The sequence below is a fragment of the Bradyrhizobium sp. F1.4.3 genome, from assembly GCF_040548375.1.
Taxonomy (GTDB): Bacteria; Pseudomonadota; Alphaproteobacteria; order Rhizobiales; family Xanthobacteraceae; genus Bradyrhizobium.
In genome coordinates, this window is the sequence record NZ_JBEPRN010000017.1 from 56,991 (window position 1) to 114,489 (window position 57,499).

Sequence of the window (57,499 nt, forward strand, 5' to 3'; positions counted from 1 at the left end):
TCGAGCGCAAGCGGCAAGGCCGGCACGATGCGCGCGGTCTCGGGCGAGGTGAACACGACGGCGCCGACCGCTGCGGCCTGCAGCACGAGCCGCACGAGCACCGGCAGCGACAAGACGTCGTCGGCAAACCCGACCAGCGCGATCAGGACCGTCGCGGTCACCAGCGCCGGCGGGATCGCGACATCAGCGAAAATACCCCAGGCCGATGCGACCACAAGCGTCGCTGATATCACCGCGATGCCCGCGCCCTGCGGGGTCGGGATGCGATGCGAGGAACGCGCGTTCGGCCGCGCCAGCGCGTAGCGCTGGAGCAGGGGGCGGCTGATCCAGGTGATGAGCGCCGAAACCAGCGCGGCGATCGCAACGGCAAGCAGCGATGGCACGACGGCGAGGGGGCTCACTCCGGCACTCCGAGCGGGGCCGACCCCTGCGCGGCTTTCTCCGCGCTGAGGATCCAGACCAGCCCACCGAACGCGCCGACGATGAAGGAGACCGCGCCAAACAAGAGCGAGACGTTGACGCCTTCGTTCGCAGCGAGCCCGGCGAAGCCGAAGGCCAGGCCCATGGTCGCCTCGCGCACGCCCCAGCCGGCGATCGAGATCGGCATCAGGGTGATCAGCATGACCGGCGGCACCAGCAGGAAGACCTCGCCGAAGCTGACCGGAGCGGCGATCGACTGCACCACGCACCAGGCGATGACGACGGCCAGGACGTGAATGAGCAGCGACAGGATCGCAACGATCGGTCCGCGCTTGGCGTTGAAGATCACGCGGTTCGCGATTACGGCGCAGGCGTGGAGATGATGGGTCGCCCACCAGGTCTTCAGCCACGACCATTTCAGCGCGCCGAAGATCAGGAAGCCGATGCCGCCTGCGAGCGCCGCGAGGTCGACCAGCAGCAGCGCCGAACGTCCATGCGGATCGGTGATGAGGGCGTAGCTCCAGGGCAGGCTCGCGACGATGACGATCGCGAGCGCGACGAGGCCGATCGCGCGATCGACGAAGATCGAATACGTCGCCGCGCGCCATCCCGCGCCGGCGCGCGCAACCAGCCAGAGCCGAACCGCGTCACCGCCGATCGCGGAGGGCAGGGTCTGGTTGAAGAATGCGCCGATCACGTTGTAGCGCATCGCGCGGCCGAGTTCGATCGGCGCTCCGCATTCGACGCTGATCTCGCGCCAGCGCAGCGCGCCGACGAAGATTTGCAGGAACGTGACCGCGATCGCCATGGCGATCCAGAACAGGCTGGTCGCGGTGAAGCGCGAAAACAGTTCGGACAGATCGACCTTGCGCAGCGCCAGGTACAGCAGCGCCGCGGAAATCAGGATCTTGGCCGTCGACAGCAGGATTCGGCGCATCTCGCCCGCATGAACAGGGTTTGCGAAGGTCACCCGACGCCAGGCGCCGAATTCGGCCGCTTTGGTATGGTTTTGGCGCCGATCTTGCAATAGCTGTCATCAGGAGGGTTCTCGCCGGGAGCGGCGAGGCTATTGCGGCCCCCTCGATGCGGCGGTTAAAGAGGCGGCCATCGCGGGCGGCGCGAACAATCCCTTGGGAACAGGATGACGGATCAGGCGATTTTGGTCACGGGTGCCGCCGGCTTCATCGGCTTTCACGTCGCCCGGCAGCTCCTGGCCGAGGGCCGGCCCGTTGTCGGGCTCGACAGTCTCAACAGCTATTACGATCCTGCGCTGAAACAGGCGCGCCTGGAGCTCCTGCGGACCGACCGCAGCTTCTCCTTCGTGCAGGCCGATCTTTCCGATCGCGAGACGACCGCGGCGCTGTTTGCGCGGTATCGATTTGGCGGCGTCGTGCATCTCGCAGCCCAGGCCGGCGTCCGCTACTCGATCGAGCAGCCGCAGACTTACGTCGATTCCAACCTCCAGGGCTTTCTCAACGTGCTCGAAGGCTGCCGGAACAATTGCTGTCGTCATCTCGTCTACGCCTCGTCATCCTCCGTTTATGGCGCCAACGCTAAACTGCCGTTTGCCGTGCAGGACCGGACTGATCATCCCGTGAGCTTCTATGCGGCGACCAAGAAGGCGAATGAGGTGATGGCGCAGTCCTACAGCCATCTTTATCGGCTGCCGGTCACCGCCTTGCGCTTTTTTACCATATACGGCCCGTGGGGACGGCCTGATATGGCCATGTTTCTGTTTGTAAACGCCATCATTGCGGGCAAGCCGATCCGGCTCTTTAACCATGGCAGGATGCGTCGCGACTTCACCTATATTGACGACGTGACCCGTGTAGTATCCAAGCTGATCGATCGGGTGCCTGCGGACAATCCGGCTGCCGCAAATGCGCCGTCTCGGGTCTACAATGTCGGCAACCACCGTCCCGAAGAGCTGATGCATGTCGTCGCCCTTCTGGAGCGGGAGCTGGGTCGGACTGCGATCAAAGAATTGCTGCCGATGCAGCCGGGAGACGTGGTGGAAACGTTCGCGGATGTCGAGGATCTGATGCGCGACACAGGCTTTGCACCGTCAACGCCGATCGAGCACGGGGTCCGCAATTTTGTCACCTGGTATCGGGACTACTTCAAGGTTTGAGATGACGATGGACAAACGCATTATTCCCCTGATCATGTGCGGCGGTGCCGGCACGCGCCTGTGGCCGGCTTCGCGCGAGGTCCGCCCGAAGCAGTTCCTGCCGCTGTTCGGCGCGCGCTCGACCTTCCAGGACACGCTGCTGCGCGTCTCGGATGGCGCGCTGTTCGATCGCCCGATCGTCATCACCAATGCGTCCTACCGCTTCATGGTGCTGGAGCAGCTGGCCGAGATCGGCATCGAGGCCGACGTGATCCTCGAGCCGATGCGGCGCGACTCAGGCCCCGCGATCGCCGCGGGCGCTGTGTTCGCGCAGAACCGCGCCAGCGACGCGATCGTGCTTGCGCTCGCCGCCGACCATGTGGTGCAGAACACTGCAGCCTTCGTCGCCGCGTGTCGCGAAGGCCTTACGGCTGCGAGCACGGGGCGCATCGTCACCTTCGGCGTCAAGCCGGAGCGGCCGGCGACCGAATACGGCTATATCAGCCCGGGCGAGGTGATCACCGGTGAGGTGCACGCGGTCACGCGTTTCGTCGAGAAGCCGGACGCGGTGAAGGCGGCCGACTACGTCAATTCGGGCTATCTCTGGAACAGCGGCAACTTCATGTTCCCGGCGACCCTGCTGCTCGATGAATATCGCAAGGTTGACACGGCGAGCGTGGAGGCGGTTTCCAACGCGGTGACCAATGCCGGCCGCGATCTCGGCTTCGTGACGCTGGAGCCTCAGGCATTCGGCGCGGCGAAAGCGATCTCGATCGACTATGCGGTGATGGAAAAAACATCGCTCGCCGCGGTGGTGCCGGTGTCCTGCGGCTGGTCCGACGTCGGCTCCTGGCACGCGGTGTGGGAATTGTCGGAGAAGGATGCGCAAGGCAATGCCGCGCACGGCAGTGCGGTGTTCGAAGACTCGCGCAATTGCAACGTCACGACCGATGCTGCGCTGGTCGCGCTCGAAGGCGTCGACGATCTCATCGTGGTGGCGACCGCGGATGCAGTTCTCGTCTCGCGCCAGAAGGATGCCAACGGCCTGAAGCGCCTGGTGACCAAGCTCAAGACGGTCGCGCCGAAGGTCACCGAGGAGCATCTCAAGGTGCACCGCCCCTGGGGCAGCTACCAGTCCGTCGACAATGGCGAACGCCACCAGGTCAAGCGCATCGTGGTCAAGCCGGGCGGGCGGCTGTCGCTGCAAAAGCACCATCACCGTGCCGAGCATTGGATCGTGGTCCGGGGCGCGGCCCGTGTCACCGTGAACGAGACCGTCAAGACGGTGCACGAGAACGAGTCGATCTACATCCCGATGGGCGCCGTCCACCGGATGGAGAACCCCGGTAAAATCGTGCTGGAACTGATCGAGGTCCAGACCGGCAGCTATCTCGGGGAAGACGACATCATCCGGATTGAAGACGACTATCAAAGGTCGTAACCAGCAAACTCCGAATCACGTGATCCGGGCCACAAGGCACTGTCCTTTGGCGCTAAGGCCCGGGGAACGTGTAATTTTTTGAATCAAATCGTGTCCGGTTAGTTCGGCCGGCATTCGCCACAAATGTGGCGACCGTGCTAGAAGCGGCCCGGGGATTTTGCGTTGAATCGGGGTTCGATCAGATGAGTTCCAAAGGGTCTCAACCGGCAAAGGCCGCCTTGCGCGTCGGCGTCATCGGCGCCGGCGTGATGGGCAGCAACCACGCACGCGTGCTCGCGGGGCTTCCCGGCGTCAGCCTGATCGGTGTGGTCGATCCTTCGCCGGCGCACCTCGCGCGCACCACCGAGCTTGCCCACTGCCAGGGTTTCGAGACGCTCGACCAGCTGTTCGCTGCGGGCGTCGATGCCGTCACCATCGCAGCTCCCACCCATCTGCATCACGAGATCGCGCTCGCCTGCATCGCCAAGAACATCCACGTGCTGGTCGAGAAGCCGATCGCCTCCACGGTGGCCGAGGGGCGCGAGATCGTCGCCGCCGCGCAAAAGGCCGGCGTCACGCTGATGGTCGGCCATGTCGAGCGCTTCAATCCGGCGGTCGCCGCGGTCAAGCAGGCGATCGCGGGCGAAGACATCCTGTCGATCGCGATCACCCGCGTCGGTCCATTCCCGCCGCGCATGTCCAATGTCGGCGTCGTCATCGATCTCGCCGTGCATGACATCGATCTGATCCGCTGGTTCACCGAATCCGACATCGTCGAGGTGCAGCCGCAACTGTCGAGCGCGATTGCCGAGCGTGAGGACATCGCGCTGTTGCAGTTCCGCACGGCTAGCGGCGTGCTCGCCCACATCAACACCAACTGGCTGACGCCGTTCAAGGCGCGCAGCGTCACGGTCGCAACCCGCGGCAAATACGTGATGGGCGATCTCCTCACGCGCCAGGTCACCGAGTGCTTCGGCTTCAAGCCGGACGGCAGCTATTCGATGCGGCACCTGCCGGTCGGCCACGACGAGCCGCTGCGCGCCGAGCTGATCGCGTTCCTCAAGGCCGTCCGCCATGGCGAGATCCCGGCGGTGACTGGCGACGAAGGCGTCGCCAGTCTCGAGATCGCGACGCAGTGCCTCGAAACGCCGTCGCGGCCTGCGGCTACATCGTCGCCAGCCCGCAAGGGCCCGCGCCGCATCGCTGGCTGATCCCTTTCCCGTGTCGACCGCATCAAACCCGCAAGGCGCCATGAACCAGCATCTGCGTTCCGATCCCATTCCCTTCATCGATGTCAGCTCGCAGCGCCGCCGGCTCGGCGCCTCGCTCGATGCGGCCGTCAAGCGCGTGCTCGATCATTGCCAGTTCGTCAATGGTCCGGAGGTCACCGAGCTCGAAAAGCAGCTCGCGGCCTATTGCGGCGCCAAGCATGTGGTGGGCTGCTCCAGCGGCACCGATGCGCTCCTGATGGTGCTGATGGCGAAGAATGTCGGGCCCGGCGATGCCGTGCTGTGTCCGTCGTTCACCTTCATCGCGACCGCGTCGCCGGCGGCGCGGACTGGCGCTACGCCAGTCTATGTCGATGTCGACGAAGCCACCTTCAACATGAGCCCCGAGTCCCTCAAGCGTGGCATTGCGACCGCCCGGAAGGCCGGCCTGAGGCCCGTCGCGGTCATCCCCGTCGACCTGTTCGGACAGCCTGCCGATCACGACGCCATCGCCGAGATCGCCAGGGCCGAGGGCCTGTTCGTGATCGATGACGCAGCCCAGGGCTTTGGCGCAAGCTACAAGGGCCGCAAGCTCGGCACGCTCGCGCTCGCCACCACGACCAGTTTCTTCCCGGCCAAGCCGCTCGGCTGCTTCGGCGACGGCGGCGCGATCTTCACCGACGATGACGAGCTCGCCGCCACGCTGCGCAGCATCCGCGTGCACGGGCAGGGCGTCGACAAATACGACAACGTCCGCCTCGGCCTGACCGGCCGGCTCGACACCATGCAGGCCGCGATCCTGATCGAGAAGCTGACAATTTTCGACGACGAGGTCGCCGCCCGCAACAGGGTCGCGGAGCGCTACGCGCGTGGGCTGTCCAATGTCGTCACCGTGCCGCGCCTTGCGCCCGGCTGCACCTCGGTCTGGGCGCAATACACCATCCGCCTGCCTGAGGGGACCGACCGCGACGGCTTTGCCGCCGCGCTGAGGGCCCAGGGTGTGCCGACCGCGATCTATTACGGCAAGTCGATGCATCAGCAGACCGCCTACAAGCAGTATCCGGTCGCCGACGGCGGCCTGCCGGGCTGCGAGAGCCTGTCGCAGGACGTCATCAGCCTGCCGATGCACGCCTACCTGACCGAAGCCGACCAGGAGCGAATCATCGCCGCTGTGCGCGGCGCGATTTCGGGCTGATCTGACCTGATTTTGCAGCGAGCCGTCTCTTCCTCTAGAAGAGACGCATGCTCGGACGTATCTTCACGGTTGGCGGATATACGCTGCTGTCGCGGCTGACGGGATTTGCCCGCGACATCATGCTCGCGGCGATCCTGGGCGCCGGCCCTGTAGCCGACGCCTTTTTTGTGGCGCTGCGGCTACCAAATCATTTCCGCGCAATCTTTGCCGAAGGCGCGTTCAACGCCGCCTGGGTGCCGGCCTACGCGCACGTCCACGGCGAGCGCGGGGAGGCGGCCGCACGACTGTTCGCCGACCGCATCTTCACGCTGCTCTTGGCCTCGCAGGTCGTGCTGCTGATCGTCGCCTGGCTGTTCATGCCGCAGGCCATGAGCATTCTGGCGCCCGGCTTCAGTGAGGACGCCGAGCAACGGCACCTCGCGATCGAGCTGACCCGAATCACCTTTCCCTATCTGCTGCTGATCACGCTGGTGACGCTCTATGGCGGCATGCTCAACGTGATGCAGCGCTTTGCCAGTGCCGCTGCCGCGTCGATCTTCCTCAACGTCGCGATGATGATGACGCTGGCGCTCGCCACCTGGTTTCCGACCGCGGGCCACGCCGCGGCCTGGGGCGTCCTGATCTCGGGCTTCCTGCAATACTTCCTGCTCGCGGGCGATCTCGCCCGTCATGGCGGCCTGCCGCGCTTTGCGCCGCTCAGGCTCGACGAGGATGTTCGCGCCTTCTTCAAGGCGCTCGGGCCGGCGACGCTGGGCTCGATGGGCACGCAGGTCGCATTGTTTGCCGACACCATCATCGCGACCTTCCTGCCCGCGGGCGCGCTGTCGGCGCTCTATTATGCTGACCGCCTCAACCAGCTGCCAATCGGCGTGATCGGCATCGCCATCGGCACGGTGCTGCTGCCGGAGATGTCGCGGCGGATCACGGCCAACGACCATGACGGCGCGATGAAGGCGCAGCGCCGCGCCTTTGACTTCACGCTGCTGTTCTCGGTGCCGTTCGTTGCGGCCTTCCTCACCGTACCCGACGCGATCATGCGCGCGCTGTTCGCCCGTGGCGCATTCTCGAAGGCCGATGCCGCAGCCGCTGGCGCCACGCTCGCGGCCTATGCCATCGGCCTGATCCCTTTCGTGCTGATCCGCAGCGCGGTCGCGACCTTCTATGCGCGCAAGGACACCGCGACGCCGGTTCGCGCGTCGCTGACGGGTATCGCGGTCAACGTCGCGCTGAAGCTTGCCTTGATGGGATCGCTCGCCCAGATCGGCCTGGCGCTCGCGACCGCCGTCGGCGTCTGGACCAATCTGCTGCTGGTGCTCTTCTTCGCGGTGCGGCGGGGCTTTCTCGCGCTGGACCGCGCCTGGCTGTTGTCGCTCGCCAAATTTTTGCTGACCGGACTGATCCTCGCCGCCGCCTTCTGGCTGATCGCGCGCTTTAGCGTTTCTTCACTGGGCTCAATGCACTTCCGGGATGAATTGACGCTGGCCCTGCTCACCGTCGGGGGCACGATCGTCTACGCGTTCGCGATCCTCATCCTGTTCGGCCGCAGCTGGCTGCTCTCGCTGGTGCGCGGTTAGGCAGGCTGCAGCAAACCATAGTGAATTTCAACTCCGGACCATAGGCGGACATCGCAAGCGCGGCGTGATATAGCCAATGCTCGCCAGAAGGTGCGAAAAAATGGCCCGCCCACTGCCCCCCAAAGAGCGTGACTTGGTTGTCTATATCCTAGGACTGTCTTCATCTTCGCATGGCTATTTTGACCTTGTAGAAGACATGAACGACGGTGGAATGGGTAGCCTTCGCTTTGTCGGCAGCGCAGACCGGAGTTTTGGTAAGTGCATCGGCGAAGCCGAATTTGATGATGCAGATGGAGTACTAGTCTCACTCGCGCTGAACGTCGATCAGCGCGGGGAATTGTTTGAACTCGATCTTTGGAAAGTTGATTTTTCGCCGCTACAACGGATCGCCACCCTGGATGAACTCCGTTCCCCCATGTTTGGTCGCCAAAGAATCTCAGAATAAGTCAGGCTCGAAGCGTTCGAACAGCTCGGCTCGGCCGGCGGCCGCGGGATCATCGCCTACACAGGGAAACGAGCCAACTTCGGCCTTTCTACGCAATTCCGATATGACGGGTAAGCGGTGCTTTTCCCGGCCTGCGATCAATGTCCACGCCTAAAGCCGTTTGCCTTGCCACTTTTTCCACGGCAATATGCCGGCAAAACAACCATGAGAACGGGAAGAGAAAAAATGGCGGCTCCCATCAAGTTCGGCGTCGGCCAAAGCGTGCTGCGCAAGGAGGACGACGCACTGATCCGCGGCAAGGGCCGCTATACCGACGACTATGCGCCGCAGGCCGCACTTCGCTGCCTGATGCTGCGTTCGCCGCACGCGCATGCCACATACACCATCGATGCGAGCCGCGCCCGCGGGCTGCCCGGCGTCGCGCTGATCCTGACTGCCGACGATGTCGGGGATCTCGGCAATCTGCCGTGCCTGTTCAATCTCGAGACCGATCCGTTCACCGGGCCGCCTTACCCGATCCTTGCCAAGGACGAGGTGCGCCATGTCGGCGATTGCATCGCCTTCGTCGTCGCCGAGACCATCGACCAGGCTCGCGACGCGATCGAGGCGATCGAGGTCAAATGGAGCCCGCTGCCGGCGGTGACCGGCGTCGTCAACGCCGTAAAGACCGGCGCGCCGCAGGTCTGGCCCGACAAGCCCGGCAATGTGCTGTTCGACGTCTCGATCGGTGACAAGAAAGCCACCGAAGCCGCGTTCGCCAAAGCGCATGCGGTCGCCGAAATCTCCATCGTCAATCCGCGCGTGGTTGCAAGCTTCCTGGAGACGCGCGCCGCCGTCTGCGAATATGACGCCAAGAACGATCATCTCACGCTCACCGTCGGCAGCCAGGGCAGCCACCGGCTGCGCGATATCCTGTGCCAGAACGTGCTCAATATCCCGACCGAGAAGATGCGGGTGATCTGTCCCGATGTTGGCGGCGGTTTTGGCACAAAGCTGTTTCCGTACCGCGAATACGCTCTGTTGGCGGTCGCTGCGCGACAGCTGAAGAAGGCCGTGAAATGGGCGGCCGACCGCTCCGAGCATTTCATGGGCGACGCGCAGGGCCGCGACAACGTCACCACCGCGAAGATGGCGCTGACTGAAGACGGCAAATTCCTCGCCATGGACTGCGACCTGATGGGCGACATGGGTGCGTATCTCTCGACCTTCGGGCCCTACATCCCGCATGGCGGCGCCGGCATGCTGCCGGGCCTCTACGACATCCAGGCCTTCCACTGCCGGGTGCGCACGATCTTCACCAACAGCGTTCCGGTCGACGCCTATCGCGGCGCGGGCCGGCCCGAGGCGGCCTATGTCATCGAGCGTCTGGTCGACGCCTGCGCCCGCAAGCTTGACATGACGCCTGACGCCATCCGCCGCAAGAATTTCATTCAACCGAAAGCGCTGCCCTACAAGACAGCGACCGGCAAGGTCTATGATTCCGGCGACTTCGCCGCGCATCTGAAGCGCGCGATGGAGATCGGCGACTGGAAGGAGTTTTCCAAGCGCGCAAAACTCGCCAAGAAGCACGGCCTGATCCGCGGCATTGGGCTGGCGAGCTATGTCGAGGTCTGCGGCACCATGGGCGAGGAGACCGCCAATGTGCGGATGGATCCCAATGGCGACGTCACCATCCTGATCGGCACGCAGTCGAGCGGGCAGGGCCACCAGACGGCCTATGCGCAGATCGTCGCCGAGCAGTTCGGCCTGCCGCCGGAGCGCGTGCATATCCACCAGGGCGACACCGCCGAGATCGCGACCGGTCTCGGCACCGGCGGCTCGGCCTCGATTCCCTCGGGCGGCGTCAGCGTCGAGCGGGCCACGCGCGAGCTCGGCCAGAGGTTGAAGGAAATCGCCGCGCAGGCACTGGAGGCCAGCGCCGGCGACCTCGAGATTTCCGAGGGCGTGGTGCGGATCGCCGGCACCGATCGCTCGATCTCGTTCGCCGATCTCGCCAAGCGGCCGAATGCCGACCCGTCGAAGCTGAACGCGAGCGCGACCTTCACCAGCGCCGACGGCACCTATCCCAACGGCACGCATTTGGCGGAAGTCGAGATCGATCCGGCGACCGGCATCATCAAAATCGTCAACTACGTGATCGTCGACGATTTCGGCAAGACGCTCAATCCGCTGCTGCTGGCTGGCCAGGTGCATGGCGGCGCCATGCAGGGCATCGGCCAGGCGCTGATGGAGCAGGTGGTCTATGGCGCGGGTGACGGCCAGCTCATCACCGCGACTTTCATGGACTACGCGCTGCCGCGCGCTGCCGACGGGCCGTCCTTCGTGTTCGAGACCAACAACATCCCCTGCACGACCAATCCGCTGGGCGTGAAGGGCGCGGGCGAGGCCGGCGCGATCGGCTCCTGTCCGGCCGTCGTCAACGCCATCGTCGAGGGGCTTTGGCGCGAATACAAGATCGACCACATCGACATGCCGGCGACACCAGAACGTGTTTGGATCGCGATCAACGAGCACCATCGCCGCCACAGCCTCTAAATGTCGATCTCCGGGGCGGGAATAATTGCCCGCCGCCGGGTTCTAACCATGAATGCCTTCCCCCAACCGACTTGCGAGCCGGAGTAACAAGCCGATGAAACGAATTTTGATTGTCGCGGGCACCCTGCTTCTGGGTGCGGGCGCCGTGATGGCCCAGCAGGAGGTTGCCGTCCAGCAGGACAATCTGATGCGCTCGCAGGCCAAGAGCATGTACGGCGTGATCCTCAAGATGACGAAGGGCGAAATCCCCTACGATCAGAAGGCCGTCGACGCGGCGATCGCCAGTCTCGAGGCCGACGTCGCCAAGATCGCAAAGACCTTCGAGGTCAATCCCAAGCAGGACGTGGTCAACGCGACTTATGGTTCCTCGCCCAAGGTTTGGCAGAACAAGGCCGATTTCGACTCCAAGATCCCGCCGGTGCAGAAGGCGGTCGCCGAGGTCAAGGGCAAGGTCACCGATCTGGCGAGCCTGAAGGCCGCGTACACGGCGATGAATGATCGCTGCACCGACTGCCACGAGACGTATCGGCTGAAGCTGAAGTAACGGCCCGACTTTTCGCGCCCAACTTCGTAGCTCGGATGGAGCGGAGCGAAATCCGGGGCAGATGACCCCGCATGTCGCTTCGCTCATGCGGGTTACTGGGCTCATGACGGACATGGCCGCCAGCCGCCCATGAAATTCTGTTCGCTAGGCCTGACGGATCGCTGTTAGAGCGGCTATCTTCGATTCCAGCCGCCGCCGCGTTGATTCGACCTGCTGGATGCCGGCGCATCTCGCTCCTGACCGCCTCACACTCCAAGGAGTTCCAACGCGCGGCGAGGATCTGAATCAACAGCGAGACAGGCCATGGTCAAACCGTTCCCGTCGAAAACCCATATCGGCAACCATATGCTGCATCCGGAAACGCTGATGCTGACTTATGGCTACGATCCGCAATTGTCGGAAGGTGCCATCAAGCCGCCGGTGTTCCTGACCTCGACCTTCGTGTTCAAGACGGCCGACGACGGGCAGGACTTCTTCGATTTCGTCTCCGGCCGGCGCGAGCCGCCGGAAGGCATGGGCGCCGGTCTGGTCTATTCGCGCTTCAACCATCCCAACAGCGAGATCGTCGAGGACAGGCTCGCCATCTATGAGCGCACCGAGAGCTGTGTCCTGTTCTCATCCGGCATGGCGGCGATCGCGACCACGATCCTGGCTTTCATCCGCCCTGGCGACGTCATCCTGCACTCCCAGCCGCTCTATGGCGGGACGGAAACCTTGTTGACGAACACGCTTTCGCGTCTTGCGATCGGCGCGGTCGGCTTTGCCGACGGCATCGATGAAGCGGCGGTCGGTCAGGCCGGGGAGGAGGCCATGCGCAAGGGCCGGGTCGCGATGATCCTGATCGAAACACCGGCCAATCCGACCAACGGCCTGGTCGACGTCGCGATGATGCGCCGCGTCGCCGAGACCATCGGAAAGACCCAGGGCCACACACCCATCATCGCCTGTGACAACACCCTGCTCGGCCCGGTGTTTCAGCGGCCGATCGAGCATGGCGCGGATATTTCGCTGTACTCGCTGACCAAATATGTCGGCGGTCATTCCGACCTGATCGCGGGCGCAGCGCTCGGTTCGAAGGCGATCATGAAGGGCATCAAGGCGCTGCGAGGCGCGATCGGCACCCAGCTCGATCCCCATTCCTGCTGGATGATCAACCGCTCGCTCGAGACCTTGAGCCTGCGTATGGAAAAGGCCGACAGCAACGCGCGCCTCGTCGCGGACTATCTGCGCGACCATGCCAAGGTGACCAAGGTCCACTATCTCGGTCATCACGAAGAGGCCTCAATGGCCGGACAAGTGTTTGCGCGGCAATGCCTCGGCGCGGGATCGACGTTCTCGTTCGACATCGTCGGCGGCAAGGCGGCGGCGGTGAAATTCCTCAACGCGCTGCAGATCTTCAAGCTCGCGGTGAGCCTTGGCGGAACGGAGTCGCTGGCGAGCCTGCCCGCGACGATGACCCATTCCGGCGTCCCGGCCGACATCCGCCAAAAAATCGGCGTTCTGGATTCCACGATCCGGCTGTCGATCGGCATCGAACACCCCTCGGACCTGATTGCGGACCTCGCTCAGGCATTGACCGCGGCGTAAGCGCAGTCGGGCGCGAGCAGGATCGTTCTTCAAGCCGAAGCGGGCTTCCGGCAGCCGCCTTGGTGCGATAACGTATCAGAGCAGGCGGGGGATAGTTCTCGTTGGGAGAGGTCGTGCGCGCGGATGCCCTGGTGGCAATCTATCGTGGGGTCAAAAGGCCGGATCGATAGCACGGTCATCGGCGCCGTCGTGCAGCTGAGGTCCGGGCTCTCATGAGCGACCCCTCCGGCCGGCTGGCGCAGCTTCGCGCGCGGGTTGTCGAGCTGGCGCGGGCCCAGGACCCCTACGCGCACATTTTTGCGGGCAAGGACTTTCGGCGCGACTATGTGGCCGCACGCACGGTCGCCTGGAGCTTGCTGTTCGAGGACATGCGCGATACGACCAGCCGAGTGCTCGAGATCGGCTCCAAGGAAGGGCGATCTGCGGTGTTCTGGCTCGAGTTCTTCGCCGGCGCACATCTCACCTGCGTCGATCTCTTCCGCGAGGACGATGCCGAGCGATTCGACCGCAACCTTGCCGCCTATGGCGCGCGCCTCCGCAAGATGGTGGGCAGCTCGATCCGGGCCCTCGGCATTCTGCGTGAAGAGAACGCGGTGTTCGATTTCATCTATGTCGACGGCAGCCATCAGCGCGACGACGTGATGATCGATTGCCTCGGTGCCTGGCGCCTGCTGCGCGATGGCGGCGTGATGTTGATGGACGACTACACCTGGATGCCGGACAATCCCGAGGCAGAGCGCGTCGCGCCGGCCGTCGACACCTTCCTCGCCTGGCACGCCGATGCCGAGGTGATCCTCAAAAGCCATCAGGTCGCCGTGCGCAAGCGTCCCGCCTGAGTCGTTTTAGGTCGGGCCAGAATCGGAAAGGCCGGGCGCCCCCTCCAGCGTCCGGCCTTTCCGCAGACGAAGCAGCTGTGTGGCTTACTTCGTCACCTGACCGCGGATCTCGCCGCCCGGATTGGCCGCGGTGTGAATGTTGACGTAGAGCTTGCCGGCGAGAAGGTCGGAGGCCTGCGCGTCGGTCAGCGTCGCCGCGCCCTCGACCGGGCTATTGGCGGCGCCGGGGATCGGGACCGCGACGCCGGCGTTCTTGCCAGTCTCGGCGGGGCCGTGGAAGTGGGCGGCAGTGGCGGGGCCGGAGAGGCCCGAATAGCTCAGCTTCCAGGAGAGCTTCTTGGTGGCGGCGTCGTAGTCGAGATCGGCGGTGCCGGTGCCGCTGCTGGTGTTGGCGGGGACTTCGGACTTGCCGTCCAGCACAGCCTTCAGCTTCTCCGCGCTGGCCGGGCCTGCGAATGCGACGGCTGCTCCGAGTGCCAGCGTGGCAAAAATGGCTTTGTTCATCGGTCTCTCCCTGTTGACATCTGATTGCGCTCGATCTGCAAACAGTGCGCTTCCGACTTTATTCCCGCAATCCAATCAAACCATCTAAATTATTCGTGGCTGGAGCGGGCATGGCGTGATGCCTAAGTTCGACGGATCTCAACGGAACACCGCAATGCTGCGACGAACAATTTTTGCCGGGCTGATCGCCGTCATCGCAGCCCTGTGTATCTATTGGTGGCTGACCGCGCCGACCGCGCTTGCACTGCCGGCACCAGCGCGCGGGCCCGATCTCGCCAACGGGCAGGAGCTGTTCAATGCCGGCGGCTGCTCGTCGTGCCATGCCGTGCCCAATCAGCCCGATCGTCTGCGGCTCGGCGGCGGCTTAGCGCTCGGTTCGCCGTTCGGGACGTTCTATGCCCCGAACATTTCCCCCGATCCCACCGACGGGATCGGCCGATGGAGCGAAGCCAATTTCGTCAACGCCGTGATGCGCGGCATTTCGCCTGAAGGCACGCATTATTTTCCGGCGTTCCCTTACACCTCCTACCATATTGCGAAGGTCGATGATGTCCGCGATCTCTTCGCCTATCTGAAGACGCTGCCACCCGTGTCCGGCAGGGTCCGCGACCACGATTTGCCGTTTCCCTTCAACATCCGCCGCAATGTCGGCATCTGGAAATTGCTGTTCATGGATGTCAGGCCGTTCATGCCGGTTGCGACGCGCCCGGCGCAGTGGAATCGCGGCGCCTATCTCGTGAACGGCTTTGGCCATTGCGCCGAATGCCACAGCCCACGCAATTTTCTCGGTGGCGTCATCACCACGCAGCGCTTCGCCGGCGGTCCCAATCCCGAAGGCGAGGGCTGGGTGCCGAACATCACGCAGAAGGGCATCGGTAGCTGGAGCGAGAAAGAGATCGCCGACTTCCTCGAAACCGGCGATATGCCGGAGGGCGACAGCGCATCAGGCTCGATGCGGCCGGTGATCAAGAACCTCGCGCAACTGACGCCCGAGGATCGCGCCGCGATGGCCAACTATCTGAAGTCGCTGCCGCCGATCGACGGGCCAACGCCGCCAAAGCGCAAGGAGGGCGGTGGCTGAAAGCGTTTCTTTCCCGATTGACACCTGCGGATCGCACCCGCATCCTTTGCTGCCGGTTGGGAATTGGAAGTGCGTCACGATGGGGCGTCGAGTTTTTGCGCGGTTGCGGCTGATCGTTTTGACACCTGATTTTGCTGGGCCAGACGAAGCAGGCCGCGCGGTTCAACCGTTCGGTTGAGATGGCACGCACATCGAAACTCCCGGCCGCGCTGAACCCGCGTTATCTGACGCTGTTCAGGGCCGCGCTTGGGCAGGGCCAGACGGCGATCGAGGCCTACCAGGCCTGGCGCGCCTCCGAGCCGCTCGATGCGGCCGACGAAGTCGTCTACCGCACCATGCCGCTTCTCGTGGCCACCGCCGACATGGCCGGAATCATCGATGCCGACACCAGGCGGATGCGCGGCGTCGTCAAGCATGTCTGGCTGTCGAACGCGACGCGGGTCCGCGATGTTGTGGAGGCCTGCGCGGCGTTGAAGGCCGCCGGCATCGGTTCACTGCTGATCAAGGGTGGGGCGTTGTTCGCGCGCGACGCGAGCTACATGGCGAAGCGCATGACCGGAGACTATGATCTTCTGGTCCGCCGCGGCGACGCGCCGCGCGCGATCGAGGTGCTGCGGCAGGCGTCGTTTCGCAGCCACGGCATGAAGGTCGAGCTGTTCTCGGAGTCCGATTTCGATCGCGACATCCATGCGGTTGCGATGTCGCGGGCCGGCCTCAGCCGCGCGATCGACCTGCACTGGCGCGCGCTGTTCTGGCTCGACGACGAGAATTTCACCGAGGAGCTGTTCAAGACCGCAGAGACCGGGACGCTGCTGATGCATGAGGTGCTGATCCCGGGCCTTGCCGAACATCTGGCGATTGCGGCGATGCGACCGGAGCCCGCCGATCAGAACGAGATGGTGTCCCGGGCGCTCGAGGTCGTCCATGTTCTTGAGAGCGCCAGCGCGAAGGTCGATTGGGATCGATTCCGTTGGATCGTGACCCGCTACAATGGCAGCCTGTTCGCGGCGCAATTGCTCGATGTCGTCGCCCGCGAGATGCCGGCTCTCGTGCCTGACGGTCTCGTGGAGCAGTTATGGGATTATGGCCCGCCGGGGAAATCCATCGAGATCTCCGTCCGCGCGGTGCCGCGCGCGCAACGCACGCAACGGCAGCAATTTTGGGTCGCCTTCTTCGCGTCGCTGCGCGCGCAGGTCAAGGCGCCGTTCCGGGGACGGGATTGGCCAAAACTGCCCGGGGCGGCCTTGGCGGCGTTCGATGCCAGCGTCGCGCATTTTCCTTTTTTCAGGGACGCGATCCTGAAGCGGATCTGGCAGCAGACGGCGGGCGCGGCGCATCCACTGCGGGGGAAGGGCGTCTGGTTCGGGCAGGGATTTTCCATTCCTGAGGACGAGGGACGGTGGACTGACCGTCAGTTCGCCATCATCGAAGTGCCGGTCGAGAAGCCGCGGCATGGCTTCGTCGTCGTGGAGCTCGCGGTGGTGCCGTTCCTGCCACCGGGCACCGACAGCGTTCGCTTCGTGGCCTATGCCGGCGCCGGAGCGGTGTCGCAGATGGCGGCAGGGCGCAACGATCCGATGCCGTTCAGGATCACGCTGACCGCAAAGATCGTCGGCGCCGGTCATCGCAAGATCGTCGTTGCGCTGCGGATGCTCGATGCCAGGCGTCCGATGGACATCGGCCATTCGATCGATCACCGCCTGCTCGGGCTGTTCGTGACGTCAGTGTCGATCGACGGCGCGCCGGTGTTCACTCCGGCGGGCGCCGTGCCTTGATGGCCTTGCGCAGCGCCAGCAGCGTCTCGTGGTTTTGCGCGTCCGTGTTGGTGCGGCCGCCATTGCCGAGGTGAAGCCGGCGCCGGACGACAATGTCGTCGACATGAGCGCTTCTCAGGCCGTTCTGCTTGGCGCGGCCGAGCCATGCGATGAAGAAGGTTGCGGGCAGGCTTTCGTCGAACGGGCCGGCCCGCTCAAGCGCGGGACGCCGGATCAGCATGCATTGCTTCAGCTCGCCCGGCATGATCGCGACGGCCGGTGTGAGGCGCTCACGCTGCTCCTCTGGCACGTCGGGGCTGACGAATTGCTGCACCTTGCCGAATACGGCCTCGACGTCATCGTGACGTTCGAGCAGCGCGAGTTGCAGCTCCAGTTTGCGCGCCGTCCAGAGATCGTCCGCATCGCAGAATCCGATCAACTCGCCACGCGCCATTGCGAGGCCCTGGTTGACGGCGATGGCCTGACCGCTGTTCGTCTGCGTGAGCGCAATGATGCGGCCGCCGAACCGGTCGAGAATGCCGCGCGTGCCGTCGGTCGATCCGTCATCGATCACGATCACTTCGTCGGGCGGAACGCTCTGGCCAAGCACGCTCTCGATCGCCTCGGCAATGTAGGCCTCGGCGTTGTAGGCGGCGATGACCACGGAGACGCGCATATCGGCGGAGCCTCAGAGCCGTTCCAGTTGGCGGGCGAAGGCGGAGGGAATCTCCATCGGCGTGGTGCCGGTGTCGGCGAAGAACACCGGCGTCAGGCCTGCGATACGCGCGATCTTGTCGGCGATCACGTTCGGCCATCCCGGCAGTTCGTAGGCCATGGTCGGCAGCAGCGCGCGAAATGCGTCCGATTGCCGCGCCGGGGTGAACTCGGGAGTCACAGCGCCGCGCCGTCGCGGAATGATGAGCGCGCGCAGCGTGCCGCCGCCAATGCGCTCACCGAGATCGGCAAGACTCAGCTCGTGGCGCGGCTCGCCGTTGAAATCCGAAACCGGCGTGGTTGCGCCAATGAAGTCTTGAAAAATATCGACCAGGGCAGGGCGCAGCCGCGCGGAGCAGAACAGCGGCTCGATCTGTCCGGTCTCGCTGTTGACGGCGACGAAATCATCGCCGGCATAGCGCCAGCCGGCCTTTGCGCAGGCCAGCGCCGCCGTGGTTTTCCCGCTGTGGCCTTCGCCCGCCAGCAGCGTGAAGCCCGCATCGGTTCCGACGGCTGCGCCGTGAACGGCGCACCAGAGCGTATCGTGCATCATGGCATGGATCAGCGAGATCGCCGGCCGGCTGCGGATCCAGGGCGGCGCCGCGCCCTTCGGCAGCCAGGCGATGCCGCGCCGGCTTTCGAGGTCAACCGCGAACAGCACGGGAATGACGGCCGGCTGCCACACCGAATAGATTCCGTCTTCGATCAAGAGCCGCGGGCGCTCGGCGGCCTCCGGCACCAGCGTCGAGAGGTCGTGATCGGCGGCGGTGATGAAGCGCAGGTCGAGATCGACAGCGCCCGGTACGCGCTGGATATAGGCCGGCAGGAACGTGCTGGCCAATTCCCGCGAGGCAAAACCGAGACGCAAGGAGAACGGGCCGCAGCGCGCATGCGCTTCGATCGGCTCCGATGCTTTGGCGAAGACCTTCGCGATCTCCTGCCGGATGAGGCCACTAGCTTTCATTGGTCTCGCGCAGCGGCCAGCCTTCCTCGCCGGCGTCGTGCACGGGATCCATCAGCAACAGCTCCCGCAGATTGTCGAAGCGCTGGAATTCCGGGGCGACAAATGCGCCTGGCAGCACCGGTGACCATGTCTCGCTGCGCGCATCGGCGGCGCCATTGGCGATGAGGCCTTCCGCCAACATGCTGTCGACGAAGGCTCCTACCTGTTGGGCGATGGAAGCCGCGTCGCCGCCGGTCGTGACAGTGAGGGCACCAGCGATCTCCTCAACCGTTCGGCCGGCCTTGAGACCGAGCCAGACCTGGGCGGCGCTGCCGTCGAGGTTGTAGTAGACGCCATTCTGATAGTTGGCCAACACCACTTCACTATCAAATTGCTGGCTGATCAGCAGCGGCACCGACGTAGTGAGGGCCATGATTTGCTCAGTACTCACTTCAATTCCAAAGACCAAACGCTAGCATAGGCGTCCGGCTACGCAACCGGGCGCCTTGCGTCAATTCCGGGCAAACTAGCTCGCGCCGAACGCCTTGAAGGTGATGATGGTGAGGGTGTCCTGGATGCCCGGCAGCACCTGCACCTTCTCGTTGATGAAGTGGCCGATATCGGTGTCGTTGTCGACGTAGAACTTCACCAGCAGGTCGTAGTGGCCAGCCGTGGAATAGATCTCGGAGGCGATCTCGGCTTCGGCGAGCGCGTTGGCGACCGTGTAGGACTGGCCGAGCTTGCATTTGATCTGGACGAAAAAGGGAACCATTGCAGTCACTCCGAAGGCGTATCTGGCGGCTAGAGCCATTTCCGTTCCGATGGAATCGAAACGGGACTCTAGCTTCTTGTTTTGACGCGTTTTCTTTACGCGAACCGGTATCCACTTCGCTCGAAAACGCTCTAATAGGCCAAAACCGGCCGGACTTGGCAAGCAGACTTGCCGGCTGCCGGCACGAGCCGCCTTACGCGCAGATACCAGTCCTACGCTACGAGGTCACCACCGCGGCTGCGAAAGCTTCCCTGAGCCGCTCCGCCAGTTCGGCCTTCCGGTAGGGCTTGGTCAGGACGACCGCCTGCGCCTGCGCACGGCCCTGCTCGACCAGGGTCTCCAATGCGTAGCCGGAGGTGAACAGGACCGGGAGACCCGGACGAACCCACCGGGCCTGGTCGGCGAGCTCCCAGCCGCTCATGCCGCCCGGCATGATGATGTCGGTGAACAGCATGTCGATGTAGGGATCGGTGCGCAGACGCTGCAAGGCCTCCTTGCCGTTGACGGCGGCGACAACGCGATATCCGAGAGCCTCGACCCTTTGGATGACCGAGGAGCGCACGAACGGATCGTCTTCCGCGATCAGGATCGTCTCGTGCCCGCGGGGGGCCGCCTCCTCGTTCTCCGGAATGTCAGCCGGCGATTCTCCGGCGCCGGCACGCGGCAGATAGATCCGGACCGTCGTCCCCAGGCCCTGCTCGCTGTAGATCGAGACATGGCCGTCGGATTGCTTGGCGAAGCCATAGACCATGCTCAGCCCGAGGCCCGAGCCCTTGCCGACTTCCTTGGTGGTGAAGAACGGCTCGAAAGCGTGCTCGATGACCTCAGGCGTCATGCCTTCGCCGTCATCGGTGACGGAGATCTGGACGTAGCTGCCCGACGCCACTTCCGGGTGCATGGCACGATAGTCCTCGTCGATCGCAGCCAATTCCGTGCTCAGGGTCAAATGGCCTCCGGCCGGCATGGCGTCCTGCGCGTTGAGCGCAAGGTTCAGCACGGCGGATTCGAGCTGCGCGCGGTCCGCAAAGGTCTGGATACTGCCGAGCCCGAAGGCGGTCTTGATCTCGATGTTTTCGCGCAAGGTGCGCTTGAACAGCTTGAGCATGGACTCCAATAGCTCGCGGCAGTCGATCGCCTGCGGCTGGAGCAGCTGGCGGCGGCTGAACGCCAGAAGTCGCTGCGTCAGCTCCGCGCCGCGTTCACCGGACTCGCAGATGTCGTCGGCAAACTGCCGCAAATCTGGCCGGGCCTTGAGCTGCTCGCTCAGATGCTCGGCGTTGCCGATGATAACGGTCAGGAGATTGTTGAAGTCATGGGCGATGCCGCCGGACAACTGGCCGACCGTCTCCATCTTCTGCGCCTGCTGGAGCTGCTGCTCGGTCAGCTTGCGCGCGGTCAAATCGTGGACGATGCCGACGTAGATCAGATCGCCGTCCTGCCACGCCTGGCCCACCGACAGATTCATCGGAAAGGTCGATCCGCCCTTGCGCAGGCCGACGGATTCCCCGGCTGCGAAGCGCCGCGCATGACCTGTGGATGAGGGCCTCTCCTCGTTGGACATCAGCATGCCGATGTCGAGATTCATGACCTCGTCGGCGCGATAGCCGAACAACCGTTCGCAGGCGGGGTTGAACAGCAGAATGCGGGCTTGCGCGTCGAACAGGATGACGCCGTCGACCGCGGTCTCGACGACGGCGGTGAGGCGCGTCATGCTCTCGCGCAGCGCGCGCTGGGCTTCACGGACCTGCCTGAGCAGCAGGGCTGCATCCCGGCTCTTGATCTCCTCCTCTTCGAGTGCGGCCTGAACTTTCTTGAGTTCGAATGGAGAGGGGATCGTCAGGATCTTTGGCAACAGCGGCCAGAGCGCGCCGGCGGTGAAGACCGACGCCACCGCCGTCACCGCCTTGACCATGCCCTCGATGCCATAGACCGGGACCCAGAGCGTGTAGATCGACAGCAGATGCGTCAGGCCGCACGCCGTGATGAAGACCGCGAACGCCCAATAGACCCACCCGAACTTGAGGTCACGCCGCTTGGTGACGAGAATCGCGAGGGCAAACGGGATGGAGAAATAGGCAGCCGCGATGCAGGCGTCCGAAACGACGTGGAGCCAGATCAGTTCAGGCTCCCACAACAGGCAGATGCCGTGCGGTGAAAGCATCGAGGAGTCGAGAAGACGTTCGAAGTAGGCCCACATGATTCCACCCCGATAGACTTGCGGGCCGGGGGCAGCCCGCAACATTGGTGTCGCTGGTCGGTTCCACCACCAACGTCTCACTCCTCGATGTGGACGCCAAGGGCCAAGGCGGTATCAAGGCTAAATTTTGCAGCCTGTGCACGATTGCGGGTCGATAGAGCCGCGTCGGCGCCCGTTCGCGGTGCCGCAAATCGCGGCTGCGGCTTGCTGGCGCGCCACCGTCGCGCTAGGACAGGCCATGGCGGTGTCCTTCTCAAGCGAATGTATCCCGCGATGACGACGCCCGTGGCGCTCACCATCGCCGGCTCCGATTCGAGCGGCGGCGCCGGCATTCAGGCGGACCTCAAGACCTTTGCCGCGCTCGGTGTCTACGGCGCCTCCGCCATCACGGCGCTGACGGCGCAGAACACCAGGGGCGTCACCGGCATTCACGCCGTGCCCGCCGAGTTCGTCACCGCGCAGATCGACGCCGTGTTCTCCGATCTCGATGTCGGCGCGGTGAAGATCGGCATGGTGGCGCAGACCGCGAGCATCGACGCGATCGCCGCCGCACTGTCGCGCTGGGCGCCCCGGCATGTGGTGCTCGATCCCGTGATGGTCGCAACCTCCGGCGACCGCCTGCTGGCGTCGGAAGCCGTCCAGGCCCTGCGCACAAAACTCATGCCGCTCGCCTCGGTGATCACACCGAATCTGCCGGAGGCCGCCGCTCTGCTCGATGAGCCGGTCGCTCTGCGCGAGGCCGATATCGAAAGCCAGGGGCGTCGCCTGCTCGCGCTCGGCTGCCGCGCAGTGCTGATCAAGGGCGGCCACGGCGAGGGCGCCGAGAGCATCGACTATCTCGTCGATGCCGAAAACACCATCGCACTCGCCGCGCCGCGCGTCGCCACCAAGAACACCCATGGCACCGGCTGCTCGCTGTCGTCGGCGGTCGCGGCGGGTCTCGCCAAGGGCGAGGATCTCGAACGCGCGGTGCGCAACGCCAAGGCCTGGATCAGTGCGGCGATTGAAGCTGCCGACCGCTTCAGCGTCGGCCACGGCCACGGGCCGATCCATCATTTCCACAAGTTCTACTGACGCCGGCTTCGCGCGGCGCGCCGGCCACCGCTGTTAACCAATATGGCCGTGGTGTCCGGGTTTTTGCGGGGAACCATTGCTCAACCATGTCGCCTGATTGTCGCATGCGACTGATATTCGCGGGGAGGGCGAGGCGAGGTTTGATTCGTATCTGAGGGTGCCTCAAAGGTTCAATCGGTCATCCCCCTGTCACGGGATATTGTTACAGGCTGTCGCATGGGAAGTTACGATGTGAGTGACGAGAGCCCTGAGCGGCGCTTTCGCACCTTGTTCATCTCGGACGTTCATCTCGGAGCCCGCGGCTCGCAAGCCGACCTTCTGCTGGACTTCCTGCGCTACCACGATGCCGATACCATCTATCTCGTCGGCGACATCGTCGATGGCTGGGCGCTGAAATCGAGCTGGCACTGGCCGCAATCGCATAACGACCTGGTCCAGAAGCTTTTGCGCAAGGCGCGCAAGGGCGCCAAGGTCATCTACATCCCCGGCAATCACGACGAGTTCCTGCGCAACTATTACGGCACGCATTTCGGCGGCATCGACGTCGTCGAGAACACCGTCCACACCGGCGTGGACGGCAAGCGCTTTCTCGTCATCCACGGCGACATCTTCGACCTCGTGGTGCAGAACGCGCGCTGGCTCGCCCATCTCGGCGACAAGGCCTACGATTTCGCGATCCAGATGAATCGCTTCGTCAACTTCTTCCGGCGCATGTTCGGCGTGCCCTATTGGTCGCTGTCGCAATGGGCCAAGCAGAAGGTCAAGAACGCCGTCAACTATATCGGCGCGTTCGAGCAGGCGCTCGCCGCCGAGGCGCGCCGCCACGACGCCGACGGCGTGATCTGCGGCCACATCCACTATGCCGTCATCCGCGACGAGGGCGGCATCCGCTACATGAACTGCGGCGACTGGGTGGAGAGCTGCACCGCGCTGGTCGAGCACGACGACGGCCATTTCGAGATCATCACCTGGGCCGATCCGGCGCGGAAGCCGGCGGAAGTTCCGCAGGTGGCAGCAAGGGCGGCTTGATGCGCATCCTGGTCGCGACCGACGCCTGGCACCCGCAAGTCAACGGTGTGGTTCGGACGCTGACCAAGCTTGCCGATGCCGCCGAGGGGCTTGACGTCGCGTTCACGTTCCTGACGCCGCAATCGTTCCGCACCTTCGCGATGCCGAGCTATCGTGACGTGCGGCTCGCGATGCCGCGCCCGGCCCGGATCGCCAGGCTGATCGAAGAGGCGCGCCCGGACAGCATCCATATTGCGACGGAGGGGCCGATCGGCCTGATGGTCCGCCGCTACTGCCGCCAGCGCAAGCTGCCGTTCACCACCAGCTTCCACACCCGCTTCCCCGAATACGTCCGCGCCAGGGTGCCGGTTCCGGAATCCCTGATCTGGCGGGCGCTGCGGCGCTTCCACAGCACCAGCCGGGCCGTGATGGCGGCGACGCCGGCGCTCGCCCGCGAACTGACCGAGCGCGGCTTTGCCAATGTCGTGCTGTGGCCGCGCGGCGTCGACACAAAACTTTTCCACCCTCGCGCCATCGATCTCTGCTTCCCGGCACCGGTGTTCCTCTCCGTCGGCCGGGTCTCGGTCGAGAAGAATCTCGAAGCCTTCCTCGACCTCGATTTGCCCGGCACCAAGGTGATCGTCGGTGACGGCCCGGCGCGTGCCGCGCTCGAAGAGGCCTATCCGGACGCGATCTTCCTGGGGGAAAAGCACGGCGAGGAACTGGCGGACATCTATGCTGCGGCCGATGTCTTTGTGTTTCCCAGCAAGACCGACACGTTTGGTCTGGTGCTCTTGGAGGCGCTCGCAAGTGGCCTGCCGGTCGCGGCCTTCCCGGTGAAGGGGCCCCGCGACGTCATCGGCGATGCGCCGGTCGGCGCGCTGGATCATGATTTGCGTAACGCCTGCTTCGCCGCGCTCGACATTTCCAGGCAGGCCTGCGTCGAATTTGCCTCCAATTACACCTGGGAGGCCTCGGCCCGGGCTTTTGTGGACAGCATTTTGGCGGTCGGCGCGGTGCTGCCCGGCCGAACCGGCTCGGAACAGCCGCGCTTCGTCGCCTGACGGGGCTAGAGCCCTTTCCGTTCCGATGGATCGGAACGGGGCTCTAGCTTCTTGTTTTGACGCGTTTTCTTTACGCGAACCGGTATCCACTTCGCTCGAAAACGCTTTCGAAATCCTCGCGCGGAGGTGTCTTCCCAGCCGTCATTGGCCGAGATACAAATTGCTGATGACAGAACAGCCCCTTCCGGTCAGCTCTGCTGACATCGATGCCGCAGCGCGCGTGATTGCGCCTTTTGCAATTCGCACTCCGCTGTTGTCCTTTCCCGTGCTCAACGAGCGCGTCGGCGCAAAGGTCTTTTTGAAGCCGGAGATGCTCCAGCGCACCGGCTCCTTCAAGTTCCGCGGCGCCTTCAACAAGGTCGCCTCGATCCCGCAGGACAAGCGCGCCGGCGGTGTGGTCGCATTCTCCTCCGGCAACCATGCCCAGGGTGTGGCGGCGGCGGCCAAGATCCTCGACATGCACGCGACTATCGTGATGCCTGCGGATGCGCCGCTGTCCAAGCGCGAGCGCACCAAATCCTATGGCGCCGAGGTCGTGCTGTATGATCGCGACCGCGACGACCGCGAGGCGATCTCGCGCGGCATCGCCGAGAAGCGCGGCGCGACGCTGGTCAGGCCCTATGACGATCCGTTCGTGATCGCAGGACAGGGCACTGCCGGCCGCGAAATTGCGGAGGACATGGCAACGCTTGGCCTTAGTCCCGACATCGTGGTGGCGCCGGCCTCCGGCGGCGGCCTGATCGCGGGCGTCGCGACCGCCGTGAAGGCACGCTATCCGCTGGCCGAAATCGTGGTGGCCGAGCCGGAGGCGTTCGACGATCACGGCCTGTCGCTGACCGCAGGCCATCGCGAGCCGCATGCGCCTGCGGGCCGCACCATCTGCGATGCGCTGATGGCGTTGATCCCCGGCGAGATGACGTTTGCGATCAACAGCAAGCTGCTGGCACGCGGCGTGACCGCGTCGGACAAGGAAGTCGGCGCGGCCGTTGCGTTCGCCTATCGCGAGCTAAAGCTCGTGGTCGAACCCGGCGGCGCCGTCGGCCTCGCCGCGCTGCTGGCCGGCCGTCTCGATGTCGCCGGCAAGAACGTGGTCATCGTGCTCTCCGGCGGCAATGTCGACGCCGATTTGTTCTCGGAACTGGTGGCCTGATTTTTCGGCCTGATCATCTCGCATGATGAAGGGGCAGAGCGTCGCCGCTCTGCCCCTTTGTCGTGTGCGCGATTGGCCGCGATCAGTGCATGAAGCTGCCGCGATGGTTGTTGCCGGCGTTCATCGAAGGCGACTGGTTCATCGACTGCCGGACATTGTTGCCGCCGCCATTGGGCATCGCATTCAACTGCGGGCGGTTGTTCTGCTGATTGTTTTGGACTTGCACCTTGTTCACCGGGTTGTTGTTGAGCTTCACATCGTTGTTGACGCGGATCGGATTGTTCTGCGTCTGGACGTTGGTGGACTTCACGTCGACATTCGAGCCACCCTTACCGACGGCCGTGACCGGCATGCTCACGATCTTGCCCGGGTTGCCGCTGGCATTGCCGGCATTTTGCGGGGTGTTGGTTACCGGCAACGTCACGATCTTGCCAACAGTGCCGTTGTTCGTCGTGGTGTTGGTCGGCGCGGGCAGGGTGACGATCTTGCCGATGACGTTGCCGTCGACCGGTTTCTGCACGGCCGGCGGGTTGCCGCTCATCTGCGAACCGCCGCCAGCCTGCTGGATCAGCGGCAGGTATTTGGGCTGGCCGAGATTGCCGATCTTCAAGGTCGGGGCAATGTTCTGCGGGGCCAAAAACCTGGTCGCCTGCATCAAGGGGATCAGCTTTGGTTGCGCTGCGAGCTTCAGCGCGGACAGGGCATAGGGGCTGTTGCGGTAGCTATCGTAGAAGGTCTGGTAGCCGATCGGCGAGTTCGCGAGCACCGTCTTGTGCCAGGCCTGCGAGATCAGGAGGTTCGACAGCAGCCAGCGGATGTGATCGCACAGCAGGTCGTGCGGATACATCGCGATGAACTCCTGATAGTACTCGGGCCGGCCTTCCGACAGCACGTAGTCATAGGCCTGACGGGTCGAGCGGCTCGGCAGGTTGGACGCCATCTGCACCACCGGCGCATTCACCGGCGCGCGGTTGGCGGCAATTGCGGTGTCGCCGAAGAAGGTGAAGTCAGACGTCAGCGACGAGCTCTCCCACGGAATCTGCGCACCGCTGGTGGTCTGGTTCACCTCGAGACGCACGCGCTTGAACAGCTGTTCGATCGGCACGTTGGGTTCGCGCGCGACGTTGAGGAAGGCCTGCGTATAGGGGCTGTGGCCGCCGGCACCATCGAGCGCTTCGGCACCCGGCGCGGTCGAATAGCCGACGATCGAGCCGTTCGGCGCATCGACGATTGCGAGGCCGCGGCTGGCGTCGCTGACGTTCGGGAACGGATTGTTGCGGCAGGCATCGAGGATGACGATGCGCATCCGGCTCGGGATCGTCTCCAGCGTCGACATCACGTCGACGAGACGCACCGAGTTGTTGACGAGCTCGGTCTGGCTCGACACCTTCGCGTCGACGGGAACGAGATAGTTCTCGCCGGCGAGCTGCACGCCGTGACCGGCGTAATAGACCATCGCCACCGTGTTGGGGCCGCGCGAAGCGACCTTGGCCGAGAAATCCTGCACCACGCGGAGCATGTCGTTCTGGGTCAGGTCGGTCGCCGAGATCACCTCGAAGCCGGCCGAATTCAGGAACTGCGCCATCGACTGCGCGTCGTTGTCGGGGTTCGCGAGCTGCGGCGCGTTCTGGTAGTTCGAATTGCCGATCACCAGCGCCACCCGCTGTTCGGGGCCTTGCAGCGCAACCGGGGCTGCCGGCTCGACAGGGGTGACTTGCGCGGAAACGGAGCCGCAGGCGAAGCCGAACAGGCTTCCCAGCAGACCCGCAGTCATCAGGGCGGATTTCAAGCGGAACATGGCGTGCTCCTTTGGCACTCATCTCGATGCGAGATTGGTTGCGGGGAGACTAGGTCGCGTTCGAGACCTGGGTCCGTGATTCCGATCACCGTGGTACCCTACGTGATCTGAATCACGCTGGAACCTGCCATCATGAGCATAGGGCATTGCAGGAGGGCGAGCAGCCTGCAGCCTCACGCTCCGTCATTGCGAGCGAAGCGGCGAAGCGAAGCAATCCAGAATCTTTCCGCGGCGGCAGTCTGGATCGCTTCGCTTCGCTCGCAATGACGAGGTGGAGAGAGTTTTAGCGTACTACGAGAAGAACGCGATCTTCTCGGCTTGCGTCATGCGGCGGATCGGCGCCAACGCATCATTCGCGGCGGCGCGGGGCCGTTGCAGCATGCCGCTGGCCAGAATGGTTGCGCCGAGCGAGGCTTCGGGCAGGGGCGAGGGCATCGGAAGTGTCGCGGTCGGCGCCGCGCCGAACGTTGCCGCCATGGCCGGGGCCGGTCGTTCCATCACCTCGGCGGCGGCTTCCGCTATGGCGTCGGTGAGGCGCGCGAGCGATTCCATCGCAATCGGCGCCTCAGCCACTGGCTCCTCTGCGCGCGGTGCGATGGCCGGCTCCGCTGCGACCGGCTCGGGAGCCTCGGCGGCAACTTGCGGCGCTAACTCCGCGGCTGCGGCCATCTCCATGGGCTCGACGATCTCGTCGAACTCCGGATCTGGCGCGGCCATCTCCATCGCGATCCGCGCGAGCACGGCGTCATCTTCGGCCTCGGCGGCGGCATCGAGCGAGAACTCGTCCGCGGTCTCTGCGACGGCGGCAGGCTCGGCGAGGCTCTCCTCAACGGCAGCGAAGCTCTCTTCGGCCGCGGCGCGACTTTCGGCAATCTCCGGCTCGATGGTGACGGCCATCGCTTCCTCGGCAACGGACATCGCGTCAGCAATGCCGATCGCTTCAACGGTCGCCTCGGGCTCGGGAGCAGCTGCGATCTCCTGCGGCGCCTCCGTAAAAGCCGCGGGTGCTTCGCTCGCCATCGCGGCCGTCTCGGCAGCCGGAGCTTCCGCCGACGCCGGCGCGTCCTGCACCGTAGCCGGCGAGGGAGGAGCCGACGCCTGCGGCGCGGCGGCGCCGTCTGCATCGGTCTGCTCGATCCGATCCTTCAAGAGATCGAAGGCAACCTTGAGATCGGCGCGCGGGTCGATGATCGACACCTGGGCGCAGGCGGCCTCGATGGAGGCGAGCTGCGAATCAATCAGGTCGCAGATGCGCCCGTCGGCACCGATCTCGCGCCAGCGCCAGGAGATCTCCTTGATGATGCGCACCCCGCGCGGGATCGGCGCGAGGCTGGCCTCGATCGCAGCAGTATCGAAGGCTGCGATCGCGATCGTCTCGGCTTCGCGGATCGCGCGGCGGATCTCGACCAGCGCTTCGGGCAGGCGGTCCTCGACGACGGGTTGTCGTTGTGCCGCAAGGGTTTCTTCGATTTTTGCGACCGCATCGAGCACCATGCTGGTGTCGGCGTTGCGGTTGCGCTTGGCATATTCGCCGAGGAACCAGCGGCCGCGCGCAGTCTCCATGAAGGCTTCGCGGATCGCGTCGTAATCCTGCTCGTTCGGCTCGGCCGCGCGGGCAGACATAGGCGAAAGGGCGAATGCTTCGTTGGCCATGTCAATCTCGTCGCGCAAATCACTGCGCGTTACAGTAACGATCACCACGATATCGACCGAATCGCAATTGGTTTGATGCCACCCGAATCACAAATCCCCACCACAGCCTCCGAGAAGCGGCGATTCGCCGTGCGTCTGGCGCTGTTCTATTCGGCCGTGTTCGCGGTGTCGGGCACCCATCTACCGTTCTTCCCGGTCTGGCTGAAGGCGGTCGGCGTCGATGCGGCATGGATCGGCATCATCAACGCGCTGCCGGGGATCACGCGCTTCACCACGCTGCCTTACGCAACCGCCTTTGCCGAAAAGCGTCATGCGATTCGCGCCGGCATGATGGTCTCGGTGTTCGCGACCGCGGTAGGCTTTGCGTTGGTCGGCTTGCAGCACCAGCCGCTGGCGCTGCTCGTGATCTACGCGCTGACCTGCATCATGTGGACGCCGGTGGTCCCGCTGACGGATGCGTACGCGTTACGCGGCGTCGTTCGCTACGGCTTCGACTACGGGCCGGTGCGGCTGTGGGGCTCGGCAGCTTTCGCCGTCGGCTCACTCGCTTGCGGCTATCTCGTGGATAGCATCGCCACGCGCGAGCTGATCTGGGTCATCGTCGCATGGGCTGGCGTTGCGGCGATCGCCGGCCTGTTGCTCCAGCCGCTCGACGTTGTCAGGCGAAAGACCGCGGAAACGCATGCCGGCAAGGCCCTGCTGCACGATGCCGGCTTCTGGTTGGTCATCGTTTCGGCCGCGCTGATCCAGGGCAGTCATGCCGCCTACTACTCGTTCTCGGCGATCAGCTGGCAGGTCCACGGTCTCGGTGGGCTCACGATCGCGGGGCTGTGGACGCTGGGTGTGATCGCCGAGATCATCGTCTTCGCGCTGTCGCCGCGCTTCTCGCTGCATCCGTCGTCATTGATGGCGATCGGCGGCGCGAGTGCCGTCGTGCGCTGGATCGTCACCGCCTACGATCCGCCGCTTGCGCTGCTTGCGATCGTGCAGCTGGGGCACGGCCTCACCTTCGGCCTCACAATCCTCGGCACGATGACCCTGCTGGTGCAGCGCGTGCCCTCGCATCAGATCGCGCGCGGGCAGGGCTACTATGCGGCGTGCAGCGGGCTGTTGGGCGCGACGACCTCGATCGCGTCAGGCGCGATCTACGCGCACATCGGCGAGGGCGTGTACTACGCTATGGCCGCGATGGCCGGCGCCGGCGCGCTCCTGATCTGGTCGGCGCGGCACCGGCTGAAAACTCATCCCCAGAGCGAAGAGTCCGGCGGATAGACCAGGCTGTCGTCGTAGCGAAGCCCGTGATCGCGGTCGCGCGCCAGCAACAGGGGGCCGTCGAGATCGACGAAGCGGGCCTGCGGCGTCACCAGCATCGCCGGTGCCATCGACAGCGAGGTCGCGACCATGCAGCCGATCATGATCTCGAAGCCGAGCGCCTGCGCTGCGTCGGCCATCGCCAGCGCCTCGGTGAGGCCGCCGGTCTTGTCGAGCTTGATGTTCACGGCGTCGTAGCGCTCGCGCAAGGGTGCGAGCGAGTTGCGGTCATGCACGCTCTCGTCGGCGCAGACCGCAAGCGGCCGCTTGATCCGCGCCAGCGCCTCGTCCTTCCCGGCCGGGAGCGGCTGCTCCACCAGGGTGACGCCGACGGCGTCGCAGGCCGCGAGATTGTGCTCCAGGTTGGCCTCGGTCCAGGCCTCGTTGGCATCGACGATCAGCTCGGATTCGGGGGCGGCCCTGCGCACCGCTGCGATCCGCTCCGCATCGCCCGCGCCGCCTAGCTTGATCTTGAGCAGCGGCCGGTGCGCCGCTTTGGCGGTCGCTGTCGCCATGGCCTCCGGGGTGCCCAGCGAGATGGTGTAGGCCGTGGTGCGCTCGCCCGGCACCGGCCGGTCGAGCAGGTTCCAGGCCCGCAGGCCTGCGGCCTTGGCCTCCAGGTCGATCAGGGCGCAATCCAGCGCATTACGGGCCGCGCCAGGCGGCATGGCACCTTGCAGGCCCTGCCGGGTGAGGCCGTTTGCTACGGCCGCCTGCATCGCCTGGATGGCCGCAAGGGTCGCCTCGGGCGTCTCGCCGTAGCGGGGATAGGGCACGCATTCGCCGCGGCCGGTCAGGCCGTTCCGGCTCAGTTCAGCCACGACGGTCACGGCCTCGGTCTTGGCGCCCCGGCTGATGGTGAAACTGCCGTCGATGGGAAAGCGCTCGATTCGCGCCGAAAGCGCCGGAACTTTGCTGGAAGTCATTTTGAACTCTGGCGAAATCTGAACCTGCTAGTTACCTGTTGCAACTAACTATGGCCAGTTGGGGATACCTTCTCTAGGTAAGGGCGCGTGCGCAACCATCTGATTTCATCCGTTTCTTGCGCCCCGGCACGGGAGCGGACATCTTGAGTGGCGATCCGAAGCTGGAACGGATTGCCAAAGGCAACGCGCTGGCCCTCTGCGCCACCGGCACCTGGACCGCGAGCTTCGCGCCGGTCCTGGAGCGGATGGTCGCCGACGCGGAGAAGCTTGCCGGTAGCCCGCAAAGCATCTTCATCGACGTCTCCGAGGTCGCCAAGCTCGACACCTTCGGCGCGTGGCTGATCGAGCGGCTGCGCCGCAGCCTGACGCAAGGGCCTGTCGAAGCGCAGATCGCAGGCCTCTCCGCCAATTATTCGAGCCTCGTCGACGAGGTGCGCCGGGTCCGGGCGACGCCCGTGATCGACACCAGTGCGATCACCATCACCGGCATGCTGGAGCAGATCGGCCGCACCGTCGCCGGTGTTGCCGGCACGGTTGCGGGCCTGATCGACATGCTCGGCGCTGTGCTCGCGGCGGTCGCGCGTACGCTGATTCATCCGCGCTCGTTCCGCCTGACCTCGACCGTGCATCATCTCGAGCAGGTCTGCTGGCGCGCGGTGCCGATCGTGGTGCTGATCACCTTCCTGATCGGCTGCATCATCGCCCAACAGGGCATCTTCCATTTCCGCAGGTTCGGCGCCGACATCTTCGTCGTCGACATGCTCGGCGTGCTGGTGCTGCGCGAGATCGGCGTGCTGCTGGTCGCGATCATGGTCGCGGGCCGTTCGGGCAGCGCCTACACCGCCGAGCTCGGCTCGATGAAGATGCGCGAGGAGATCGACGCGCTGCGCACCATGGGTTTCGACCCGATCGAGGTGCTGGTGCTGCCGCGCATGCTCGCCTTGGTGCTGGCGCTGCCGATCCTCGCCTTCCTCGGCGCCATGGCCGCGCTCTATGGCGGCGGGCTGGTCGCCTGGCTCTATGGCGGCGTCGATCCCGAAGCCTTCCTGCTGCGCCTGCGCGATGCCATCTCGATCGACCATTTCATCGTCGGCATGGTGAAGGCGCCGGTGATGGCGGCCGTGATCGGCATCGTCGCCTGCGTCGAGGGACTGGCGGTGCAGGGCAGCGCGGAGTCGCTCGGCCAGCACACCACCGCCTCGGTGGTGAAGGGCATCTTCTTCGTCATCGTCATGGACGGCGTGTTCGCCATCTTCTTCGCATCGATCGGAATGTGATGATGGCGCAAGAAGTTCAAAACGCGATCCAAAATCCCATCATCCGCGTCCGCGACATCACCGTGCAGTTCGGCGCGACCCGCGTGCTCGACGGCCTCGACCTTGACGTCAAGCGCGGCGAGATTCTTGGCTTCGTCGGCCCTTCCGGTGCGGGCAAGTCGGTGCTGACGCGCACCATCATCGGTCTGGTGCCGAAGGTCGCCGGCCATATCGAGGTGTTCGGCGTCGATCTCGATGCCTCCAATACATCGCAGCGCCGCAACGTCGAGCGGCGCTGGGGCGTGCTGTTCCAGCAGGGCGCGCTGTTCTCCTCGCTGACGGTGCGGCAGAACATCCAGTTTCCGATGCGCGAATATCTCAGGGTGTCGCAGCGGCTGATGGACGAGATCACCATCGCCAAGCTCACCATGGTCGGCCTCAAACCCGAAGTGGCCGAGCGCTTTCCGTCAGAACTGTCCGGCGGCATGATCAAGCGCGTGGCGCTCGCACGCGCGCTGTCGCTCGATCCGGATCTCGTCTTCCTCGACGAGCCCACCTCCGGCCTCGATCCGATCGGCGCCGGCGACTTCGACGAGCTGGTCAGGACGCTCCAGCGTACTTTGGGCCTGACCGTTTTCATGGTAACCCACGACCTCGACAGCCTTTACACAGCTTGCGACCGCATCGCCGTTTTAGGGAACGGTAAGATCATTGCGGCAGGGTCGATGGCCGACATGCAGGCCTCGCAGCATCCCTGGCTGAGGCAATATTTCCATGGCAAGCGCGCTCGCGCGGTGATGGGCTGAGGTGCCGGAGTAGCTGATGGAAACGCGGGCGAATTACGTACTGATCGGATCCTTCACGCTGGCCGTGATCGCCGCGGCGATCGGCTTCGTGCTGTGGTTCCAGTCGCTGCACACCACCAAGCAGCGCAGCCCCTTGCGCGTCGTGTTCGAGGGCCCGGCGGCGGGCTTGCGCAACGGCGGCAGCGTCAATTTCAACGGTATCCGGGTGGGCGAGGTGGTCTCGGTGAAGCTCGACAACCCGCGGCGGGTTGTCGCACTCGTCATGGTCGAGAACAACGCCCCGATCCGCAAGGACACCCTGGTCGGCCTCGAATTCCAGGGTCTGACCGGCGTCGCCGCGATCTCGCTCAAGGGCGGCGAGGAGGCAGCACCTCCGCCCGCGCTCGATGAGGATGGCATCCCGACGCTGATGGCCGATCCGAACAAGCTCCAGGACGTCACCGAGGCGATCCGCGGTACGCTCCAGAACATCAACAAGATCGTCGCCGACAATCAGGAGTCGGTGAAGAACTCGCTGAAGAATCTCGAGACCTTCACCAGCTCGCTCGCCCGCAACTCCGAGAAGATCGACGTCGTGATGGCCAAGGTCGACGGCGTGATGCTCAAGGCCGACAACCTGATGCTCGGCCTCAACACGCTGGCCGGCGGCAAGGACGGCGGCGAACTGTTCCAGGCGGTGAAGTCGATCCGCGAACTGGCCGACGATTTCGACAAGCGCTCCGGCGCCTTGATGACCGACGGCCGCCGCACCCTCGGCGACATCAGCCGCGCCGTGAACAATTTTGACCGCAACCCGACCCGTGTCCTGTTCGGCGCCAGCAACAGCGCGCCACCGGCGGCGGTGCCGCCGGCCGAGGTGCCGAAGCCCGCGCCCGCAAACGAGCGCAAGCGGCAGTAGCGGGCGGCACGTTTCTCACCTTCGTCATTATAACGCCGGTTCTCGTGTCCCGGACGCGCTGCAACGCCCTTAGCGTTGCTGCGCAGAGCCGGGACCCAGAGCACGATACGACGTGGCGCGATGGGCCCCGGCTCTGCAGCGCACCGCCGAAGTGGCGCTGCGCCGCGTCCGGGCACGAGAGCAACCGTGATGCGCAGGCTTTCTCAACACCATTATTGCAATCACGGACCCAAACAAAAAACGGAGGCCGTGAGGCCTCCGTTTTCATTCGCTACTCGCCGCTCGCCATTCGCGAGCTTCGTCTCACCCCAGCCGGCCCGCCGCGTGCGCGAGCAGGGTGTAGACCAGGCCCGTCTCCGACGTGAGGTGGCTGCGCAGTTCCTGCGGGCCGCGGCCGTCGCGCGCGACTTCGTCGAGCAGGCGTTCGAACTCGCCGATATAGCGGTCGACCGTGCCCTTGAAGTTGCGGTCGGCGCGGTACTTGCGGGCGACCTCGTCAAAGGCCTTCTGGCCGGCGGGCGTGTAAAGGCGCTTGGTGAAGGCCTTGTTCTCGCCGCGCTGGTAGCGGTCCCACATCTCGGATGCGAGGTTGCGGTCCATCAACCGGCCGATGTCGAGCGACAGCGATTCCAGCGGATTGCCGCCACCCTGCGGAGCCTGCGGCTGCGGAGCGGGTGCAGACTGGCGGCCGCGCGGGGCCTCACGTCCGGTCGGAGCACCCTGGTTGGCGTCCGTACGGTTCAACAGGTCCGACAGCCAGCCGTCGCGGCCCTGGTCATTGCTGCCAGGTGCAACCGGCGGTGCCTCGGTGCGGCGCGAGGCGGGCACGCCGAGATCCGGCGGCGGCAGGGTCGCGGCGCTGGAGCTCTCGCGGACGCGCGTTTCGGTACTGCGGCCGCCGACGGTTGCCAGCATCGGCTCTTCCTGGCGCTGCACGGTGGCGCGGCCCGTCGTGGTGACGTCGAGGCCGCGGCCATGCTGGGCCACGATGCGGTTGAGCTCGGCGAGCGCCTCGATCTGGTCGACGATCACCTTGCGCATCTGCGCGGTGCTCTCGGCGGCCTCCTGCGGCATCTCGAGCACGCCGCGGCGCAGCTCGTTGCGGGTGGCTTCGAGCTCGTTGTGCATCTCGAACGCCATCTGCTTCATGCTGGAGACGAGGTTGCCGAACTTCTCGGCCGATTGCTTGAACATCGCATCCGCCTCGTCGGTGGTCTGGCGGTAGATGTCGTGCATGGCATCGATGGTCTGCCGATGCTCCTCCTCGGACGCCGACCGCACCGCTTCGAACTGGCGGGTGATCGCGGCCGAGCCGGCGCCGGCGGTTTCCGCCACCACGCGGGCGATGTCGCGGGCACGCTCTTCGGCGGCTGCAAGCGATTCATCGAGCAAGCCGGTGAAGCGCGACAGGCGCTGGTCGAGGTCGGTCGTGCGCAGGTCGATGGTGGTGACGAGCGATTCCAGCGCCTGCTTGCGTTCGGCGAGCGAAGCGGTGGTGTTCTTGTTGCTCTGCTCCACGACCTGGGCGGCATCGACCAGCGCCTTGCCGTGCGCGTCGAACTGGGTCGACAGCTCGCCAAGATCCTGGAGCGCCCGCGTGGTCTTCGTATTGAAGACGTTGAGTTGGTCTTCCAGGTTCTGCGTCGCAGCCCCGTTGCGCGAGGTGACGTCGTTCATCGCCGAGACGAAATCGGCGACGCGCGTCACCAGCGCTCGCTCGAGCGAGTTGAGGTTGTCGTGGGCGCCGGTCAACACCTCCTGGAGGAGGATGTTGCCTTCGCGCAGCCGCTCGAACAGGGCCACCGTATCGGTGCGCAAGATCTTGCTGGTCTCCTGCATCTCGGTGACGGCCGCGATCGAAACCTGGCGCGACTGGTCGATCGCCGCGCGCGAGGCCTGCTCGAGATCCTTGAGCGACTTGCCGACGGCACCGGTCGCCATCTCGCTCGCCGAGTTGATGGTCCGGGCCACTTCGGAGCCGTTGCCCATCATGGTCTGCGAGAACGCGTAGCCGCGGGTTTCGATCGACTTCAGCGCGTCGGAGGTGACGCGGTCGATGTCGAGCGTGAGCTGGCTGGCCTTCGAGCCGATAGCATCGACCAGCGAGCCACGCTTGGCGTCGATCATGTTCGAGAGACGGTCGGCCTGCTGCTGCACATAGGTGACGATCTCGTCGGTCTTGCCGGTCATGGCCTGGCCGAAGCTGCTGCTGGCGGCGAGCACCGAGCGCTCGACGTCGACCGAGCTCGACTTGACCCGCGAGCTCGCCTCGCTGGAGGCGTTGATCAGCGCGTTCTGGGCGTTGAGCGCGCTGGTCTGGATGTCGTTGGTCGCGTTCGCAGTCGCCGTGCTGAGCACGCGCTCGATCTCGGTCGAGATCGTGCGGATCTGGCTGGCGGCGTCGGCCGACGTCGAGGTCAGCGACGTCTGCGCCTCACGCGCGCTGCTGAGGATCGTCGAGGCGGTGTCGGCGCCGACCGAGGTCAGCGTGCGCTCGATGTCCGTGGTCAGCGACTTGATCTGGCTCGCCGCGTCCGTCGATGCGGAGATCAGCGTGCCCTGGGCCTCGCGCACGCCGCTGGTGAGCGCCTCGATGGTGGCGCCGCCGGCGGTCGCCAGCGCGCGCTGCATCTCGGCCGCCAGCGAGCGGACCTGGCCGGTCTGTTCGGCCGAGACCGCGAGCAGGGTGCTCTGCGCGTCGCGGGCGCTGGCCGTGATCGTCTCGGCGGTGGTCTGACCTGCCTGCGAGAGCGAGCGATGCATTTCCGCCGCGAGCGACTTGACCTGGGTTGCTGCATCCGAGGACGCGTTGACCAGCGTGCTCTGGGCTTCGCGGGCCCCGGCCGTGATGGTCTCGGCCGTCGAGGTGCCCGCCATCGAGAGCGAACGCTGCACGTCGGACGACAGCGCCTTGATCTGGTTTGCGGTCTCGGTCGAGGTCGCGATCAGCGTGCTCTGCGCATCGCGGGCGCCGGCGGTGATCGACTCCGCCGTGGTGGAGCCGGCCATCGAGAGCGAGCGCTGCACGTCGGCGGTGAGAGTCTTGACGTGGTTGGCCGCATCCGAGGAGGCGGTGACGAGCGTGGTCTGCACCTCGCGGGCGCCGGCCAGGATCGAGGCTGCGGTGGCCGAGCCCGCCGCCGACAGCGTGCGTTCGACGTCGGCCGACAGAGACTTGATCTGGTTGGAAGCATCGCCCGATGCCGAGACCAGGGTCGACTGCGCCTCGCGGGCGCTGCTCAAAATCGAGTTCGCGGCACCCGTGCCGACCGCGGTCAGCGCGCGCTCGACCTCGGCGGAGGTCATCTTGAGCTGGGCGTTGACGTCGGAGGAGACCGTCATCAGCGACTGCTGGGCAGTGCGCGCGCCGGTCTGGATCGTCTCGCTGGTGTTGACCACGAGGTTGGTGAGCGAGCGCTCGGCGTCCTCGACATGCGAGCGGATGGTGGTCGAGATCATCTCGGCGCGAGACATCATGTCCTCGCTGGCCTGGCGTCCGCTGCTCTCGATGCGGCCGGCGACGGCCTCGACGCGCGAGCCGAGCAGGTCCTCGAACTGCGCCACGCGCACGTCGATGTCGCTGGCGACGGAACCGACCTTGGTCTCGATGGCCTGGTGGATGTCCTGGAAGCGCGCCGTGACCGTGTCGGTCAGGTGCATGCTGCGGCCGTCGATGATCTCGGTGACGCCGGTGATGCGGCGGTCCACCGCCTCGATCGCCTGCGCGGTACCGTCCGTGAGCGTCGACGTCAGCAGGGTGAGGCGGGTGTCGATCGACTGCACGGCCTGCGAAGCGCCGTTCGTCAGCGCACCGGTCAGGTAAGTCAGGCGTGAGTCGATGGATTCGAGCGCCTGCGTCGCGCCGCCGGTGAGCGTCGTCGTGAGATGGGTCAGCCGCGTGTCGATGGTCTGGATCGTCTGCGAGGCGCCGTCGGTCAGCGACGTCGTGAGATGGGTGAGGCGGGAGTCGATCGACTGGATCGCCTGCGTGGCACCGTCGGTCAGCGTCGTCGCGAGCGTGTTGAGACGTCCGTCGATGGTCTCGGTGACGGACTTCGCGCGCGCGTCGAACGATTGTTCGAGTGCGCCGACGCGGCCGCCGAGCTGCTCGTCGAAGGTCTTGATGTGGCCTTCGATCGTGCTGTCGAGGCCAGCGATCTTGCCGTTCAGCGAGGCGTCGAGGTTGGTGACGTGTTCGCCGATCGTGGTCTCGAATTGCACCAGGCGCTGGTCGAGCGCCCCGGTGATCTGGCCGCCGTGCGAGGTGAAGCGGGTGTCGAAATTGTCGACATAGGTCTTCAGTGTCTCGTGGATGTCCTGCGTGCGCTGGCCCATGCGGTCGACGATCTCGCCGCCGAAGGTCTTCACGGTGCGGTCGAACTCGGAGATGTGGCGCGTGATCAGCGCACCCAGCGTGCCGGAGTCGCGGGCGAACTTCTCGACCAGCTCGGAGCCCTGGTTCTTCACCAGCTCGTCGAACGCGCTCATCTGGAGCGACAGCGAGTCGTGCGCGGTCTCGGTCTGGCTCACAACCTTGGCGACCAGCGTGTTGACGGTGGCGTCGAGCGCCTCGCTCGCCTTGTCGCCGGAGGTCATGATCTGGCCGGCGAGGCGGTTGCCGGCGTCGTCGATCTTGGCGGAGAGATCGTTGGAGCGCAGCTCGAGCTCGAGCAGCAGCGAGTCCGACGAATTCTTCAGGCTATCGTGCACCTGTTCGGTGCGCTCCGAGATGCCGTCGACGATCGCGGCGGAACGCTGCTCGAACTCGCCGGTGATGCGGTCGATGCGCTCGTTCAGCATCTCGTGGACGCGGTCGGCGAGGTCGACGAACTCGTCGTGGACGTGGCCGGTCTTGAAGTTGAGGCTGGTGGTCAGCCGCTCGCTGGCGTCGAGCACCGCGCGCGTGGTCTCGGCGCTCGCCTCCTCGAGGCGGTCGAGCAGGTCGCCGCCGCGCTCGCCGAGCGCCAGGATCATGTTGTCGCCGGCGTTGCTCAGTGCGCCGGTGATGTGGGCGCCGCGCTCTTCCAGCGCGCCGGTGATGGACTTGGCGACCTCGTCGACGCGTGAGGCGATCGCGTCCGAGATCAGCGCGATGTCGTGGCGCAGATCAATCTGCACGCCGGAGATGGCGCTGCGGACCTGCTCGGCCTGGCCGACCAGATTGTCGCGCTGGTGCGCGATGTCCTGGAGCAGGGCGCGGATGCGCACCTCGTTGTCGGAATAGGCGCGTTCGAGTGCCGCAACCTCGTTGGCGACCAGCGTCTCCAGTTCGCCGGCGCGCGCGATCGCGCGCTCGATGCCGTCGCCCATCGCCGCCACTTCGCGGCGGATGGCCTGACCGACGGTGACCATGGAATCGGAAGCGGAGCCTTCCGGCTCGGAGAAGCGGATCGCCACCTGCGCCATCGCCTGAGCGACCGAGCTCATTTGCTGGCCGCGCCAGACGAGGCTCGCCAGGAAGTAGAACAGCATGATCGGCGCGAAGAACATCGTGACCAGGCCGGCAATCGCCAGCATGCCGCCGCTCTGGCCCATGGCGGCCTGGATCGAGGGCAGGAAGCCGACCGTCAGCGCGGCGCAGGCGGCGAGCCAGATCACGGTAAAGATCGTTGCGCCCGTGTAGATGCTGCGGGCAGGGCGTCCCGTCTGCAACGACTGGAGCAGCTGGCCGATGGTCTCGCGGTCGTCATTGGCGGCGCGGCGCGAAGAGCGCGGTTCCTCGATCGGATCGAACACGTTGCGCTCGTTCGCGGCAGGGCGCGGGTCGAAGGCCGGCTCGTCGAACACGGGCGGCATCGGCGGCGCCACCGAGGGCGCCGTTTCGTTCCGCGCCGACGCGTTGCGGCTGGTATCCGCAGCTGTGTCGCTGATGTTCAGGGCTTCCTGGATCGCAGAAAGCGCATCTTCTGTCGGGTCTTTGACCTTTTTCGGAGTGTTCGCCATGTTCAGTCCGAGCCCTCGTTACTTGTACGCGTCCCCCCGCGAGCCCCGCGCGCTACGCAAGCCCACAGACCGGATCATGCCGCTTGCGCGGATCTCCGAGCCGTCCCCACCCGGACGGCTTGTCCGCTAATTTCCGCAACATCCTATTGGCAGAGCGTCGCGAATGAAATGCCTGCGATTAAGACATTCTTAATCATCGTTAACAGGATCGCCCCGTAACGCCTTAGCCCTAAATGAAATTCTCCACGGAACTTGGCGGATTGCGGCAACTTTTCGTCAATAAATCGGCAGAATTGCGTAGAGCAGCCCGAACACTTCGTTAACCATTCTTGTGCTTGGGTGAGGCGAAAGCTCACCGCCGGACCGGCGGAACGTCCGCGATGCCGGGGCCTGCGCCATGATGCCTGAACTGCAACGGATGGACTGGATGCCGTCGCCCCCGATTGCGCCCATCGACAGCCCCCTCGATCTCGACCACCTGTCGCGCATGACGCTCGGCGATGCCGAACTGGAACAGGAAGTCCTCGCGATGTTCGCCGAGCAGGCGGTCCGCCTGCTCGCGACGATGGCGGCGCTGCCGGCCGAGGCTGGCGCGCTCGCGCATAAGCTCAAGGGCTCGGCGCGCGGAATCGGCGCGTTTGCGGTGGCGGATGCCGCCGCAAGCCTTGAGACCGCACTCCGGACCGGCCACAATCGGCCGCATGCCCTCGCGGCTCTCAAAGAGGCTGTCGCCGAGGTCCGCGCCGCCATCGCGGTGATCCTGAAGCACTGAGGCGACGCCCCACTCGCTGCGGGTGGCTCCAGTCTTTTGTTTTGACGGGTTTTCTTCACGCGAACCGGGATCCACTTCGCTCGAAAACGCTATGGCGCGGGCCGGATCGACCCGTTATAGGACAGCCCGGACCCTCCTTTTTCCCAAGATCGCGGCAGCACGAGCACACATGGCCAAAATTCACTTTGTCGATCACAAGGGCGAAACCCGTACCGTGGACGTCGAGAACGGCGCGACCGTGATGGAAGCCGCCATTCGCAACAGCATTCCCGGCATCGAAGCCGAATGCGGCGGCGCCTGCGCCTGCGCGACCTGCCATGTCTATGTCGACGAAGCCTGGCGCGAGAAGGTCGGCAGCCCGACGCCGATGGAAGAGGACATGCTCGACTTCGGCTTCGATGTGCGCCCGAACTCGCGCCTGTCCTGTCAGATCAAGGTGAGCGACGAACTCGACGGGCTCGTGGTGGCAACGCCGGAACGTCAGGCCTAGCTTTAACTCTTTAAGAGTGCATGATCTCTCCGGAAAACCGCTACACACTTTTCCGGATCATGCGTTATGTGCTCGGCGGCGCGATCTCAATGCCGCGCTTGTGCCAGGGTCTCAACTTCTCGATCACTTCCGTGGTGAGCGGCGCAGGCCGCCGCGTCGCTTCGTCGAGCATCACGCCGACAGATGTCGCCGACGCGATACACTTGCCTTCCGAAAACACGACCTGCTCGAAGGTCACCGAGGTTCGTCCCAGCTTCACCACGCCGAGGCCAAGCTCGATCGTACCCGGCCAGCGCAGCTCGGCGCGGAAATGCATGTCGAGCCGCACCATGATCCAGGCGAGCCCCGGCGGCGTCAGCCCGTATTGTGGGCTCTTCATCAGCGTGACGCGGCCGGTCTCGAAATAGGTTGCGTAGACCGCGTTGTTGACGTGCTGGTTGGGGTCGAGATCGCCGAAGCGGACGTTGTCGCTGAGGCGAAAAGGGAAGTCCTCCAGGCGCGGCGTCGTATCGAGGCGGCTTGGTGCGTTCACCGGTTGATCTCCGTCATATCCATCCTCGTTACATCCCAGTTGGTTTGACCCGGCAAGTGGCCGCGGCTGCGGGGCGCTCCCGCTTTTATGCCTTCCCTGATCCATCCGCGTTGGCTAGACAGGCAGGGTCACCTCTGCCCGCCGGGCGCCGTCCAACCGATTACGACCGATAAAAGAGACGACATGAGCGACGCGATCAAAACCGATGTGCTGATTATTGGTGCCGGCCCCTGCGGTCTGTTCGCCGCCTTCGAGCTTGGCCTTCTCGACATGAAGACGCATTTCGTCGACATCCTTGACAAGGTCGGCGGCCAGTGCGCCGAGCTCTATCCGGAAAAGCCGATCTACGACATTCCCGGTATTCCGCAGGTCTCCGGCCAGGGCCTGACCGGCGCGCTGATGGAGCAGATCAAGCCGTTCCATCCGACCTTCCATCTCGGCGAGATGGTCGAGACCGTGGAGAAGATCGGTGACCCCTTGTTTCGCTGCACCACCGACACCGGCAAGGTGTTCGAATGCAAGGTGCTGGTGATCGCGGCCGGCGGCGGCTCGTTCCAGCCCAAGCGTCCGCCGGTGCCTGGGATCGAGGCCTATGAAGGCAGCTCGGTGCACTACGCCGTGCGCAAGATGGAAACGTTCCGCGACAAGAACGTGCTGGTTGTCGGCGGTGGCGATTCCGCGCTCGACTGGACGCTCAATCTGCATCCGATCGCCAAGCGCATCACGCTGCTGCACCGGCGCGACGATTTTCGCGCGGCGCCCCACAGCGTCGAGCAGATGCGCGCGCTGGTTGCGGCCGGCAAGATGGATCTCCGGCTCGGCCAGGTCACCGCGCTCGCCGGCACTGAGGGCAAGCTCACCGGCGCCACCGTCAAGGGCAACGACAACAGCGTCGCCGAAATTTCCTGCGACACGATGCTGCCGTTCTTCGGACTGACCATGAAGCTCGGCCCGGTCGCGAATTGGGGCATTGCGCTCGAGAACAATCTGGTGCCGGTCGAGACATCCGCGTTCGAGACCAGCGTCCCCGGCATCTTCGCAATCGGCGACATCAACACCTACCCCGGCAAGATCAAGCTGATCCTGTGCGGCTTCCACGAGGGCGCGCTGATGTCGCAAAAGGCCTACCACTACGTCTATCCGGACAAGCGGCTGGTGTTCCAGTACACGACCTCGTCCTCCAGCCTGCAAAAAAAACTCGGTGTCAACTGACGGCGGCCGAAGCGGGAAGGCGTGCCCCATGTTTCTGGCGCTGGAATCGTTCGCGAAATCGCCGTAGTCTGCGGCCATTGCAGTCTTGGCTAGCAAGGTCATTGGCTTAGCAAGGTGATCATAATGCGGAATCTCTTTCCCGGCTTTCGGCTGCTTTCGCTCCTCGCGCTCGCGCTGTCGCTTGGCGCGGTGAGCCCGGCTGCGGCGCAAGCCCAGCAGCCAACCGCCGCGGGTCTCTGGCAGAAGGTCGAAGACGGCAAGACGGTGGGCTGGTTCCTCTTCATCGACCACAACGGAGTGTTCGAAGGCGTGATCGCCAAGACCTTTCCGCGTCCCGGCGACGATCCGAACGAGGCCTGCACCAAATGCACCGACGATCGCAAGAACGCGCCGGTGCTCGGGCTCTCCTTCATCCGCGACATGAAGCGCGACGGATTGAAGTATGAGGGCGGCAACGTGGTCAATCCGCGCGACGGTAACATCTGGAAGGCCAAGATGACGGTCAGCCCGGACGGGCAGACGCTGACCATGCGCGGCTTTCTCGGCATTTCGCTGTTCGGCAAGGACGAGACCTGGACGCGCCTGCCGGATGCCAGCATCGCCGAGGTCGATCCCGCCATCGTCGCCAAATATCTCCCCGCGCAGGCCGTCGCGACCAAGCTGCCGCCCGCGCCCGCGACCAAGAAGGGCGGCGCGATGATGATGGCGCCGGCAGCGAAGAAGTAGGCTCGCCCGTCGCGGAGCAGTCAATAAGTCCGCGCCTTCTTGCAAGGCGCATAGAACGTCCCGTTGCCGGCAACGACCTTCTCCAGGCATTGCCGGGGATCGGTGATCTCGCCGTCGACCTGAAAATAGTAGGCCTGTGTCCCCAGGCTCAGGACGTAATGTCCCGGCGGAAGCTCGAGCTCTGAATCGCCCGCGTGAAGTTCGTACATCTCGGGTGTCCCCGGAATCGGTGACACCCGGAACGGATAGGAGAAATTGCGGATGACCCCGACGTCGTCTCCACCACTCAGCGTCTTGCCTGCGGCGTCGGTCGAAAACTCTCTGGCGATTTTCGCCACCACCCGAACCTCGACGCGCTCCGGGATAGAGTTTGCGGCGTCGCGGCGGAACACGATGAATTTGGGGTGGCCGTTTGGCAGATGGGGCCGATCGGGCTTCTTGAACTCCGGTGAAATCGCGATCCGCATGTCCGGCGCCGTCACGCCGGTCGCGTTCAGCTCCGCGAGTGAACGATCATCGACCAAAGCGTAGATGCCGTAGTCGGTCGGAAGGACGCGCGTCGGTTTCGCCGGCGCCGCGACGGCAGCTGCCATCTCAGGCTTTGTCACCGTGACCGTCGTCTCCGGTTTGGGCGGGACTTGCGCGATCTCGTGGGTCTGGGGCGAAACCAGCCGGCGCAGCCATGCGATATTGTCCCGCTGCGAGATGAGAAGAACGACGGCGCTGGCGGCAAGCAGGATCGCCGCTGTGCGCTTGATCACCGGCCAGAGCGGACCTGAGATCGCGGGCCGCTTGCTGCGGGATATCTCGATCCCTGATCGCAGAACCGGAGCGTCGGCGGCCACGAGATGTCCGCCTGTCTCGGCCGCTCTGGACGACGTGAGCTGTTGTTGCGGCAAACGCTCAAGGGGGGCCTGTTCAAGCGAGAACTTCTCGACCTCGTCAATTGCGACCTCGAGCGCCCGCTTCATCTGCTCGATGTTCTTCGCGTCCGCGTAGGTGAACTGCTCCAGAAGCTTGTAGCGGGCAAGGTCGTAGACGATCTGCCGCCTGAATTCCGCGTCGTCCGTCACCGTCTCGAGCATGCGCGAGATCACGAGCGCAAACTGCACCTCGTTTGCCGGCAGGTCGGTCGGCTCCTGCTGGCCGGGGAGCAAGTCTCTGGAACTCATAGCGCCGACAGCCCCGTGCGTGTCGCGCCGATACTCGACTTTTCCATTCGAAACAGTTGGTTAAACGATGTCATCGGGACCGCAGCAATGTCCCTCACGTCCTAGCGCAACAAGGGCGGTTCCGAAAGAGCCACGGCCAAATCGCCGCCGCCCCGCAAAGATCGGGCACAGGCTGGGCGTCGGCCGGCGTTGCGCCCCCAAAGCTACTCCTGCGCGATCTCTCGCCATGCAGGACACACACGCCGGTCGAGGATAACGCTGCTGCGCCAGTAGTTCCCCGGAATGCGTGCTGGCGCCGGATTTGCATAGCTGTCGCAAAGCTGCTGGGGGAACGAGTCGCCATGTCAGCGCCTGCCGCCGTCGGCAGGGGCGGGCGACGTTGTTTGTCCCTCGCGGCGCCGATTTCGATCCGCGGGAAGACGATATGAGACTTGCAAGACCGTGTGCGGCGACGCTGCTGGGGCTGATGACGCTGCTGGCGACATCGGCGCTTGCGCGTGACGACGGGCGCTACGCCAACTCGCCGCTCAAACCCTGGTTCGAGAGCCTGCGCAGCGAATACGGGCAGTGCTGCTCCGACGCTGATGGCTATGTCGTCGCCGATGTCGACTGGGAGTCCGATCAGGGGCACTACCGCGTGCATCTCGACGAGGAGTGGGTCGTCGTGCCAGACGGCGCGGTCATCAGCGAGCCGAACAAGATTGGCCGCACCATGGTGTGGAAGCACTATATTGATGGCCACCCGCGCGTCCGCTGCTTCATGCCGGGCAGCATGACGTGAGGCGCGCATCACGCCAATGTTTGCGGACGGCTTCGCGGGGATCCGTCGCGGCGTGACGCTGATCGTGCCTTATGCGCCGAGTTTGGACTCTCGCACCACTGCATCCGCGCGGCGACGCAAGTCCGGATTGAGGGCAAGCCCGAGACCGGGGGCAGTCGGTGCAGACACGATGCCGTTGCGCACGGCCGGAAGTGTCGTGACGAGGTCGCGATACCACGTCGACAGCGTCGCGCGCACGACCTCCTGGAAGATCGCGGTCGGCGCATGCAGCGCCAGATGCAGGCCCGCCATCAACGCTACCGGGCCGGTGCAATCGTGCGGGGCGAGCGGCTTGTTGTAGGCTTCCGCCAGCGCCGCGATCTTGCGTGCTTCGCTCAGGCCGCCGCACCAGGCGATGTCGAGCATCACCACGTCGATCGCGTCGGCCGCGAGCAGATTGCGGAAGCTCGCCGCGCCCGCCAAGGTCTCACTGCCACAGATCGGCGTTTTCACGCGCCGCCTGAGGTCGGCGAGACCCTGCACATCGTCCATCTTGTTGAGGGGATCCTCGACCCAGAACACGCTGTAGTGTTCGAGCGCGCGGCAGATCCGCTCGGCGGTGTGCGGGCCCCACAGGCTGTGCAGCTCGCACATGATCTCGATGCGATCGCCGACCGCGTCGCGGATTTTTCGGAACGGCTCCAGCCCGGTCTTCAGGTCGGTGAGCGAGATCGAATGGCCGCCGTTGGCGGCAAACGGATCGAATGGCCAGATCTTCATGGCGCCATAGCCTTCACTCAAGAGGCTCTCGGCAAGCGCACCGGCGTCACGCATGAAGGCGATCTGGTCGTCATAGGGGCCGAGCGCGGCATCATCAGTGCCGATCTCGCGGCGCCTGGCGCTCTTGGTATTATAGGCATACCCGGCGCAGGTGTTGTAGGCGCGGATCTCTAACCGGCTCGCGCCGCCGAGCGCCTCGTGCACGGGAATGCCGTGGCGCTGGCCCTTGATGTCCCATAGCGCGATGTCGATGGCGCTGGCCGCGCGCACCTCGGCGCTGACGCTGTGGAAGCCGAGATAGGGCGTCAGCAACTGGCGCGAGATCGCCTCGATGCGACGGGAGTCCTGGCCGAGCACCAGCGGTGCCGCAAGCTCATGCACTGCCGCCTCGACCGCCTGCGCACCACGAAAGCTTTCACCGAGGCCGGTCAGTCCTTCGTCGGTCTCGATCTCGACCCAGATCAAATTCGGTCGCTCGTCGATGCGGATCGTGCGCAGGGTCGTGATGCGGGACATTGAGGCCCTCTTGGTCTTGCGGTGTCGAGATCGGCGCTCAGGTCACCGGCGCCGGATTGAACAGCGTGAGATCGTTGTGGATGCCCCAGCGGTCCGACCACGGCTTGGTGCGGCCGCTGGCGACATCGAGGATCAGGCGGAACAGGTCCCAGCCGGTTTCCTCGATGGTCTTCTCGCCGGTGGCAATGCCGCCCGCATCGAAATCGATCAGGTCTTTCCAGCGTCGGGCAAGCTCGCTACGCGTTGCGACCTTGATGACCGGCGCGGCGGCAAGGCCGTAAGGCGTGCCGCGGCCGGTGGTGAACACTTGCAGGGTCATGCCGGAAGCGAGCTGGAGCGTGCCGCAGATGAAGTCGGAGGCGGGCGTCGCCGCAAACAGCATTCCCTTTTTCGTTGCCTTCTCGCCCGGCGAGAGCACGCCGGTGATCGCGCTCGAGCCGGACTTGACGATCGAGCCGAGCGATTTTTCGACGATATTGGCCAAGCCGCCCTTCTTGTTGCCGGGCGTGGTGTTGGCGCTGCGATCGGCGCCGCCGCGGGCGAGATAGGAATCGTACCAGGCCATCTCGCGCACCAGCGCGCGGCCGACGTCCTCGTTGATGGCGCGTCGGGTGAGGAGCTGGATTGCGTCGCGCACCTCCGTGACTTCCGAGAACATCACGGTGGCGCCGGCGCGCACCAGCAGGTCGGCGGCGAAGCCGAGGGCTGGGTTGGCGGTGACGCCAGAGAACGCGTCGCTGCCGCCGCATTGCAGGCCGATCACGAGATCGGCGGCCGGGCAGGTTTCGCGGGTACGCTTGTTGAGGACTTTCAGGCGCGCTTCCGCCTGGGTCATGATCGCATCGACAATGGCGCCAAAGCCGTCGAACGCCTCGTCCTGCATCCGCACGATGGCATCGCTGATGCCTTCCGGTACCAGCCGCTCAGGCGCCAGTTTCTCGCAGCCGAGGCTGATGACCAAAATCTCGCCGCCGAAATTCGGGTTGAGCGCAAGGTTTTGCAGCGTGCGGATCGGCACTACAGCGTCAGGCGCGTTGATGGCGACGCCGCAGCCATAGGCATGCGTCAGCGGCACGACGTCGTCGACGTTCGGATATTTGGGCAGCAGCTCGGCGCGGATGCGCTTGACCGCATATTCCATCGTGCCCTTGACGCATTGCACTGAGGAGGAGATGCCGAGGATGTTCTTGGTGCCGACCGAGCCATCGGTGTTGCGAAAGCCCTCGAAAGTAAAGCCTTCGAGTGGCGGCAACGGCGCGGGCACCGCGGTCGAGATCTCGAGCTTGTCCAGCGCAGGGGCCTCCGGCATGCGGATGCGCGCTTCATCGACCCATTCGCCGGCCAGGATCGGCGAGAGCGCATGGCCGATCACCTCGCCATAGCGGACGATCGGGGCGTCTTGCGCGATGTCGACCAGCGCGGTCTTGTGCCCCTGCGGCACGAAGGCGCGCAGCGTCAGCCCGCAGGCAAAGCGGGAGCCGGCGGGAAGCCCGAAATCATTGACCACGATCGCGACATTGTCGCGCTCGTTGAGCTTGATGTAGCGGGGCTGCTCTTTCGCTGCGATGTCCTGGTCCATGCGCTTTCCTCAACAACAGAAGAAGTTGTAGGATGGGCAAAGGCGCAAAGCGCCGTGCCCACCATGCTTCAACATCGATCGCGAGCGGTGGGCACGCTTCGCTTTGCCCACCCTACAAGGTCAGCCTATCAACCCGGATAGGTATAGGCAGTCTTCACCGTGGTGTAGAACTCGCGCGCATAGGAGCCCTGCTCGCGGGCGCCGTAGCTCGAACCCTTCCGGCCACCGAACGGCACGTGATAGTCGACGCCGGCGGTCGGCAGATTGACCATCACCATGCCGGACTCGCTGTTGCGCTTGTAGTGCGAGGCGTATTTCAGGCTCGAGGTGCAGATACCCGAGGCGAGACCGAACTCGGTGTCGTTGGAGATCGCGAGTGCCTCGTCGTAGTTCCTGGCGCGGATCACCGCGGCGACGGGGCCGAAGATCTCCTCGCGCGCGATGCGCATGTTGTTGTTGGCTTCGGTGAACAGCGCCGGCTGGAGGTAATGGCCGGGCGTCTCGCGCTTGAGCAGCTCGCCGCCCCAGGCCAGCTTGGCGCCTTCGTCCTGACCGATCTTGATATAGCGCAGGTCCTGATCGAGCTGGCTCTGATCGACGACAGGGCCGATATGGACGCCGGCCTTGAGCGCGTCGTCCACCGACAGGCCTTTCAGACGCTCGGCCATCGCCGCGACGAAGCGGTCGTGGATGCCTTCGGTGACGATCAGGCGGGAGGAGGCGGTGCAGCGCTGGCCGGTCGAGAAATAGGCGCCGTTGACGGCGACCTCGACGGCGGTCTTGAGGTCGGCGTCGTCGAGCACGACCAGCGGATTCTTGCCTCCCATCTCGAGCTGGAATTTCTTCATGGGATTGGAAAGCACGCAGGCCTGCGCGATCTTGCGTCCGGTCTGCACCGAGCCGGTGAAGGAGATCGCGGCGACATCCGGATGCTCAAGGAGCGTCTGGCCGACCACGGAGCCGGCGCCGACCACGAGATTGAACACGCCGGCCGGAAGGCCGGAGCGGGTGATGATCTCGGACAGTGCGTGCGCGGAGCCCGGCACCAGCTCGGCCGGCTTAAACACCACCGTGTTGCCGTAGCAGAGCGCGGGAGCGATCTTCCAGGCCGGGATCGCGATCGGAAAATTCCAGGGCGTGATCATGCCGACGACGCCGACCGGCTCGCGCGTGAGCTCGACGTCGAGGCCGGGACGCACCGAGGCGCCCTTCTCGCCGATCAGGCGCAGCGCCTCGCCGGCGAAGAACGCAAAGATCTGGCCCGCGCGCGCGACCTCGCCGATGCCCTCGGGAAGGGTCTTGCCTTCCTCGCGGGCGAGCAGGCGGCCGAGCTCTTCCTTGCGGGCGATGATTTCGAGAGAAATCTTGTTCAACGCGTCATAGCGCGCCTGCGGTGTCGACTGCGCCCAGGCGGGAAAGGCGGCCTTTGCAGCCGCAATCGCCTTCTCGGTCTGAGCCTTGTCGGCCCTGGCGTATTCGCCGACGAGATCGTTGGTGTTGGAGGGGTTGATATTCTTGGTGACGCCGGAGCCGTCGACCCATTCGCCGCCGATGAAGTTCTTCAGGATGGCAGTCATGTTGTCCTCCGAGAGTTTTTAACGCACGAGGCAGGGACGCTTGTCGTCAAAGGTCCAGCCGGGGATCAGGTCCTGCATGGCTGTAGCGTCATCGCGGGCGCCAAGTCCATGCTGCTTGTAGAGTTCATGCGCGGCCTCGATGGCCGCGCGGTCGATCTCGATGCCGAGGCCCGGCCGTTCGGGTACGGCGATCTTGCCGCCCTTGATCAGGAGCGGCTCCTTGGTCAGCGCCTGGCCGTCCTGCCAGATCCAGTGGGTGTCGATCGCGGTGACCTTGCCGGGGGCGGCGGCGCCGACATGGGTGAACATGGCGAGCGAAATGTCAAAGTGGTTGTTGGAGTGCGAGCCCCAGGTCAGGCCATTGTCACGGCAGGTCTGGGCGACGCGCACCGAGCCTTGCATGGTCCAGAAATGGGGATCGGCCAGCGGAATGTCTACCGCACCGAGGCGCAGCGCGTGTGAAAGCTGCCGCCAGTCGGTCGCGATCATGTTGGTGGCGGTCGGCAGCCCCGTGGCGCGGCGGAACTCGGCCATGATCTCGCGGCCAGAGAAGCCGGCCTCGGCGCCGCAGGGGTCCTCGGCATAGGCGAGGATGCGGTGCATGTCCTTGCAGAGCCGGATCGCCTCGTCGAGCGACCAGGCGCCGTTGGGGTCCAGCGTGACGCGGGCGTCGGGAAAGCGTTTTGCGATCGCGGTGACGGCCTCGATCTCCTGCTCGCCGCGAAGCACGCCGCCCTTGAGCTTGAAGTCGGCGAAGCCGTAGTGGTCGTGGGTGGCTTCAGCGAGCCGCACCACCGTCTCCGGCGTCATCGCCTCCTGGTGGCGGAGGTTGAACCATTCGGGCTTGCCGGTCTCGCCCGCGACATAGTCGAGCTTGCTCTTGCTGATGTCGCCGACGAAGAAGAGGTAGCCGAGCGTCTCGACGCTCTTGCGCTGCTGGCCCTCGCCGAGCAAGGCGGCGACGGGCAGATTGAGATGCTGGCCGAGCAGGTCGAGTAGCGCGGACTCCACCGCCGTAACGGCATGGATCATGACGCGGAGGTCAAACGTCTGCTTGCCGCGGCCGCCGGCGTCGCGATCGGCGAACGCGGTGCGGATGTCGGCGAGGATGTTGTTCAGCGCGCCGACAGTCTTGCCGATCACGAGATCGCGGGCGTCCTGGAGCGTCTGCCAGATCTTTTGCCCGCCCGGCACCTCGCCGACGCCGGTGTGACCGGCATTGTCGGTGAGGATGACGATGTTGCGGGTGAAGAACGGCGCGTGCGCGCCGCTCAGGTTGAGGAGCATGCTATCGCGGCCGGCGACCGGGATCACCTGCATCGCTGTGACGATCGGTGCGCCAGAAATATCAGTCTGGGCCATCGCACGCTCCTCCCTGTTGTCGTCTGTTATTCTGCAGCCTGTTGTGACGATCGGATGGCGGGCAGCTTTTGCACCAGCGCGGCCACTTCCGCGATCTCCTGTTCGGTGAGATCGGTCAGCGGCGGGCGGACCGGACCGGAGTCGCGGCCGATGACCTTCATGCCCGCCTTGATGATCGAGACCGCATAGCCCTTCTTGCGGTTGCGGATCGCGATCAGAGGCAGGATGAAATCCTTCAGCCCGGCATGGATCGTCGCATGGTCGCGCTTGCGAACTGCGGCGTAGAAATTGGTGGCGAATTCCGGAACGAAGTTGAACACGGCCGAGGAGTAGGTCGTCACGCCCATGTCGAGATAGGGCAGTGCGAAAGTCTCCGCCGTCGGCAGGCCGCCGATATAGGTCAGGCGGTCGCCGAGCCTGGTGTAGACGCGGGTCATCAGCTCGATGTCGCCGATGCCGTCCTTGTAGCCGACCAGGTTCGGGCAGCGCTCGGCGAGGCGAGCCAGCGTATCGGGCTGGAGGATGGCGTTGTCGCGGTTGTAAACGATGACGCCGATCTTCACGGAGGCGCAGACCGCCTCGACATGGGCGGCCAGGCCTTCCTGCTCGGAATGGGTCAGATAAGGCGGCAGCAGCAGCAGGCCGTCGGCGCCGGCCTTTTCCGCGCCGATCGCGATCTCGCGGGCGATCGCGGTGCCGTAGCCGGTGCCGGCGAGCACGGGCACGCGGCCCTTGGTCTCGTCGACCGCGATCTTGACGACGTGCGGAACCTCGGTCGGGGTCAGCGAGAAGAACTCGCCGGTGCCGCCGGCGGCGAACAGGCCGGCGACGTCATAGCCGCAGAGCCAGTCCATGTTGGCGCGATAGGTCGCCTCGTCGAAGGAATAGTCCGCCTTGAACGGCGTGACGGGGAAGGACAGGAGGCCGGATCCGATCTTCTGGGCCATTTCCTGCGGGGTCATCTTGCTCATGGGCGCTGCTCCCTTCTCTCGTGTTGTCGAGGACGCAACTCAAGCGCGCGTCCATGCGCTGCTGTTTAGGAGACCGTTCGATGCGCGTCCAAGCCAAAGCCTATATCGACCGATACGAATTCAGCATCAATCATCCATCGCCTCCGCCGAGGACAATTCGCCCGCGATCTTCACCAGGGCCGAGAGCAGGGGATTCTCGTCGTCACGGCGCCAGACCATGAACAGCTCAACGGGGACGCGCGTGCGCAGCTTCAAGGGGCGCAGGCGGACGTCGGAGATTTTCAGGCTTGCAGCCGCTGCCGGCACGATGGCGAGGCCAAGACCGGCGCGCACCATGGCGAGGATCGAATGGATCTGACTGAGGTGCTGGACATAGCGCGGCAGAATGTCGGCGCGGGTGAATAGCGCGACCAGCAGGTCGTGGAAGTAGCGGCTCTCATAGGGCGAATACATCACGAAGGGCTGGTCGTCGAAATCCTTGATGGTGATGTTTTCGGCATTCGCCAGCGGATGCTTCTTCGGGATTGCGGCGAGCAGGGGCTCGGCGACGACGCGGCGGCTCGTCAGTTCGGGCCGCGCGATCGGTGGCCGCAACAGGCCAGCGTCGATCTGACCCGAGGTCAACGCCTCGAACTGGTCGCCCGACACCATCTCCTTCAGCGAGAAATCGACCTCCGGCAGTTTGGCGCGGCAGGCGGCGACGAGCTCGGGGAGGAAGCCGTAGGCGGCCGCCGCGGTGAAGCCGATCTTCACCGAGCCGGTCTTGCCGAGCGCGATGCGCCGGGCGACCTGGGAAGCGCTTTCCGCAAGCTTCAGGATGCGGCGGGCCTCCGGCAGGAAGCTGCGCCCGGCCGGGGTCAGGCGTACCGAGCGGCTGGTGCGTTCGAGCAGGGGCGCGTCGATGATGTGCTCGAGCACCTGGATCTGCCGGGACAGCGGCGGCTGGGTCATGTTGAGCCGCGCGGCGGCGCGGCCGAAATGCAGCTCTTCTGCAACGGTGACGAAACAGCGGAGCTGGTTGAGGTCGAACATCGATACATGCCTTAGATGGATAAGGCGTTTCCCCGGCACTTCTAGCATCGATCATCCCCGAAACAAAGACGGCGGCTGTGAAGCCGCCGTAAGTTGCCTGGTCCCGCTCCGATCTCTCGGAGCGCTCAGGAGGAACGTTTGAGCACCACCCGCTCGATCTTGCCCACGATCACGAGATAGGCGAATGCGGCGACCAGCGCGTTGGCGCCGACGAACACCAGGGCACCGTTGAAGGAGCCGGTCGCCGCCAGGATGTAGCCGATCACGATCGGGGTGGTGATCGAGGAGATGTTGCCGAAGGTGTTGAACAGACCGCCGGAGACGCCGCCTGCTTCCTTGGGCGAGGTGTCGGAGACGACCGCCCAGCCGAGTGCGCCGATGCCCTTGCCGAAGAAGGCGAGCGCCATGAAGCCGACCACCAGCGCCTGGCCGTCGACATAGTTGCAGGCGATGATCGACATCGACAGCAGCATGCCGCCCACGATCGGGATCTTGCGCGCCATGGTCAGCGAGTTGGTCTTGCGCAGGATATAGTCGGAAATGACGCCACCGAGCACGCCGCCGAAGAAGCCGCACAACGCCGGCAGCGTCGCGACGAAGCCCGCTTGCAGGATCGACAGGCCGCGCTCCTTGACGAGGTAGACCGGGAACCAGGTCAGGAAGAAATAGGTCAGCGTGTTGATGCAGTACTGGCCGAGATAGACGCCGAGCATCATGCGGTTGGAGAGCAGCTGGCGGATGTGGTCCCATCTCGGGCCAGAGTCCGGCGCACGCCCGTCCTTCAGATCGTCTTTGGGCGCGTCGAGATCGACAAGTGCGCCGCCTTCCTTGATGTAGTCGAATTCGGCCTCGTTGACGCCGGGATGCTCCTTCGGGCCGTAGATGGTCTTGATCCAGACGAGGCCCATGATGACGCCGAGCGCGCCCATCACGAAGAACACGTAGCGCCAGCCGTAATCGTGGGCGATCCAGCCCATCAACGGCGCGAAGATCACGGTCGCGAAATATTGCCCGGAATTGAAGAAGGCGGACGCTGTGCCGCGCTCATTGCCGGGAAACCAGGCCGCAACGATGCGCGCGTTGGCCGGGAAGGAGGGCGCCTCCGCAATGCCGACCAGGAAGCGAAGTGCGAACAGCATGAGGATCGCGGTGCCGGCACCGAAGAAGCCGACCCAGCCTTGCATCGTCGTGAACAGCGACCAGACGATGATGGAGAAGGCATAGACGAGCCGCGAGCCGTAGCGGTCGAGCAGCCAGCCGCCCGGCACCTGCGCGATCACATAGGACCAGCCGAAGGCCGAGAAGATGTAGCCCATGGCGACGGGATCAAGGTGGAGTTCCTTGGAGAGCGCGGGACCCGCGATCGAGAGCGTGGCGCGGTCGGCGTAATTGACCGTCGTGACCAGGAACAACATGGTCACGATGAACAGCCTGACGCGAGACCTCTTCACGTCCGTTGCGGACACAATTGCGCTCATCAGGCGCCTCCTTGAACTCGAAATGTTTCCTCACGACGACTCCTAGAGGGGCGCGCAGGAAAGTGTCCAAGTTGAAGGGGGTATCGATTGATACCGTTTTTGGATTGATGGAACGGCAGGTGCTACGCACTCCACTGTCATTCCCCCGCGAAAGCGGGGAATCCAGTACGCCGCGGCGTCTCGATTCAATCACGTCTGGCACGGAGTACTGGACGCCCGCTTTCGCGGGCGATGACAGCGAGAGTGAGGAGAGTGCCTGCGTTACTGCTGCGCGTCCGGCAAGAGCGGAGCCAGGAGTCCGCGCGTGACGCCTGGCGGCGCCGCGTCGAGGCCGAGCACGGCGCTCGCGGCGGGCAGCGCAGCGTCCGCCATCGCGGCGTGGCCTTCGGCGGTGGGATGCACGGCGCCGCCATAGACGGCCGAGAGTACGCCCCAGGTTGCGTCGTGGATGTCGGTCGGCTGGCTCGCCTGCGGCAATCCTTGCGGATAGGTCATCGCGGCAAAATAGCTGTCATTGGCGTCGCGGATCCAGCGCGCGCGGGGCAAGTAGGCGCGGTATTCCGAGGCGCCGCGTCCGCACAGCATCGGCTGGCTCGCCGCGCTCACGATGTCCGGATTGAAGCTCTGGCCGTTTTCCGCAAAGCAGGTGCGGTCGAATTCGGGATCGCTGCCGGCATGGGCGCAGAAGCCGTGGTCGGCGAACGCAGCCTGATGCGTATCGACGAAGGTCATGCGGTCGGCTTCGGGATCGCGGCACAGCGCGCCGCGCGTGCAGGTGGCAAGCCCCTTCAGTTGCGGCAGGAACTCGGTGTCGACGTAGGTCGAGACCCGCGCGAGCCGCTGCGGATCGGCATTGAAGGCGGGGTGGATGTCGAAGCCGCCGCGGCCGCCGCGGCAGGGCACGCCGCCATCCGCCAGCGCCGGGTTGGCGTAGGAGACATAGACCACATGAGAAAGGTCGCCGCCCACCAGCGGCTTCAGCGCTTCGCGCAGCTTGACGAAATTCTGCGGCAGCTCGCGCGCCAGCGCGTCGCGGGAATCGTCGACGCTCGCCATCACGCCGGAGCGGCGGAACAGCGCCCGCTCGGTCGCGGTATCGACGATGACGTCGGCGACGAGGCCGGAGAAATAGACGTCGTTGGCGCCGATCGAGAGCAGCACCAGGTCAAGGTTGCGATCCGGCTGACGCTTCTTCGCCGCGGTGAGCGCTTCCCGCAGCTCGGAGACCTGCGGGCTGACGCTGGTCTGGCAGGTGCCGTTCTTGCTGGGCGGACATTCGCGGGCGCGCTGCGAACCGAGCAGGCCGTCGCTGATGCTGGCGCCGGTGCAGGCGAGCGGCAGATAGGTCACCGCGATGTGGGTGTAGCGCACCGCGAGCGCGAGCGCGGTGCGGGTCTGGTAGCTGTAGAGCGAGCGGTGACAGGGCGAGTTGAACCAGAGCGCGCCGTAGCGCTGCCAGTTGGCGAGCGTATCGGGCGCCTCGCAGGCGCGGCCGCCCTTGAAGCCGGCGCGGCTCGGCCGGTAATACTGCCCGCCGGCGGTGCCGAGATAGGAACGGAAGCAGAAACCCTCGTCGGACAGCGCCAGTGGCCGGTCCGGATTGCCTTCGCCGGAAGCGATGCTGTCGCCGAGGCCCGCAATGAAGATGTCGCGGACCTGGATCTCGGTCTGGACTCGCTGGGTCGGATCGGAGCCGGACGAGACGTCGACGCTTGCAACCGTCTGCTTGCCGTAGCGGACGCGCAGATTGATCGGCTCGGCACAGTCGAAGGTCGAGCTTTGCGGCCCGTCGCCATCGTCGAACGACCAGGCGC

47 protein-coding genes (2 of these 47 only partly in view) are annotated in these 57,499 nt (G+C 65.0%); 25 read left to right on the forward strand and 22 right to left on the reverse strand.

The annotated features are described in order from the left end of the window. Positions 1-401: the 5' end (the start) of an MraY family glycosyltransferase gene (locus ABIB73_RS30695; RefSeq protein ID WP_354230192.1), read on the reverse strand. The gene continues 607 nt to the left of window position 1, outside the view; only the first 401 of its 1,008 coding nucleotides appear in the window; the start codon lies at positions 399-401; its stop codon lies off the left edge, out of view. After that, positions 398-1,357 carry a lysylphosphatidylglycerol synthase transmembrane domain-containing protein gene (locus ABIB73_RS30700; RefSeq protein WP_354230194.1) on the reverse strand — a complete coding sequence of 320 codons (960 nt, stop codon included), beginning with the start codon at positions 1,355-1,357 and terminating at the stop codon, positions 398-400. Before ABIB73_RS30700 ends, ABIB73_RS30695 begins: the two co-directional genes overlap by 4 nt. 204 nt (positions 1,358-1,561) lie before the next feature. On the opposite strand from ABIB73_RS30700, the gene ABIB73_RS30705 reads away from it, so the two are divergent. The 10 genes from ABIB73_RS30705 to ABIB73_RS30750 all read left to right on the forward strand — a co-directional run bounded on the left by ABIB73_RS30705 (position 1,562) and on the right by ABIB73_RS30750 (position 13,874). After that, positions 1,562-2,551: an SDR family NAD(P)-dependent oxidoreductase gene (locus tag ABIB73_RS30705; RefSeq protein ID WP_354230196.1), complete on the forward strand. Its 990-nt coding sequence runs from the start codon at positions 1,562-1,564 to the stop codon at positions 2,549-2,551. A 7-nt stretch (positions 2,552-2,558) separates the two neighbouring features. Further along, the gene (locus tag ABIB73_RS30710) at positions 2,559-3,971 is read left to right on the forward strand and encodes a mannose-1-phosphate guanylyltransferase/mannose-6-phosphate isomerase (RefSeq protein ID WP_354230198.1); all 1,413 of its coding nucleotides are present in this window, start codon (positions 2,559-2,561) and stop codon (positions 3,969-3,971) included. 182 nt (positions 3,972-4,153) lie between these two features. Further along, positions 4,154-5,161, forward strand: a complete 1,008-nt coding sequence (locus ABIB73_RS30715) for a Gfo/Idh/MocA family oxidoreductase (RefSeq protein ID WP_354230200.1) — start codon at positions 4,154-4,156, stop codon at positions 5,159-5,161. Positions 5,162-5,201: 40 nt separating this feature from the next. Beyond that, a complete protein-coding gene (locus ABIB73_RS30720) occupies positions 5,202-6,353 on the forward strand; it encodes a DegT/DnrJ/EryC1/StrS family aminotransferase (RefSeq protein WP_354230315.1) in 1,152 nt (383 codons plus the stop codon). Positions 6,354-6,400: 47 nt separating this feature from the next. Next, positions 6,401-7,927: a murein biosynthesis integral membrane protein MurJ gene (gene murJ / locus ABIB73_RS30725; RefSeq protein ID WP_354230202.1), complete on the forward strand. Its 1,527-nt coding sequence runs from the start codon at positions 6,401-6,403 to the stop codon at positions 7,925-7,927. Positions 7,928-8,027: 100 nt separating this feature from the next. Continuing rightward, positions 8,028-8,372: a DUF6984 family protein gene (locus ABIB73_RS30730; RefSeq protein ID WP_354230204.1), complete on the forward strand. Its 345-nt coding sequence runs from the start codon at positions 8,028-8,030 to the stop codon at positions 8,370-8,372. 225 nt (positions 8,373-8,597) lie between these two features. Further along, positions 8,598-10,907, forward strand: coding sequence for a xanthine dehydrogenase family protein molybdopterin-binding subunit (locus ABIB73_RS30735; RefSeq protein WP_354230206.1), 2,310 nt, complete (start codon positions 8,598-8,600; stop codon positions 10,905-10,907). 94 nt (positions 10,908-11,001) lie between these two features. Further along, the gene (locus tag ABIB73_RS30740) at positions 11,002-11,451 is read left to right on the forward strand and encodes a c-type cytochrome (RefSeq protein ID WP_354230208.1); all 450 of its coding nucleotides are present in this window, start codon (positions 11,002-11,004) and stop codon (positions 11,449-11,451) included. Between the two features lie 303 nt (positions 11,452-11,754). After that, entirely contained in the window at positions 11,755-13,038 is a 1,284-nt protein-coding gene (locus tag ABIB73_RS30745) for a cystathionine gamma-synthase family protein (protein WP_354230210.1), read from the forward strand. Between the two features lie 212 nt (positions 13,039-13,250). Beyond that, entirely contained in the window at positions 13,251-13,874 is a 624-nt protein-coding gene (locus tag ABIB73_RS30750; RefSeq protein ID WP_354230212.1) for a class I SAM-dependent methyltransferase, read from the forward strand. A gap of 84 nt (positions 13,875-13,958) precedes the next feature. Here ABIB73_RS30750 and ABIB73_RS30755 read toward each other — a convergent pair whose 3' ends face one another. After that, entirely contained in the window at positions 13,959-14,378 is a 420-nt protein-coding gene (locus tag ABIB73_RS30755) for a CHRD domain-containing protein (protein WP_354230214.1), read from the reverse strand. A 154-nt stretch (positions 14,379-14,532) separates the two neighbouring features. On the opposite strand from ABIB73_RS30755, the gene ABIB73_RS30760 reads away from it, so the two are divergent. Beyond that, positions 14,533-15,459, forward strand: coding sequence for a c-type cytochrome (locus tag ABIB73_RS30760; RefSeq protein WP_354230216.1), 927 nt, complete (start codon positions 14,533-14,535; stop codon positions 15,457-15,459). Positions 15,460-15,590: 131 nt separating this feature from the next. Continuing rightward, entirely contained in the window at positions 15,591-17,234 is a 1,644-nt protein-coding gene (locus tag ABIB73_RS30765) for a nucleotidyltransferase family protein (protein WP_354230218.1), read from the forward strand. On the opposite strand, the gene ABIB73_RS30770 is transcribed toward ABIB73_RS30765, so the two are convergent. From ABIB73_RS30770 to ABIB73_RS30790, 5 genes are all read right to left on the reverse strand, one after another. Continuing rightward, positions 17,209-17,889, reverse strand: a complete 681-nt coding sequence (locus ABIB73_RS30770; RefSeq protein ID WP_354230220.1) for a glycosyltransferase family 2 protein — start codon at positions 17,887-17,889, stop codon at positions 17,209-17,211. The genes ABIB73_RS30765 and ABIB73_RS30770 overlap by 26 nt on opposite strands. Before the next feature lie 12 nt (positions 17,890-17,901). After that, positions 17,902-18,891 (reverse strand): phosphoenolpyruvate carboxykinase (ATP), encoded by a 990-nt coding sequence (locus tag ABIB73_RS30775; RefSeq protein ID WP_354230222.1) that lies wholly within the window; start codon positions 18,889-18,891, stop codon positions 17,902-17,904. Further along, positions 18,881-19,303 (reverse strand): PqqD family protein, encoded by a 423-nt coding sequence (locus tag ABIB73_RS30780; protein WP_354230224.1) that lies wholly within the window; start codon positions 19,301-19,303, stop codon positions 18,881-18,883. The genes ABIB73_RS30775 and ABIB73_RS30780 overlap by 11 nt, the downstream gene beginning before the upstream one ends. A 93-nt stretch (positions 19,304-19,396) precedes the next feature. Continuing rightward, positions 19,397-19,642, reverse strand: coding sequence for an Lrp/AsnC ligand binding domain-containing protein (locus ABIB73_RS30785; protein WP_045008738.1), 246 nt, complete (start codon positions 19,640-19,642; stop codon positions 19,397-19,399). Positions 19,643-19,859: 217 nt separating this feature from the next. Further along, complete coding sequence (locus tag ABIB73_RS30790) at positions 19,860-21,839, reverse strand: ATP-binding protein (protein ID WP_354230226.1); 1,980 nt, start codon at positions 21,837-21,839, stop codon at positions 19,860-19,862. Between the two features lie 273 nt (positions 21,840-22,112). On the opposite strand from ABIB73_RS30790, the gene thiD reads away from it, so the two are divergent. The 4 genes from thiD to ABIB73_RS30810 all read left to right on the forward strand — a co-directional run bounded on the left by thiD (position 22,113) and on the right by ABIB73_RS30810 (position 26,135). Next, positions 22,113-22,913, forward strand: a complete 801-nt coding sequence (thiD, locus tag ABIB73_RS30795; protein ID WP_354230228.1) for a bifunctional hydroxymethylpyrimidine kinase/phosphomethylpyrimidine kinase — start codon at positions 22,113-22,115, stop codon at positions 22,911-22,913. 216 nt (positions 22,914-23,129) lie between these two features. Further along, positions 23,130-23,942, forward strand: a complete 813-nt coding sequence (locus ABIB73_RS30800) for a UDP-2,3-diacylglucosamine diphosphatase (protein WP_354230230.1) — start codon at positions 23,130-23,132, stop codon at positions 23,940-23,942. Next, complete coding sequence (locus ABIB73_RS30805) at positions 23,942-24,985, forward strand: glycosyltransferase family 4 protein (protein ID WP_354230232.1); 1,044 nt, start codon at positions 23,942-23,944, stop codon at positions 24,983-24,985. Before ABIB73_RS30800 ends, ABIB73_RS30805 begins: the two co-directional genes overlap by 1 nt. A gap of 166 nt (positions 24,986-25,151) precedes the next feature. Beyond that, complete coding sequence (locus ABIB73_RS30810) at positions 25,152-26,135, forward strand: threonine/serine dehydratase family protein (protein ID WP_354230234.1); 984 nt, start codon at positions 25,152-25,154, stop codon at positions 26,133-26,135. A gap of 82 nt (positions 26,136-26,217) precedes the next feature. On the opposite strand, the gene ABIB73_RS30815 is transcribed toward ABIB73_RS30810, so the two are convergent. Both ABIB73_RS30815 and ABIB73_RS30820 read right to left on the reverse strand, forming a co-directional pair. Continuing rightward, the gene (locus ABIB73_RS30815; protein WP_354230236.1) at positions 26,218-27,933 is read right to left on the reverse strand and encodes a caspase family protein; all 1,716 of its coding nucleotides are present in this window, start codon (positions 27,931-27,933) and stop codon (positions 26,218-26,220) included. 291 nt (positions 27,934-28,224) lie between these two features. Then, a complete protein-coding gene (locus ABIB73_RS30820; protein WP_354230237.1) occupies positions 28,225-29,586 on the reverse strand; it encodes a hypothetical protein in 1,362 nt (453 codons plus the stop codon). 75 nt (positions 29,587-29,661) lie between these two features. On the opposite strand from ABIB73_RS30820, the gene ABIB73_RS30825 reads away from it, so the two are divergent. Continuing rightward, complete coding sequence (locus ABIB73_RS30825; RefSeq protein ID WP_354230239.1) at positions 29,662-30,858, forward strand: MFS transporter; 1,197 nt, start codon at positions 29,662-29,664, stop codon at positions 30,856-30,858. On the opposite strand, the gene dgcA is transcribed toward ABIB73_RS30825, so the two are convergent. Beyond that, entirely contained in the window at positions 30,828-31,823 is a 996-nt protein-coding gene (gene dgcA, locus ABIB73_RS30830; protein WP_354230241.1) for an N-acetyl-D-Glu racemase DgcA, read from the reverse strand. The two genes, ABIB73_RS30825 and dgcA, sit on opposite strands and share 31 nt — an antisense overlap. A gap of 143 nt (positions 31,824-31,966) precedes the next feature. On the opposite strand from dgcA, the gene ABIB73_RS30835 reads away from it, so the two are divergent. From ABIB73_RS30835 to ABIB73_RS30845, 3 genes are read left to right on the forward strand one after another with little or no spacing between them, the layout of a single operon-like run. Continuing rightward, on the forward strand, positions 31,967-33,100 hold the full coding sequence (locus ABIB73_RS30835) for an MlaE family ABC transporter permease (protein ID WP_354230243.1): 1,134 nt from the start codon (positions 31,967-31,969) through the stop codon (positions 33,098-33,100). A gap of 2 nt (positions 33,101-33,102) precedes the next feature. Further along, a complete protein-coding gene (locus tag ABIB73_RS30840; RefSeq protein WP_354230245.1) occupies positions 33,103-33,885 on the forward strand; it encodes an ABC transporter ATP-binding protein in 783 nt (260 codons plus the stop codon). Between the two features lie 16 nt (positions 33,886-33,901). Continuing rightward, positions 33,902-34,783 (forward strand): MlaD family protein, encoded by an 882-nt coding sequence (locus tag ABIB73_RS30845; RefSeq protein ID WP_354230247.1) that lies wholly within the window; start codon positions 33,902-33,904, stop codon positions 34,781-34,783. Between the two features lie 303 nt (positions 34,784-35,086). Here ABIB73_RS30845 and ABIB73_RS30850 read toward each other — a convergent pair whose 3' ends face one another. Then, entirely contained in the window at positions 35,087-40,726 is a 5,640-nt protein-coding gene (locus ABIB73_RS30850) for an apolipoprotein A-IV repeat region-like domain-containing protein (protein WP_354230249.1), read from the reverse strand. Between the two features lie 427 nt (positions 40,727-41,153). Here ABIB73_RS30850 and ABIB73_RS30855 point away from each other — a divergent pair, with 427 nt between their 5' ends. Both ABIB73_RS30855 and ABIB73_RS30860 read left to right on the forward strand, forming a co-directional pair. Next, on the forward strand, positions 41,154-41,498 hold the full coding sequence (locus tag ABIB73_RS30855; RefSeq protein ID WP_354230317.1) for an Hpt domain-containing protein: 345 nt from the start codon (positions 41,154-41,156) through the stop codon (positions 41,496-41,498). 169 nt (positions 41,499-41,667) lie between these two features. Then, positions 41,668-41,988, forward strand: a complete 321-nt coding sequence (locus ABIB73_RS30860) for a 2Fe-2S iron-sulfur cluster-binding protein (protein WP_045008721.1) — start codon at positions 41,668-41,670, stop codon at positions 41,986-41,988. Positions 41,989-42,052: 64 nt separating this feature from the next. Here the strand turns inward: ABIB73_RS30860 and ABIB73_RS30865 are convergent, their stop codons facing one another. Continuing rightward, complete coding sequence (locus ABIB73_RS30865; protein ID WP_354230251.1) at positions 42,053-42,520, reverse strand: acyl-CoA thioesterase; 468 nt, start codon at positions 42,518-42,520, stop codon at positions 42,053-42,055. Positions 42,521-42,703: 183 nt separating this feature from the next. Here ABIB73_RS30865 and ABIB73_RS30870 point away from each other — a divergent pair, with 183 nt between their 5' ends. Continuing rightward, positions 42,704-43,732, forward strand: coding sequence for an NAD(P)/FAD-dependent oxidoreductase (locus ABIB73_RS30870; RefSeq protein ID WP_354230253.1), 1,029 nt, complete (start codon positions 42,704-42,706; stop codon positions 43,730-43,732). 123 nt (positions 43,733-43,855) lie between these two features. Continuing rightward, positions 43,856-44,458, forward strand: a complete 603-nt coding sequence (locus ABIB73_RS30875; RefSeq protein ID WP_354230255.1) for a DUF2147 domain-containing protein — start codon at positions 43,856-43,858, stop codon at positions 44,456-44,458. A gap of 20 nt (positions 44,459-44,478) precedes the next feature. Here the strand turns inward: ABIB73_RS30875 and ABIB73_RS30880 are convergent, their stop codons facing one another. After that, entirely contained in the window at positions 44,479-45,630 is a 1,152-nt protein-coding gene (locus ABIB73_RS30880; RefSeq protein WP_354230257.1) for a hypothetical protein, read from the reverse strand. Between the two features lie 424 nt (positions 45,631-46,054). On the opposite strand from ABIB73_RS30880, the gene ABIB73_RS30885 reads away from it, so the two are divergent. Further along, a complete protein-coding gene (locus ABIB73_RS30885) occupies positions 46,055-46,411 on the forward strand; it encodes a hypothetical protein (RefSeq protein WP_354230259.1) in 357 nt (118 codons plus the stop codon). A 69-nt stretch (positions 46,412-46,480) separates the two neighbouring features. On the opposite strand, the gene ABIB73_RS30890 is transcribed toward ABIB73_RS30885, so the two are convergent. The 8 genes from ABIB73_RS30890 to ABIB73_RS30925 all read right to left on the reverse strand — a co-directional run. Next, on the reverse strand, positions 46,481-47,686 hold the full coding sequence (locus tag ABIB73_RS30890; RefSeq protein WP_354230261.1) for a mandelate racemase/muconate lactonizing enzyme family protein: 1,206 nt from the start codon (positions 47,684-47,686) through the stop codon (positions 46,481-46,483). A gap of 37 nt (positions 47,687-47,723) precedes the next feature. Continuing rightward, positions 47,724-49,265, reverse strand: a complete 1,542-nt coding sequence (garD, locus tag ABIB73_RS30895) for a galactarate dehydratase (protein ID WP_354230263.1) — start codon at positions 49,263-49,265, stop codon at positions 47,724-47,726. 128 nt (positions 49,266-49,393) lie between these two features. Then, positions 49,394-50,842, reverse strand: a complete 1,449-nt coding sequence (locus tag ABIB73_RS30900; RefSeq protein ID WP_354230265.1) for an aldehyde dehydrogenase family protein — start codon at positions 50,840-50,842, stop codon at positions 49,394-49,396. 18 nt (positions 50,843-50,860) lie between these two features. Beyond that, complete coding sequence (gene gudD / locus ABIB73_RS30905; RefSeq protein WP_354230267.1) at positions 50,861-52,204, reverse strand: glucarate dehydratase; 1,344 nt, start codon at positions 52,202-52,204, stop codon at positions 50,861-50,863. A gap of 26 nt (positions 52,205-52,230) precedes the next feature. Continuing rightward, the gene (kdgD, locus tag ABIB73_RS30910; protein ID WP_354230269.1) at positions 52,231-53,175 is read right to left on the reverse strand and encodes a 5-dehydro-4-deoxyglucarate dehydratase; all 945 of its coding nucleotides are present in this window, start codon (positions 53,173-53,175) and stop codon (positions 52,231-52,233) included. Between the two features lie 126 nt (positions 53,176-53,301). Then, entirely contained in the window at positions 53,302-54,207 is a 906-nt protein-coding gene (locus ABIB73_RS30915) for a LysR family transcriptional regulator (protein WP_354230271.1), read from the reverse strand. A gap of 125 nt (positions 54,208-54,332) precedes the next feature. Then, positions 54,333-55,685, reverse strand: coding sequence for an MFS transporter (locus tag ABIB73_RS30920; protein ID WP_354230273.1), 1,353 nt, complete (start codon positions 55,683-55,685; stop codon positions 54,333-54,335). Between the two features lie 261 nt (positions 55,686-55,946). Beyond that, positions 55,947-57,499: the 3' portion of an SGNH/GDSL hydrolase family protein gene (locus tag ABIB73_RS30925; RefSeq protein WP_354230275.1), read on the reverse strand. Its footprint extends 400 nt past the window's final position; 1,553 of the gene's 1,953 nt are visible here — the last part of the coding sequence; its start codon lies beyond the right edge, outside the window; the stop codon is at positions 55,947-55,949.

What these genes read in the sequence shown, in the direction of transcription:
- dgcA (WP_354230241.1), bottom strand. Translation starts at nt 31,823, where the DNA reads ATGACTTCCAGCAAAGTTCCGGCGCTTTCGGCGCGAATCGAGCGCTTT.
- ABIB73_RS30735 (WP_354230206.1), top strand. Translation starts at nt 8,598, where the DNA reads ATGGCGGCTCCCATCAAGTTCGGCGTCGGCCAAAGCGTGCTGCGCAAG.
- ABIB73_RS30780 (WP_354230224.1), bottom strand. Translation starts at nt 19,303, where the DNA reads ATGGCCCTCACTACGTCGGTGCCGCTGCTGATCAGCCAGCAATTTGAT.
- ABIB73_RS30715 (WP_354230200.1), top strand. Translation starts at nt 4,154, where the DNA reads ATGAGTTCCAAAGGGTCTCAACCGGCAAAGGCCGCCTTGCGCGTCGGC.
- garD (WP_354230263.1), bottom strand. Translation starts at nt 49,265, where the DNA reads ATGGACCAGGACATCGCAGCGAAAGAGCAGCCCCGCTACATCAAGCTC.
- ABIB73_RS30710 (WP_354230198.1), top strand. Translation starts at nt 2,559, where the DNA reads ATGGACAAACGCATTATTCCCCTGATCATGTGCGGCGGTGCCGGCACG.
- ABIB73_RS30850 (WP_354230249.1), bottom strand. Translation starts at nt 40,726, where the DNA reads ATGGCGAACACTCCGAAAAAGGTCAAAGACCCGACAGAAGATGCGCTT.
- ABIB73_RS30700 (WP_354230194.1), bottom strand. Translation starts at nt 1,357, where the DNA reads ATGCGCCGAATCCTGCTGTCGACGGCCAAGATCCTGATTTCCGCGGCG.
- ABIB73_RS30845 (WP_354230247.1), top strand. Translation starts at nt 33,902, where the DNA reads ATGGAAACGCGGGCGAATTACGTACTGATCGGATCCTTCACGCTGGCC.
- ABIB73_RS30755 (WP_354230214.1), bottom strand. Translation starts at nt 14,378, where the DNA reads ATGAACAAAGCCATTTTTGCCACGCTGGCACTCGGAGCAGCCGTCGCA.
- ABIB73_RS30885 (WP_354230259.1), top strand. Translation starts at nt 46,055, where the DNA reads ATGAGACTTGCAAGACCGTGTGCGGCGACGCTGCTGGGGCTGATGACG.
- gudD (WP_354230267.1), bottom strand. Translation starts at nt 52,204, where the DNA reads ATGGCCCAGACTGATATTTCTGGCGCACCGATCGTCACAGCGATGCAG.
- ABIB73_RS30805 (WP_354230232.1), top strand. Translation starts at nt 23,942, where the DNA reads ATGCGCATCCTGGTCGCGACCGACGCCTGGCACCCGCAAGTCAACGGT.
- ABIB73_RS30900 (WP_354230265.1), bottom strand. Translation starts at nt 50,842, where the DNA reads ATGACTGCCATCCTGAAGAACTTCATCGGCGGCGAATGGGTCGACGGC.
- ABIB73_RS30730 (WP_354230204.1), top strand. Translation starts at nt 8,028, where the DNA reads ATGGCCCGCCCACTGCCCCCCAAAGAGCGTGACTTGGTTGTCTATATC.
- ABIB73_RS30720 (WP_354230315.1), top strand. Translation starts at nt 5,202, where the DNA reads ATGAACCAGCATCTGCGTTCCGATCCCATTCCCTTCATCGATGTCAGC.
- ABIB73_RS30870 (WP_354230253.1), top strand. Translation starts at nt 42,704, where the DNA reads ATGAGCGACGCGATCAAAACCGATGTGCTGATTATTGGTGCCGGCCCC.
- ABIB73_RS30815 (WP_354230236.1), bottom strand. Translation starts at nt 27,933, where the DNA reads ATGTTCCGCTTGAAATCCGCCCTGATGACTGCGGGTCTGCTGGGAAGC.
- ABIB73_RS30750 (WP_354230212.1), top strand. Translation starts at nt 13,251, where the DNA reads ATGAGCGACCCCTCCGGCCGGCTGGCGCAGCTTCGCGCGCGGGTTGTC.
- ABIB73_RS30915 (WP_354230271.1), bottom strand. Translation starts at nt 54,207, where the DNA reads ATGTTCGACCTCAACCAGCTCCGCTGTTTCGTCACCGTTGCAGAAGAG.
- ABIB73_RS30775 (WP_354230222.1), bottom strand. Translation starts at nt 18,891, where the DNA reads ATGAAAGCTAGTGGCCTCATCCGGCAGGAGATCGCGAAGGTCTTCGCC.
- ABIB73_RS30860 (WP_045008721.1), top strand. Translation starts at nt 41,668, where the DNA reads ATGGCCAAAATTCACTTTGTCGATCACAAGGGCGAAACCCGTACCGTG.
- ABIB73_RS30790 (WP_354230226.1), bottom strand. Translation starts at nt 21,839, where the DNA reads ATGTGGGCCTACTTCGAACGTCTTCTCGACTCCTCGATGCTTTCACCG.
- ABIB73_RS30745 (WP_354230210.1), top strand. Translation starts at nt 11,755, where the DNA reads ATGGTCAAACCGTTCCCGTCGAAAACCCATATCGGCAACCATATGCTG.
- ABIB73_RS30770 (WP_354230220.1), bottom strand. Translation starts at nt 17,889, where the DNA reads ATGCGCGTCTCCGTGGTCATCGCCGCCTACAACGCCGAGGCCTACATT.
- ABIB73_RS30760 (WP_354230216.1), top strand. Translation starts at nt 14,533, where the DNA reads ATGCTGCGACGAACAATTTTTGCCGGGCTGATCGCCGTCATCGCAGCC.
- ABIB73_RS30825 (WP_354230239.1), top strand. Translation starts at nt 29,662, where the DNA reads ATGCCACCCGAATCACAAATCCCCACCACAGCCTCCGAGAAGCGGCGA.
- ABIB73_RS30875 (WP_354230255.1), top strand. Translation starts at nt 43,856, where the DNA reads ATGCGGAATCTCTTTCCCGGCTTTCGGCTGCTTTCGCTCCTCGCGCTC.
- murJ (WP_354230202.1), top strand. Translation starts at nt 6,401, where the DNA reads ATGCTCGGACGTATCTTCACGGTTGGCGGATATACGCTGCTGTCGCGG.
- ABIB73_RS30705 (WP_354230196.1), top strand. Translation starts at nt 1,562, where the DNA reads ATGACGGATCAGGCGATTTTGGTCACGGGTGCCGCCGGCTTCATCGGC.
- ABIB73_RS30920 (WP_354230273.1), bottom strand. Translation starts at nt 55,685, where the DNA reads ATGAGCGCAATTGTGTCCGCAACGGACGTGAAGAGGTCTCGCGTCAGG.
- ABIB73_RS30890 (WP_354230261.1), bottom strand. Translation starts at nt 47,686, where the DNA reads ATGTCCCGCATCACGACCCTGCGCACGATCCGCATCGACGAGCGACCG.
- ABIB73_RS30820 (WP_354230237.1), bottom strand. Translation starts at nt 29,586, where the DNA reads ATGGCCAACGAAGCATTCGCCCTTTCGCCTATGTCTGCCCGCGCGGCC.
- kdgD (WP_354230269.1), bottom strand. Translation starts at nt 53,175, where the DNA reads ATGAGCAAGATGACCCCGCAGGAAATGGCCCAGAAGATCGGATCCGGC.
- ABIB73_RS30880 (WP_354230257.1), bottom strand. Translation starts at nt 45,630, where the DNA reads ATGAGTTCCAGAGACTTGCTCCCCGGCCAGCAGGAGCCGACCGACCTG.
- ABIB73_RS30785 (WP_045008738.1), bottom strand. Translation starts at nt 19,642, where the DNA reads ATGGTTCCCTTTTTCGTCCAGATCAAATGCAAGCTCGGCCAGTCCTAC.
- ABIB73_RS30855 (WP_354230317.1), top strand. Translation starts at nt 41,154, where the DNA reads ATGCCGTCGCCCCCGATTGCGCCCATCGACAGCCCCCTCGATCTCGAC.
- ABIB73_RS30840 (WP_354230245.1), top strand. Translation starts at nt 33,103, where the DNA reads ATGGCGCAAGAAGTTCAAAACGCGATCCAAAATCCCATCATCCGCGTC.
- thiD (WP_354230228.1), top strand. Translation starts at nt 22,113, where the DNA reads ATGACGACGCCCGTGGCGCTCACCATCGCCGGCTCCGATTCGAGCGGC.
- ABIB73_RS30810 (WP_354230234.1), top strand. Translation starts at nt 25,152, where the DNA reads ATGACAGAACAGCCCCTTCCGGTCAGCTCTGCTGACATCGATGCCGCA.
- ABIB73_RS30800 (WP_354230230.1), top strand. Translation starts at nt 23,130, where the DNA reads ATGGGAAGTTACGATGTGAGTGACGAGAGCCCTGAGCGGCGCTTTCGC.
- ABIB73_RS30740 (WP_354230208.1), top strand. Translation starts at nt 11,002, where the DNA reads ATGAAACGAATTTTGATTGTCGCGGGCACCCTGCTTCTGGGTGCGGGC.